The 57,382-nt window shown below is 71.2% G+C and carries 52 protein-coding genes and 1 pseudogene (1 of these 53 running past the window's edge); 24 read left to right on the forward strand and 29 right to left on the reverse strand.

Annotated elements, in window-relative coordinates; translation table 11 throughout:
• The 9 genes from pafA to ACZ5L9_RS16820 form a co-directional block, all read right to left on the reverse strand.
• Window positions 1-115, reverse strand: partial view of a Pup--protein ligase gene (gene pafA, locus ACZ5L9_RS16780; RefSeq protein WP_464529715.1) — the beginning only. 1,247 nt of this gene lie to the left of the window's left edge; only the first 115 of its 1,362 coding nucleotides appear in the window; the start codon lies at window positions 113-115; the stop codon falls past the left edge of the window.
• 400 nt (window positions 116-515) lie between these two features.
• Window positions 516-1,343 carry a proteasome subunit alpha gene (prcA, locus tag ACZ5L9_RS16785; protein WP_464529718.1) on the reverse strand — a complete coding sequence of 276 codons (828 nt, stop codon included), beginning with the start codon at window positions 1,341-1,343 and terminating at the stop codon, window positions 516-518.
• Window positions 1,340-2,152, reverse strand: coding sequence for a proteasome subunit beta (prcB, locus tag ACZ5L9_RS16790; RefSeq protein ID WP_464536904.1), 813 nt, complete (start codon window positions 2,150-2,152; stop codon window positions 1,340-1,342). The genes prcA and prcB overlap by 4 nt, the downstream gene beginning before the upstream one ends.
• Before the next feature lie 26 nt (window positions 2,153-2,178).
• Entirely contained in the window at window positions 2,179-2,376 is a 198-nt protein-coding gene (locus ACZ5L9_RS16795) for a ubiquitin-like protein Pup (RefSeq protein WP_464529721.1), read from the reverse strand.
• Window positions 2,377-2,385: 9 nt separating this feature from the next.
• Window positions 2,386-3,894 (reverse strand): depupylase/deamidase Dop, encoded by a 1,509-nt coding sequence (gene dop, locus ACZ5L9_RS16800; protein ID WP_464529723.1) that lies wholly within the window; start codon window positions 3,892-3,894, stop codon window positions 2,386-2,388.
• Window positions 3,895-3,963: 69 nt separating this feature from the next.
• A complete protein-coding gene (locus ACZ5L9_RS16805) occupies window positions 3,964-4,158 on the reverse strand; it encodes a hypothetical protein (RefSeq protein WP_464529726.1) in 195 nt (64 codons plus the stop codon).
• Between the two features lie 24 nt (window positions 4,159-4,182).
• Window positions 4,183-5,847 (reverse strand): proteasome ATPase, encoded by a 1,665-nt coding sequence (gene arc / locus ACZ5L9_RS16810; RefSeq protein WP_464529730.1) that lies wholly within the window; start codon window positions 5,845-5,847, stop codon window positions 4,183-4,185.
• A gap of 69 nt (window positions 5,848-5,916) precedes the next feature.
• On the reverse strand, window positions 5,917-6,900 hold the full coding sequence (locus tag ACZ5L9_RS16815) for a tRNA (adenine-N1)-methyltransferase (RefSeq protein ID WP_464529733.1): 984 nt from the start codon (window positions 6,898-6,900) through the stop codon (window positions 5,917-5,919).
• A 10-nt stretch (window positions 6,901-6,910) separates the two neighbouring features.
• Window positions 6,911-8,062, reverse strand: coding sequence for a site-2 protease family protein (locus ACZ5L9_RS16820; RefSeq protein ID WP_464529737.1), 1,152 nt, complete (start codon window positions 8,060-8,062; stop codon window positions 6,911-6,913).
• 113 nt (window positions 8,063-8,175) lie between these two features.
• Here ACZ5L9_RS16820 and ACZ5L9_RS16825 point away from each other — a divergent pair, with 113 nt between their 5' ends.
• Entirely contained in the window at window positions 8,176-8,364 is a 189-nt protein-coding gene (locus tag ACZ5L9_RS16825) for a hypothetical protein (protein WP_464529739.1), read from the forward strand.
• A 58-nt stretch (window positions 8,365-8,422) separates the two neighbouring features.
• Window positions 8,423-9,268 carry a RecB family exonuclease gene (locus tag ACZ5L9_RS16830; RefSeq protein WP_464529741.1) on the forward strand — a complete coding sequence of 282 codons (846 nt, stop codon included), beginning with the start codon at window positions 8,423-8,425 and terminating at the stop codon, window positions 9,266-9,268.
• A gap of 6 nt (window positions 9,269-9,274) precedes the next feature.
• On the opposite strand, the gene ACZ5L9_RS16835 is transcribed toward ACZ5L9_RS16830, so the two are convergent.
• Entirely contained in the window at window positions 9,275-11,446 is a 2,172-nt protein-coding gene (locus ACZ5L9_RS16835) for a DEAD/DEAH box helicase (protein WP_464529743.1), read from the reverse strand.
• A 142-nt stretch (window positions 11,447-11,588) separates the two neighbouring features.
• Window positions 11,589-12,221: an HAD family hydrolase gene (locus ACZ5L9_RS16840; protein WP_464529745.1), complete on the reverse strand. Its 633-nt coding sequence runs from the start codon at window positions 12,219-12,221 to the stop codon at window positions 11,589-11,591.
• Between the two features lie 300 nt (window positions 12,222-12,521).
• Between ACZ5L9_RS16840 and ACZ5L9_RS16845 the strand changes: the two genes are divergently transcribed.
• The 7 genes from ACZ5L9_RS16845 to ACZ5L9_RS16875 all read left to right on the forward strand — a co-directional run bounded on the left by ACZ5L9_RS16845 (window position 12,522) and on the right by ACZ5L9_RS16875 (window position 22,318).
• Window positions 12,522-14,105, forward strand: coding sequence for an amino acid permease (locus ACZ5L9_RS16845; RefSeq protein ID WP_464529747.1), 1,584 nt, complete (start codon window positions 12,522-12,524; stop codon window positions 14,103-14,105).
• 3 nt (window positions 14,106-14,108) lie between these two features.
• Window positions 14,109-14,954 carry an urea amidolyase associated protein UAAP1 gene (locus tag ACZ5L9_RS16850; protein ID WP_464529749.1) on the forward strand — a complete coding sequence of 282 codons (846 nt, stop codon included), beginning with the start codon at window positions 14,109-14,111 and terminating at the stop codon, window positions 14,952-14,954.
• Window positions 14,951-15,652 carry an urea amidolyase associated protein UAAP2 gene (locus tag ACZ5L9_RS16855; protein WP_464529752.1) on the forward strand — a complete coding sequence of 234 codons (702 nt, stop codon included), beginning with the start codon at window positions 14,951-14,953 and terminating at the stop codon, window positions 15,650-15,652. The genes ACZ5L9_RS16850 and ACZ5L9_RS16855 overlap by 4 nt, the downstream gene beginning before the upstream one ends.
• On the forward strand, window positions 15,649-19,278 hold the full coding sequence (gene uca / locus ACZ5L9_RS16860; RefSeq protein ID WP_464529755.1) for an urea carboxylase: 3,630 nt from the start codon (window positions 15,649-15,651) through the stop codon (window positions 19,276-19,278). The genes ACZ5L9_RS16855 and uca overlap by 4 nt, the downstream gene beginning before the upstream one ends.
• Window positions 19,275-20,984 carry an allophanate hydrolase gene (locus tag ACZ5L9_RS16865; protein WP_464529759.1) on the forward strand — a complete coding sequence of 570 codons (1,710 nt, stop codon included), beginning with the start codon at window positions 19,275-19,277 and terminating at the stop codon, window positions 20,982-20,984. The genes uca and ACZ5L9_RS16865 overlap by 4 nt, the downstream gene beginning before the upstream one ends.
• Window positions 20,981-21,664, forward strand: coding sequence for a TetR/AcrR family transcriptional regulator (locus ACZ5L9_RS16870; protein ID WP_464529762.1), 684 nt, complete (start codon window positions 20,981-20,983; stop codon window positions 21,662-21,664). The genes ACZ5L9_RS16865 and ACZ5L9_RS16870 overlap by 4 nt, the downstream gene beginning before the upstream one ends.
• A gap of 138 nt (window positions 21,665-21,802) precedes the next feature.
• Window positions 21,803-22,318, forward strand: a complete 516-nt coding sequence (locus tag ACZ5L9_RS16875) for a DUF1269 domain-containing protein (RefSeq protein WP_464529766.1) — start codon at window positions 21,803-21,805, stop codon at window positions 22,316-22,318.
• Between the two features lie 33 nt (window positions 22,319-22,351).
• Here ACZ5L9_RS16875 and ACZ5L9_RS16880 read toward each other — a convergent pair whose 3' ends face one another.
• The 11 genes from ACZ5L9_RS16880 to ACZ5L9_RS16930 form a co-directional block, all read right to left on the reverse strand.
• The gene (locus ACZ5L9_RS16880; protein ID WP_464529770.1) at window positions 22,352-23,239 is read right to left on the reverse strand and encodes a mechanosensitive ion channel family protein; all 888 of its coding nucleotides are present in this window, start codon (window positions 23,237-23,239) and stop codon (window positions 22,352-22,354) included.
• Window positions 23,240-23,927: 688 nt separating this feature from the next.
• Entirely contained in the window at window positions 23,928-24,407 is a 480-nt protein-coding gene (locus tag ACZ5L9_RS16885) for a DUF7144 family membrane protein (RefSeq protein ID WP_464529772.1), read from the reverse strand.
• Window positions 24,397-24,966, reverse strand: coding sequence for a potassium channel family protein (locus ACZ5L9_RS16890; RefSeq protein WP_464529775.1), 570 nt, complete (start codon window positions 24,964-24,966; stop codon window positions 24,397-24,399). The genes ACZ5L9_RS16885 and ACZ5L9_RS16890 overlap by 11 nt, the downstream gene beginning before the upstream one ends.
• A gap of 43 nt (window positions 24,967-25,009) precedes the next feature.
• A complete protein-coding gene (locus tag ACZ5L9_RS16895; RefSeq protein ID WP_464529778.1) occupies window positions 25,010-25,411 on the reverse strand; it encodes a hypothetical protein in 402 nt (133 codons plus the stop codon).
• An 82-nt stretch (window positions 25,412-25,493) separates the two neighbouring features.
• Window positions 25,494-26,015: a DUF1269 domain-containing protein gene (locus ACZ5L9_RS16900; protein WP_464529781.1), complete on the reverse strand. Its 522-nt coding sequence runs from the start codon at window positions 26,013-26,015 to the stop codon at window positions 25,494-25,496.
• Between the two features lie 99 nt (window positions 26,016-26,114).
• The gene (locus ACZ5L9_RS16905) at window positions 26,115-26,687 is read right to left on the reverse strand and encodes a TM7S3/TM198-like domain-containing protein (protein ID WP_464529783.1); all 573 of its coding nucleotides are present in this window, start codon (window positions 26,685-26,687) and stop codon (window positions 26,115-26,117) included.
• Window positions 26,688-26,773: 86 nt separating this feature from the next.
• Window positions 26,774-28,537 carry a SulP family inorganic anion transporter gene (locus tag ACZ5L9_RS16910; RefSeq protein WP_464529787.1) on the reverse strand — a complete coding sequence of 588 codons (1,764 nt, stop codon included), beginning with the start codon at window positions 28,535-28,537 and terminating at the stop codon, window positions 26,774-26,776.
• Window positions 28,534-29,661 carry an AI-2E family transporter gene (locus ACZ5L9_RS16915; protein WP_464529791.1) on the reverse strand — a complete coding sequence of 376 codons (1,128 nt, stop codon included), beginning with the start codon at window positions 29,659-29,661 and terminating at the stop codon, window positions 28,534-28,536. Before ACZ5L9_RS16915 ends, ACZ5L9_RS16910 begins: the two co-directional genes overlap by 4 nt.
• A 13-nt stretch (window positions 29,662-29,674) precedes the next feature.
• Complete coding sequence (locus tag ACZ5L9_RS16920; protein ID WP_464529795.1) at window positions 29,675-29,878, reverse strand: hypothetical protein; 204 nt, start codon at window positions 29,876-29,878, stop codon at window positions 29,675-29,677.
• 16 nt (window positions 29,879-29,894) lie between these two features.
• Entirely contained in the window at window positions 29,895-30,563 is a 669-nt protein-coding gene (locus tag ACZ5L9_RS16925; protein ID WP_464529797.1) for a GAP family protein, read from the reverse strand.
• 114 nt (window positions 30,564-30,677) lie between these two features.
• Window positions 30,678-31,349, reverse strand: coding sequence for a GAP family protein (locus tag ACZ5L9_RS16930; RefSeq protein ID WP_464529800.1), 672 nt, complete (start codon window positions 31,347-31,349; stop codon window positions 30,678-30,680).
• Window positions 31,350-31,496: 147 nt separating this feature from the next.
• On the opposite strand from ACZ5L9_RS16930, the gene ACZ5L9_RS16935 reads away from it, so the two are divergent.
• From ACZ5L9_RS16935 to ACZ5L9_RS16960, 6 genes are all read left to right on the forward strand, one after another.
• Window positions 31,497-33,233 (forward strand): SulP family inorganic anion transporter, encoded by a 1,737-nt coding sequence (locus ACZ5L9_RS16935; RefSeq protein ID WP_464529803.1) that lies wholly within the window; start codon window positions 31,497-31,499, stop codon window positions 33,231-33,233.
• A gap of 94 nt (window positions 33,234-33,327) precedes the next feature.
• A complete protein-coding gene (locus tag ACZ5L9_RS16940; protein WP_464529806.1) occupies window positions 33,328-33,837 on the forward strand; it encodes a DUF1269 domain-containing protein in 510 nt (169 codons plus the stop codon).
• A gap of 145 nt (window positions 33,838-33,982) precedes the next feature.
• On the forward strand, window positions 33,983-34,408 hold the full coding sequence (locus ACZ5L9_RS16945) for a DUF7144 family membrane protein (protein WP_464529809.1): 426 nt from the start codon (window positions 33,983-33,985) through the stop codon (window positions 34,406-34,408).
• A 42-nt stretch (window positions 34,409-34,450) separates the two neighbouring features.
• Window positions 34,451-34,627: a hypothetical protein gene (locus ACZ5L9_RS16950; RefSeq protein ID WP_464529812.1), complete on the forward strand. Its 177-nt coding sequence runs from the start codon at window positions 34,451-34,453 to the stop codon at window positions 34,625-34,627.
• A gap of 63 nt (window positions 34,628-34,690) precedes the next feature.
• Entirely contained in the window at window positions 34,691-35,359 is a 669-nt protein-coding gene (locus ACZ5L9_RS16955) for an HdeD family acid-resistance protein (RefSeq protein WP_464529816.1), read from the forward strand.
• A gap of 166 nt (window positions 35,360-35,525) precedes the next feature.
• A complete protein-coding gene (locus ACZ5L9_RS16960; RefSeq protein ID WP_464529818.1) occupies window positions 35,526-36,767 on the forward strand; it encodes a hypothetical protein in 1,242 nt (413 codons plus the stop codon).
• Here the strand turns inward: ACZ5L9_RS16960 and ACZ5L9_RS16965 are convergent.
• From ACZ5L9_RS16965 to ACZ5L9_RS16980, 4 genes and pseudogenes are all read right to left on the reverse strand, one after another.
• Window positions 36,732-37,694: a formylglycine-generating enzyme family protein gene (locus ACZ5L9_RS16965; protein ID WP_464529820.1), complete on the reverse strand. Its 963-nt coding sequence runs from the start codon at window positions 37,692-37,694 to the stop codon at window positions 36,732-36,734. The genes ACZ5L9_RS16960 and ACZ5L9_RS16965 overlap by 36 nt on opposite strands.
• A gap of 137 nt (window positions 37,695-37,831) precedes the next feature.
• Window positions 37,832-38,836, reverse strand: a complete 1,005-nt coding sequence (locus tag ACZ5L9_RS16970) for an FUSC family protein (RefSeq protein WP_464529821.1) — start codon at window positions 38,834-38,836, stop codon at window positions 37,832-37,834.
• Between the two features lie 30 nt (window positions 38,837-38,866).
• A complete protein-coding gene (locus ACZ5L9_RS16975) occupies window positions 38,867-40,783 on the reverse strand; it encodes a sulfatase-like hydrolase/transferase (RefSeq protein ID WP_464529823.1) in 1,917 nt (638 codons plus the stop codon).
• 29 nt (window positions 40,784-40,812) lie between these two features.
• Window positions 40,813-41,217, reverse strand: a pseudogene (locus ACZ5L9_RS16980) (sulfatase-like hydrolase/transferase); the annotation flags it as partial.
• A gap of 159 nt (window positions 41,218-41,376) precedes the next feature.
• On the opposite strand from ACZ5L9_RS16980, the gene ACZ5L9_RS16985 reads away from it, so the two are divergent.
• Window positions 41,377-43,068, forward strand: a complete 1,692-nt coding sequence (locus ACZ5L9_RS16985; RefSeq protein ID WP_464529825.1) for a SulP family inorganic anion transporter — start codon at window positions 41,377-41,379, stop codon at window positions 43,066-43,068.
• Between the two features lie 23 nt (window positions 43,069-43,091).
• On the opposite strand, the gene ACZ5L9_RS16990 is transcribed toward ACZ5L9_RS16985, so the two are convergent.
• Window positions 43,092-45,776, reverse strand: a complete 2,685-nt coding sequence (locus ACZ5L9_RS16990; protein ID WP_464529827.1) for a helix-turn-helix transcriptional regulator — start codon at window positions 45,774-45,776, stop codon at window positions 43,092-43,094.
• Between the two features lie 475 nt (window positions 45,777-46,251).
• On the opposite strand from ACZ5L9_RS16990, the gene ACZ5L9_RS16995 reads away from it, so the two are divergent.
• From ACZ5L9_RS16995 to ACZ5L9_RS17030, 8 genes are all read left to right on the forward strand, one after another.
• Window positions 46,252-46,683, forward strand: coding sequence for a hypothetical protein (locus ACZ5L9_RS16995; protein WP_464529829.1), 432 nt, complete (start codon window positions 46,252-46,254; stop codon window positions 46,681-46,683).
• Window positions 46,684-46,702: 19 nt separating this feature from the next.
• Window positions 46,703-47,023 carry an SHOCT domain-containing protein gene (locus tag ACZ5L9_RS17000; protein WP_464529831.1) on the forward strand — a complete coding sequence of 107 codons (321 nt, stop codon included), beginning with the start codon at window positions 46,703-46,705 and terminating at the stop codon, window positions 47,021-47,023.
• A 61-nt stretch (window positions 47,024-47,084) separates the two neighbouring features.
• Complete coding sequence (locus tag ACZ5L9_RS17005; RefSeq protein ID WP_464529834.1) at window positions 47,085-47,981, forward strand: hypothetical protein; 897 nt, start codon at window positions 47,085-47,087, stop codon at window positions 47,979-47,981.
• 72 nt (window positions 47,982-48,053) lie between these two features.
• Window positions 48,054-49,523: a cardiolipin synthase gene (gene cls / locus ACZ5L9_RS17010; RefSeq protein ID WP_464529836.1), complete on the forward strand. Its 1,470-nt coding sequence runs from the start codon at window positions 48,054-48,056 to the stop codon at window positions 49,521-49,523.
• 122 nt (window positions 49,524-49,645) lie between these two features.
• Complete coding sequence (locus ACZ5L9_RS17015; protein ID WP_464529838.1) at window positions 49,646-51,781, forward strand: catalase; 2,136 nt, start codon at window positions 49,646-49,648, stop codon at window positions 51,779-51,781.
• Window positions 51,782-51,945: 164 nt separating this feature from the next.
• Window positions 51,946-52,299: a UBP-type zinc finger domain-containing protein gene (locus ACZ5L9_RS17020; RefSeq protein WP_464529840.1), complete on the forward strand. Its 354-nt coding sequence runs from the start codon at window positions 51,946-51,948 to the stop codon at window positions 52,297-52,299.
• Between the two features lie 5 nt (window positions 52,300-52,304).
• A complete protein-coding gene (locus ACZ5L9_RS17025; protein WP_464529842.1) occupies window positions 52,305-53,939 on the forward strand; it encodes an FAD-dependent oxidoreductase in 1,635 nt (544 codons plus the stop codon).
• A gap of 144 nt (window positions 53,940-54,083) precedes the next feature.
• Window positions 54,084-55,670: a GMC family oxidoreductase gene (locus tag ACZ5L9_RS17030; RefSeq protein WP_464529846.1), complete on the forward strand. Its 1,587-nt coding sequence runs from the start codon at window positions 54,084-54,086 to the stop codon at window positions 55,668-55,670.
• Between the two features lie 7 nt (window positions 55,671-55,677).
• Here the strand turns inward: ACZ5L9_RS17030 and ACZ5L9_RS17035 are convergent, their stop codons facing one another.
• Together ACZ5L9_RS17035 and ACZ5L9_RS17040 are read right to left on the reverse strand one after the other, a co-directional pair.
• Complete coding sequence (locus ACZ5L9_RS17035; RefSeq protein WP_464529849.1) at window positions 55,678-56,676, reverse strand: nitronate monooxygenase; 999 nt, start codon at window positions 56,674-56,676, stop codon at window positions 55,678-55,680.
• Window positions 56,673-57,284, reverse strand: a complete 612-nt coding sequence (locus ACZ5L9_RS17040; protein ID WP_464529851.1) for a TetR/AcrR family transcriptional regulator — start codon at window positions 57,282-57,284, stop codon at window positions 56,673-56,675. The genes ACZ5L9_RS17035 and ACZ5L9_RS17040 overlap by 4 nt, the downstream gene beginning before the upstream one ends.
• Window positions 57,285-57,382: the final 98 nt, after the last annotated feature.

Below are 57,382 nucleotides of genomic sequence, written 5' to 3' on the forward strand. Positions count from 1 at the left end.
TCACCACCTTGCGGAACAGGTAGCGCGCGACCTCATCGGGGCTCAGCCTCCGCTGGCCTCGAAACGTGCACGTGACGCCGTACTCGTTCTCGATTCCGAAGATCCGCCGGTCCATGTTGAAACACTAGACCCGCCGTCCATAGCCCACGCGGAAGAACCGGCTCCGCGAGCCGCAATCCACGATGCGCCGGTGCTGGAGTCGGCACCGGGGTGCGAGGTCTTCATGCTGTGCCACGGCGCTGGTGGCCCGGCGGTGCCCTGCTCACCGTCGCCTCCGGTACGCACCCCGCCCACCGGCGGCTGCCGGTGGGCGGGTCCGGGGCGTAGGGCCCCTCTGGCGATCACGACGACCAGCAAGAGAAGCCCGACGACCAGCGGGTGCCACCTACCTGTCTTGGCACGGACCGCGCGGCAACCACAGCACCGTCGGGCCACCATGCGTGTGGTCCCGTCCAGTGCGCGAGGGCCACGTCGGTCGTGTCGGAGGGCCGAGTCGGTTGTGCGGGAGGGCCGAGTCAGCGCAGCGGGGGCGCGATGGGCGGCTCTCCCCCATCGGTGCTGCTGACCTCGCTGGGTGCGATGGCCGGATCCGTCGCGGTGGCGCCCGAGGCCACGCCGCCCAAACGGTCGCCGAGGAGCTCGGTGAGACGCATCGGGCTGAAGCGGGAGAACTTCCGCGGCTGGGTGCGGTTGCGGTCGAGCACCGCGACCTCGAGGTCCTCGACCGGGATGATCCGATCGGCGGCGGGGGTGCCGGCGGAGGCGGGCGTGTGGCCCAGGGCCGCGACGGCCAGGTTGAGCGCATCCTCGAGGGAGGCACCCTCCTGGTAGTGCTCCTTGAGGTAGGCCGCGACCGCATCGGCGGCGCCACCCATCACGGCGTAGCCGTGCTCGTCGGCGACCTGACCGTCGTAGGTGAGCCGGTAGAGCTGGTCCTCAGCGGCCGTGTCGCCGATCTCGCCGACGAAGAGCTCCACCTCGTACGGCTTCTCGCCGCCCGAGGAGAAGATCGCGCCGAGGGTCTGGGCGTACGCGTTGGCCAGCCCGCGCCCGGTCACATCACGCCGGTCGTAGGAGTATCCGCGCATGTCCGCCAGGCGCACGCCGGCGATCCGCAGGTTCTCGAACTCGTTGTAGCGCCCGACCGCCGCGAACGCGATCCGGTCGTAGATCTCGCTGACCTTGTGCAACGCAGCCGAGGCGTTCTCGGAGACGAACAGCAGCCCGTCGGCGTACTGGAGACCGACGACCGAGCGGCCCCGCGAGATGCCCTTGCGGGCGAAGTCCGCGCGGTCCTTCATCAGCTGCTCGGGGCTGACGTAGCCCCCGAATCCCATGCTCATGCGCGGCCCCCTTCGAGCGCGGCGAACGGCCCGTCGGGACGTTGCATCCGTCCACCGACCACCCGGTCGGCGATCGCGGCGACCTCGTCGTCGGGCAGCCGATGCCCGCCAGCCGCCGTGATCACGTGGATCACGGGGAAGATCCGGCGGGTCAGATCGGGGCCACCGGTCGCCGAGTCGTCGTCGGCGGCGTCGTACAGAGCCTGCACGACCGCCGTGACGGCGCCGTCGGCGTCGAGCTCATGGCTGTAGAGCTTCTTGAGGGCACCGCGGGCGAACATCGAACCGGAGCCGACCGAGTGGAACGCGGTCTCCTCGTAGCGTCCGCCGGTGACGTCGTAGGAGAAGATCCGGCCGATCCCGGCGTCGAGGTCGAAGCCGGCGAAGAGCGGGACGACGGCCAGGCCCTGCATCGCCATGCCGAGGTTCTGCCGGATCAACGCGGCCAGGCGGTTCGCCTTGCCGTCCATCGACAGCGTGGTGCCCTCGATCTTCTCGTAGTGCTCGAGCTCGGTCTGGAAGAGCCGGACCATCTCGACGGCGAGGCCTGCGGTGCCGGCGATGCCGACGCAGGAGAACTCATCCGCGGGGAAGACCTTCTGGATGTCGCGCTGGGCGATGACATTGCCCATCGTGGCGCGCCGGTCACCGGCCATCACCACACCGCCCGGGAACGTCGCGGCGACGATGGTGGTGCCGTGCGGCGCGAGGTCGGCGGCGGAGCCGGGCGGCATCGCGCGGCGCGACGGCAACAGGTCGGGGGCACTCGTGGCGAGGAAGTCGGCGAACGAGGACGTGCCCGGCGCCATGAAGGACGCCGGGATGCGGGAGTCGGTCACTGGCCGCCCTTCTGGATGAACGACTTGACGAAGTCCTCGGCGTTGGTCTCGAGGACGTCGTCGATCTCGTCCAGGATGTCGTCGATGTCCTGGTCGAGTGCTTCCTTGCGCTCGGCGACGTCCGAGGACTCGGTGGCCTCGACGGCCTCCTCGGGGGCCTCGGACTTCCGCGGCTGCTTCTGCTCCTGTGCCATGCAGAAAACCTAGCGCGTCAGGGCACGGAACAGGTCGGAAGCCGTGGGACATGAGTCGATCAGCGCGCCGACGCTCGCCTTGCTACCGCGCAACGGGTCCATCGTCGGGATCCGCTGCAGCGAGTCGTGGCCGGGCAGGTCGAAGATGACCGAGTCCCAGGAGGCCGCGGCGACGCTGTCGGCGTACTTCTCCAGGCAGCGCCCACGGAAGTAGGCCCGGGTGTCGCCCGGCGGCTCGTGCATCGCCGCCTCGACGGCCGGCGTGTCGAGGAGCCGCTCGATCCGGCCCGCGCCGACCAGCCGGTGGTAGAGCCCCTTCTCGGGACGGATGTCGGCGTACTGCAGGTCGATCAGGTGGAGCTTGGCGGCGTCCCAGTCGAGTCCGTCGCGGTCGCGGTAGGACTGGAGGAGCTTGAGCTTGGCGACCCAGTCGAGCTCGCTCGCGCAGAGCATCGGGTCGCGCTCGAGCCGGTCCAGAACCGACTCCCATCGCGCCAGGACGTCGACGGTCTGCGGATCGGCGTCGGCTCCGAAGCGGTCCTCGACGTACTTCTTCGCGAGGTCGAGGTACTCCAGCTGGAGCTGTACGGCGGTCAGCCGGCGCCCGTCCTTGAGGGTGACGAGCTGCTTGAGCGACGGGTCGTGCGAGACGGCGCGCAGCGCGGCGACGGGCCTGTCGACGACCAGGTCGCGCGTGATGAACCGCTCCTCGATCATCGCCAGCACCAGCGCCGCCGTGCCGACCTTGAGGTAGGTCGAGATCTCGGCGAGGTTGGCGTCCCCGATGATCACGTGCAGGCGCCGGTACTTGTCCGGATCGGCGTGCGGCTCGTCACGGGTGTTGATGATCGGCCGCTTGAGCGTCGTCTCGAGGCCCACCTCGGTCTCGAAGAAGTCGGCGCGCTGGCTGATCTGGAAGCCGTGCTTGTGGCCGTCCTGCCCGACCCCGACCCGGCCGGCGCCCGCGAAGACCTGCCGACTGACGAAGAACGGCGTCAGGTGCTTCACGATGTCGGCGAACGGCGTCGAGCGCCGCATCAGGTAGTTCTCGTGGGCGCCGTACGAGGCACCCTTGTTGTCGGTGTTGTTCTTGTAGAGCGTGATCTGCGGATTGCCCGGAAGACGCGCCGCCGCGCGGCTGGCGTCGAGCATGATCTGCTCCCCCGCCTTGTCCCAGCGCACCACGTCGAGCGGGGTGGTCACCTCGGGGGCGGAGTACTCGGGGTGGGCGTGGTCGACGTAGAGCCGGGCGCCGTTGGTCAGGATGATGTTGGCCAGCCCGAGGTCCTCGTCGGTCAGCTGGGTCGGGTCCGCCGCGGCCCGCGACAGGTCGAAGCCGCGGGCGTCGCGCAGCGGCGACTCCTCCTCGAAGTCCCACCGCGCCCGGCGCGCCTTCAGCGTGGCCGACGCGTAGGCGTTGACGATCTGCGAGGACGCGACCATCGGGTTGGCCAGCGGCTGACCGGCCACCGAGATGCCGTACTCGACCTCTGTGCCCATCACCCGGCGAACGCTCATGCTTCGAGCCTACGTGGTGCGCCCCGCGCGGGGCGCAGACCGCACAGCGCGTCCACCGCCGAAGCCCGTCTAGGGCTCTTCGTCCGCCGCGATCCGCTCAACGGGGTGGCCGCTCTGCTCGGAGGTGCCCAGCCCCCGGTACCGGGATGCGCTGTAGCGCGGCCCGCGGCCCTTGATCCGCACTCCCGGATAGCGCCTGTCGTACACGACGCCCGCGACGAGCGCAGCCACCACTGCCGCACCCACGATCAGCCAGAAGATCATCTCGACTCCTTCGCCCGCGACGGGTCACAGGTACTGACCCGTGGCGGCAACCTGCTCGATGCTGCGTCCCGGCTCGGAGCCCTGCTTCCCGGAGATGAGCGTGCGGATGAAGACGATCCGCTCGCCCTTCTTGCCGGAGATCCGGGCCCAGTCGTCGGGGTTGGTGGTGTTGGGCAGGTCCTCGTTCTCCTTGAACTCATCGACGCAGGCCTGGAGCAGGTGGCTGACCCGCAGCCCCTTCTGCGCCGGGTCGAGCTCGGCGTCGATGAGCTGCTTGATCGCCATCTTCTTCGCCCGATCCACGATGTTCTGGATCATCGCGCCGGAGTTGAAGTCCTTGAAGTAGAGGACCTCCTTGTCCCCGTTGGCGTAGGTGACCTCGAGGAAGCGGTTCTCGTCGGACTCCGTGTACATCCGCGTGACAGTGGTGTCGATCATCGCGTTGGTCGTGGCGATCCGGTCGCCGCCGAACTCGGCGAGGTCGTCGGCGTGAAGCGGCAGCGTGGCGGTGAGGTACTTGCTGAAGATGTCGCGGGCCGCCTGGGCGTCCGGGCGCTCGATCTTGATCTTCACGTCGAGCCGGCCCGGGCGCAGGATCGCCGGGTCGATCATGTCCTCCCGGTTGGAGGCGCCGATGACCAGCACGTTCTCGAGCGCCTCGACGCCGTCGATCTCGCTGAGCAGCTGCGGGACGATGGTGTTCTCGACGTCGGAGCTGACGCCGGTGCCGCGGGTGCGGAACAGCGAGTCCATCTCGTCGAAGAAGACGATCACCGGGGTGCCGGCCGACGCCTTCTCCCGCGCCCGCTGGAAGACCAGCCGGATGTGCCGCTCGGTCTCCCCCACGTACTTGTTCAGCAGCTCGGGGCCCTTGATGTTGAGGAAGAAGCTCTTCCCCTCCGACCCGGTCTTGGCCGCGACCTTCTTGGCCAGCGAGTTGGCGACCGCCTTGGCGATCAGGGTCTTGCCGCATCCCGGCGGGCCGTACAGCAGGATTCCCTTGGGCGGGCGCAGCTCGTGCTCGTTGAACAGCTCGGGATAGAGGTAGGGCAGCTCGACGGCGTCGGTGATCATCTCGATCTGCTCGCCCAGGCCGCCGATCGAGGCGTAGGAGATGTCGGGGACCTCCTCGAGGACGAGCTCCTCGACCTCGGACTTCGGGACCTTCTCGTAGACGTAGCCCGAGCGCGGCTCCAGCAGTAGGGCGTCACCGGCGCGGATCCGCTCCGAGAGCAGGGGCTCCGCGATCCGGACGACGCGCTCCTCGTCGGCGTTGGCGATCACCAGGGCGCGCTCGCCGTCGGCGAGCAGCTCCTTGAACATGACCACCTCGCCGACCTTCTCGAAGGCGAGTGCCTCGACCACGTTGAGGGCCTCGTTGAGCATGACCTCCTGGCCACGCTGGAGATCCGCCACGACGACCGCCGGCGACACCGACACCCGAAGCTTGCGGCCCCCGGTGAAGACGTCGATGGTGCCGTCCTCGTTGGCGCTCAGGAACGTGCCGAAGCCGGCCGGCGGTTGCGCGAGACGGTCGACCTCCTCCCGCAGCCGAAGGATCTGGTCGCGTGCGTCACGCAGGGTCGAGGCCAGGCGCTCGTTCTGGGCGTTGGCGGCCGCGAGGGACCGCTCCGTCTCGGTGAGCCGGGCCTCGGCGCCGAACCCGCTGAAACCGTCGGATGTCGACATCTGCCACCTCCAAGGTCGTGGTCTGCTTTGGACCTTACCCGGGAGGTGTGACAAACGAACGACCCTTTCTCAGTCCTCCGTGACGGCCGGCGTGTCGTCGACCTCAGGTGCCGCCATGTCGGCCGGGCGCGGGCCGCGGTAGTCGACGCCGTACGCGCCCGGAGCCGGGCGACGGGTCTTGCGCGGCGGCTTGGCGCCGGGAGCCAGGCGACGCGCGGTCACCAGGAACGCGGTGTGACCGATCATCTTGTGACCCGGGCGCACCGCGAGCCCCTCGACGTGCCAGTCGCGGACGAGCGACTCCCATGCCTGCGGCTCGGTGAAGCCGCCGTGGGCGCGGAGGGTCTCCACGAACAGCGACATCTGGGTCGTGGTCGCGACGTAGCCGCAGATGATGCCACCGGGGCGCAGCGCGTCGCCGACGGCGTCCACGCACTCCCACGGCGCGAGCATGTCGAGGATGACCCGGTCCGCCTGCGCGTCCCGCTTCGGGAGCTCGTCCTGGAGGTCGCCGAGGTGCAGCGACCAGGTCGGCGGCTCGGCACCGAAGAACTGGCCGACGTTCTTGCGCGCCACGTCGGCGAACTCCTCACGGCGCTCGAAGGAGGTGACGGTGCCGTAGGGGCCGACCGCGCGCAGCAGCGAGCAGGTCAGCGCGCCGGAGCCGACGCCGGCCTCGACCACGTGGGCGCCCGGGAAGATGTCGGCCATCGCGACGATCTGGGCCGCGTCCTTCGGGTAGACGACGGCGGCGCCGCGCGGCATCGAGACCACGAACTCGCTCAGCAGCGGGCGGAAGACGAGGTACTCGCCGCCCGAGGAGGAGGCGATGGTGAAGCCCTCCTCGCGACCGATCAGGTCGTCGTGCTCGAGGTGTCCCTTGTTGGAGAAGAAGCGCTTGCCGGCGACGAGCTCGAAGTTGTGGCGGCGCCCCTTGGCGTCGGTCAGCCGGACCCACTCGCCCTCACGCAGCACGCCGCGGTGGACGCCTGACCAGGCCTCCTGCGGAACGTCGGTGCTCATCGTGGCGGGAGAGTCGGGCGCGTCGGACATACGGGTGAATCTATCGGCCGCCGCTCTGGAAGGCCGCATCCACATCGGCCGTCGCGAGCACGCCGTAGACGCTCCCGTCCTCCTCGACGAGGAGGTACTCGGCCGCCGGCGTCTGGCCGATCGCCTTGATCAGCTCCTCGCCGTGGATCGTCGCCGGCAGGCTGAGCCCGGCGGTCAGGTCGCGGGCCACCGCCGAGGTCGGCAGCCACGGCCGGCGCTCCGCCGGCGTCGCGAGGAGCGCCGCCTCGTTGACCAGCCCGATGGGCTGTCCCGCCGCCGTGGTCGTGACGATGCCACCGGCCTGGGCCTCCTGCGCACGGCGTACGGCCTCCGCGAGCGGGAGGTCTCCGGGCACGGCGAGCGTACGGCGGGCGAGGTTGCGCGCCACCAGCATCGGCAGCCGCTGCCGCATCCGCGCCGAGATGATGGCCGCGGAGGCGCCCTGCCACAGGAACATGGCGATGAGGAAGCCGAAGAGCACGTCGAACACCGAGGGCGTCGTGTCGGTGATGAGATCGGCGACGAAGACCCACGCGAGCGCGCAGACGGCGGCGACCCGGCCGATCCAGCCGGCGACCAGCGTGCCGCGATGCATGTTCTTGGTGGCGGCCCACACCGCGGACTTCATCACCCGGCCGCCGTCGAGCGGGAGCCCGGGGACCATGTTGAGCACTCCGACCACGCCGTTGGCCCACAGCAGGCCCTCGACCGCGAGGAGCACGAGGCCGTCCGGCCCCGCCCACCAGGCCAGGGCCGCCCCGCCGGCCACGACGAGCGAGGTCAGCGGGCCCACCACCGCGATCAGGAACTCGTCGCGCGGGCGTACGGCCTCGGCCTCGACCTGGGTCGCGCCGCCGAGGAAGTGGAAGGTGATGTCCCCGACCGGGTAGCCGAGCCGCTTGGCCATCAGCGCGTGCGCCGCCTCATGCAGCAGCACCGAGCCGTAGATGAGGACGGCGAAGAGGAACGCGGCCACGAAGCGCAGCCCGCCGAGGCCCGGCTCGAAGGAGTCGACCACGGGCGCCATCGAGATGGTGATGACGGCCGCCACCAGGAACCAGGACGGCGTGACGAGCACGTCGCTGCCCGCGACGCTCCCGATCCGGATGACTCCCGGCTGTCGGGGCGCGCGGTGCGGAGGCTCGGAATGCGGGTCGGACACGTTGCGAGCCTAGGCGACCGTGCGAACGGATGTGCGATCGAGGTGCCTGCGCGTGCCGTCGGCCTACGGTGGGGCCATGGAGCTGATCGAGGCGGCATCCGCGGAGTTCGAGGGTGTCGTACGCCGGGCTGCCGGCGGACTCCTGGTCGCGGCCGACGCCGGCGGAGGTCTCGGTCCGCGAGCTCCTCATCTCACGGAGAATGCTCGCCTTCGGCGCGTTCGGTGAGGGTCCCAGCGGCACCGTGTCGGCCGATGACGAGCCGCAGGCCAGACTGCTGGACGCCTTCGGACGGCGGCCGTGACCCAGGCCGCCGGCGACCGTGTCGGGGGCTGTCGGTGCCCTGATCTATGGTCCTGGTCATGAGCGTCTCCCCCGCCGATCACCTGTCGACCCCGGTCGACGGCGTCACGGTGTTGGGTGCGCTCTCCCCGAGTCGCGCCTCGGACTTCATGACCTGCCCGCTGCTCTACCGCTTCCGCCAGGTCGACAAGCTGCCGGAGCCGCCGTCGCCCGACGCGGTCCGCGGGACCGTGGTGCACAAGGTACTCGAGGAGCTCTTCGACCTTCCCGCCGTGGACCGTGTTCCTGACGTGGCGCTCGAGATGCTCGCGCCGGCCTGGGCGGCGCTCCAGGAGGCGGCGCCCGAGCTGACCGAGATGCTTCCGGAGGACGAGCGGGGCTCCTGGATGGCGTCGTGCCGCAAGGTCCTCGAGCGCTACTTCACCATCGAGGACCCGTCGCGGTTGGCGCCGGCCGAGCGGGAGCTGTACGTCGAGGCGGTCCTCGACTCCAAGCTGCTGCTGCGCGGCTTCGTCGACCGGCTCGACGTCGCACCGAGCGGCGAGGTCCGCGTCGTGGACTACAAGACCGGTCGGGCTCCCCGGCCGGGCTTCGAGGCCAAGGCGCTGTTCCAGATGAAGTTCTACGCGCTCGTCTGGTGGAAGCTGCGCGGCGAGATCCCGGCGATGCTGCAGCTGCTCTACCTGGGCAGCGGCGAGGTGCTGCGCTACCAGCCCGACGAGGCCGACCTGCGCGCCACCGAGCGGAAGGTCGAGGCGATCTGGCGTGCGATCCAGAACGCCGAGCGCACCGGCGACTGGCGACCCAGCCCGAGCCGGCTGTGCTCGTGGTGCGCCCACCAGGCGCTCTGCCCGGAGTTCGGCGGGACTCCCCCGCCGCTCCCCGAGCGCCCGGCCGTCGACTGACCTCCCTCAGAACGTGAGGGCGGCCGTCTCCCGCTTCTCCAGCGCGTCGGTCAGCAGCGTCACCAGGGCCTCGAGGCGCACGTCCACCGTGGAGGTGATCTCGTCGGCCGAGGCACCGTCGAGCGCCACCGCCGCCAGGCCGGCCTTGCTGTCGATGAGCTCGGCGATCCGGGAGTCGAGCGTCTGGGCCGCGATGACACGCCACGCCGTGACCGGCTCGGTCTGGCCGATGCGGTGCACCCGGTCGATGGCCTGGGTCTGCTCGGCGTCTGTCCACGACAGCTCGGCCAGGACGACGTCGGAGGCGACCTGGAGGTTGACGCCGACGCCGGCCGCGGTAAGCGAGCAGACGATGACCTGGACCTCGGGCTCGTTGACGAAGTCGTCGATCGCCCGGGTGCGGGCCGTGGCGGACTGGTCGCCGCGGATCTCGGTGTAGCGGATCCCCCGCTTGTCGAACACCTCGCCTGCCGCGTCCATGACGTCGAGATGCTTGGCGAAGAAGACGACCTTGCCGGCGCTGCGCGCCAGCTGGGCGGCGTAGTCGGCGGCCAGGCCGGCCTTCGCCCGGCCGATCCGGCGGACCATCGCGAAGACGTTGTCGCCATTGGTCGTGTCGTCGCCGTCGGCGACCTCCCAGCCGGCGACACGACGCACGAGCTCCCGATCGATGCCGCCGATGCCGTCGGTCCCGTCTGCGCCGCCGATCTTCGCGCGGTGCTCCTTGCGGGCCTCGATCGCGGAGTCGTACCGCTTGACCAGGCGCAGCGCGAGCTCGCGCTCCGCGGCGCGGATCGAGCGGCCCTCGGCGTCGTCGAGCTCGACGGGCAGGTCGGCGATGCGGCGCGCCGGGATGTCGGCGGCGACGTCGACCTTGCGGCGACGGACGATGCCCTGGTCGACCACGGCCTGGCGGGCCGCCGGGTAGAAGCCGAAGTCGGCCGGCGTCATGCCGGTCTCCTCCAGGGCGGCCATCAGCCGCGGTCGCGGCGAGCGCTCGGTGATCCAGCCGAGGAACTGCCAGATCGTGAGGAAGTCCTCGACGTCGTTGATCAGCGGCGTGCCGGTCAGCGCCATCATCAGCGGGTTCGCGACGCGCTGGCGGACGCGGTCGGCGATCTCGAGGACGTGCTGGGAGCGCTGCGACTTCTTGTTCTTGATGAAGTGCGCCTCGTCCACGATCATCCCGCGGAAGCCGTGGTCGCCGATCCAGCCGACGTGGCGGTCGAGGATCTCGTAGTTGAGCACGATGATGTCGGCGAAGCCGTCGACGTCCTGGCCGTCGCCGTGGACCACGCTGACGCTGCGACCCGGGGTCCAGCGCGCGGCCTCGCGCGCCCAGTTCGTCTTGACGACGTTGGGCACCACGACGAGCAACGGGTACGCCTCCGCGGCCTGGGCGGCCAGCAGCGACTGCGCGGTCTTGCCGAGCCCGGGCTCGTCGGCGAGCAGGAACGTGCGATGCCCGTCGACCACGCTGGCGACCAGACGGGACTGGTGGTCCATCAGGCTGAGGCCGGCCGGCAGCACGCCGACAGGACGCGCGTCGGGAAGCTCCATGCAGGAGGTGACGCCGGGAGCGGGGTGCTCGAAGGAGTTGAGCAGTGGGCTGATCAGGTCCCAGCCGAGCAGGCGGCGGGTCTCGGCCCGCGGCGGGGCGGCGGAGAAGTCGGGGACCATGAACGGCGTCATCAGCTGCGCGCGGGCGACCGACACGGGCACCACCTGACGCTCGCTGCGGGCGACGGCGGCCTCGCTCGGCTCGGCCTTCTCGACCTCGGGCTCGGGCTCGTGGCCCGCAGCGGCGAGGAGCTGGCGGCGCAGGTGGCGGGTCGCGTCGGTCTCGACGGCCTCCTCGCCGAGCAGCCCGAACAGGGCGGGCTCGCGGGCGGCGGTCTGGGCGAGGATCGTGGCGATCCCGTCGAGGCGCTTGAGCTCGGCGGCACGCTGCGGCTCGGTCAGCTCGGGGTCGGCCTTGAGGCGCTGCCGCTCCTCGCGGACCAGCAGGGCGACCACCTGGAAGCGGGTCGACTCGGGCCGACCTCGCTGCACGCTGATCTCGACATCACGTACGGCCTTCGCGAGGACCGGGATCAGCCCGGTCTCGTCCCGCTGCCGCGCGCGGGACCGCTGCTGGCCCCGACCGCGCCCCGATGCACGCCGACCCTCTGCCGCCACACCACGTCCTGTCCTGCCGCGCGGCTGCGCGGCCCATCCGATCCATCGGCCCCAGAGAGGAGCGCGTCAGGACGACGCGGCTCCGGGCCGGACGCCGCCATGATAGCCCTCCCGCGGGCAGCTGCGCGCGCGGGGCGGGTGGTCAGTCCAGGAGGGCGGGCAGCGTGCCGGTCGTGACGCCGTCCAGGGTGGGCAGGAAGATCCGTCGCGGACCCGCCGGGACCTTGACGTGGTTCTCCACCACGACGACCGTGCAGCCGGCGGCCTCGGCCGAGGTGGCGCCGGTCCCGGAGTCCTCGATCGCGATGCAGTCGGAGGCCGCGACGCCGAGCGCGGCCGCCGCCGTCTCGTACGGCTCCGGGTGGGGCTTTCCCCGATTGACCTGGTCGCCGGTGACGATCACCTGGAACGACCCGGCGGGCAGGTGGGCCAGGATCGGGGCGACGAAGCGCTGGTACGACATCGTCACGAGCGCGCACGGCACGCCGTTCGCGGCGAGGTCGGCGAGCAGCTCGCGGGCACCCGGCCGCCACGGCACGTCGGCGTCGATCCGGGAGCAGACACCGTCGAGCAGGAGCTCGACGACCTCCTGGGGCGTGTGAGGCAGGCCCAGCTTCTTCTTGATGTAGGTGCCCGAGACGAGCAGGTCGCTGCCGACCAGCGTCATCGCGTCCTCCGCTGTCCACTCGCCGCCGTGTTCCGCGGCGAGCGCGTGCTCGGTCTCGATCCAGTACGGCTCGGTGTCGACGAGTGTGCCGTCCATGTCCCACAGCACGGCGACGGGCCTTCGGATGGATCCAGAGGCGTTCAGGTTCTTCTCCCTACGTTGAGACAGGCGCAGCAGCAGCCTAGGGGCACGGAGCGGGCCCGAAGCGGGCCCGAAGCGGACACGGACGCGAAGGGTCGTCGCGTGTGCTCCGGCTCGGTCGCGGACCGTGTGAAACGAGAGCGTAACGAAGCCCGGCGAAGTCGTCATGCATCGGAAATAGAAGCCGGCGGCACCGGAAACAGACTCCGGTGAACGTAATACCTGTCAACCGACAGTTAATACGTTCCAGCCCCACTGGAGTCAGCCATGAGCGCACCCGTCACCGACGCCGATGCCCGTAACGCGGCGTCCGGCTATCACCAAGAGCTACAGCGAGGCGTCGGATCATTCGCCTCCTTCGCCGCCGGATTCTCCTTCGTCTCGATCCTCACCACCGTCTTCCAGCTCTTCGGACTCGGCTTCTTCCTCGGTGGCGCGTCGTTCTTCTGGACCTGGCCGATGGTGTTCGCCGGTCAGCTTCTCGTCGCGCTCTGCTTCTCCGAGCTCGCCGCCCGGTGGCCGATCTCGGGCTCCATCTACCAGTGGTCCTCGCGTCTCGCCGGCACGACCGTCGGGTGGTTCGTCGGGTGGACCATGATCGTCGGTCAGATCCTCACCGTCGCCGCCGCAGCCATCGCGCTCCAGGCGGTGCTGCCGAGCATCTGGTCGGGCTTCCAGATCGTCGGGGGCCATGGCGCAGATCCGACACTGACGTCGGCGACCGGCGCGCAGAACGCCATCTTGCTCGGCTGCATCCTGCTGGTGATCACCACCCTGGTGAACGTCAGCGGCATCCGTCAGATCGCGCTGTCCTCGAGCGTCGGCGTCACGATCGAGATCGTCGGCGTCTGCGCCCTGATCGTGGCCCTGTTCGTCCTGTCCGAGCGCGGCCCCGCGGTCGTGCTTCACCACACCGGCTGGGAGGGCGGCTCCGGCTACTTCGGCGCCTTCCTCGCCAGCTCGCTGATGGCGGCCTACGTGATGGTCGGCTTCGACTCGGCCGGCGAGCTGGCCGAGGAGACGCACGCGCCGCGCCGTACGACGCCCCGCACGATCCTGCGCGCGCTCGTGACCTCCGGCATCGGCGGCGCTCTGCTCATCCTCGCCGCCCTCATGTCCGCCCGGAGCCTCACCGACGGCAACCTCGCGACGGGCGGCCTCGCCTGGGTCGTCACGGACCGTCTCGGCGACGTGCTCGGCCGCCTGCTGCTCTGCTGCGTCGCCGTGGCCGTCTTCGCGTGCACGCTCGCCGTCCAGACGTCCGGTGCACGGATGATGTACTCGATGGCCCGCGAGACGGCCTTCCCGTTCCACCGGGTCCTGGGCAGGGTCTCCCCGCGTACCGGCACCCCGGTCGCCGCCTCGATCGTCGTCGGCGTCCTCGCCGCGGCGGCGCTGCTGGTCAACATCCACCAGTACGCGATCTTCCTGGCGCTCTCCTCGCTGTGCATCGCGATGATCTACCTCGCCTACCTCGGCGTCACCGTGCCGTTGCTGCTCAAGCGGATCAAGGGCGAGCCGCCCGCTGGTGGCGTCGACGAGGACGGGCGTCCCCTGTTCTCCCTCGGGCGCTGGGGTACGCCGATCACCGCACTGGCCGTGCTCTACCAGATCGGCATGACCATCAACCTCCTGTGGCCCCGCTCGGTCGTGTACGACCTCACCGGTCACACCTGGTGGCTGCAGTGGAGCGCCCTGCTCTTCATCGGCGTGACGCTCGCGATCGGCACCGCCTACTTCTTCGGGCAGCGGCTCCACCTGCGGATCGCGCTGCGACACGTGCCGCACTCCCACGGCGACGACCTCGTCGTTCCGCCGCCGACCGCCCCCGCGACTCCGATGGAGGCCTGAGCAGTGTCGATCGCCGATCACCACCTGACCGACTCGGTGCTCAACGCCCGCAGCGATGCTCGGGCACAAGCCGGCCGGACCAGCCCCTGGATGCCGTACCTGCCCGCCTCGTCGAGCCCGCACGTCCCCACCGGCGTCGACCCGTCGGCCCTCACCTGGGCCGAGACGGTGGCCCCCGGTGGCTACACCCACAAGGTCATCGCCCGTGGCACCCGGCTGCGGTTCGACGACCCGACGGGCGACGCCTGCGCGCACGTCGTGCTCTACAACGCCCTCGAGCCGGTCGAACGGCTCAACGTCGCCGACACCCAGAAGATCCCGTGGCAGGCCTACCTCGGGGAGGCGCACCCGCTGCTCTCCGGCGACGGCCGGGTGCTGGCCACCATCGTCGCGGACAGCTCCGGGCATCACGACGCGTTCTGCGGCACCAGCACCGAGTCGTGGAACCGCGCGAAGTACGGGGACGCCCGCCCGGAGGGCCCGGCACCGGCCGGTCGCTCCCTGTTCGGCAAGGCCGCGGCCAAGCACGGCCTGAGCGCACGAGACCTGCCGCCCAGCATCTCCTTCTTCCAGGGCGTGCGGGTCGATGCGTACGGCGACTTCACCTGGACCGGCTCCGCGAGCGCCGGCACCCACGTGGAGCTGCTCGCCGAGCTGCCGCTGATCGTCCTGGTGGCGAACGTCCCCCACCCGCTCGATCCGCGTCCGGACTACGTCTCGGGTCCGTTGCGCATCCACGGCTGGCGCGACGCTCCGACGTCGGCCGCCGACGCCCGGTTCACCGCCACCCCGGAGCTGCACCGGGCCTACCTCAACACCCTCGACTACGCGGAGGCACGCGGACTATGACCATCACCAGCAGCGTCCCGATCGGGGCGGTGGCGGCGCCGGAGTCCGTCTTGGACCGGTCGCGCTCGCTCGTCGAGGGCGCGGTCGTGCTCGACGAGGACGTGCCGTCCAACGCGTCGTGGTCGGCTGTCGTGCGCGCGGGCCAGGTCCTGACGATCGTCGACGTCGGCGGCAACCAGTCCGGCGACTGCCTCATCTACAACGCGCACGACACCGACGAGCGCTACAGCGTGCCGGACACCGTGACCTGGCAGGGCAATGCGTACGTGCGCGAGGGCACCGTCCTGCGATCGGGCGAGGGCAATCCCCTGATGACTGTCGTGGCCAACGAGATCGACCGCCAGGACACGATCGGCGGCGCGTGCTCGAAGGAGTCGAACACGCTGCGCTACGGGCACCACGTGATGTTCCACCACGCGTGTCGCGAGAACTTCCTCTCCGAGGCTGCCAAGCACGGCCTCGGGCTGCGCGACCTGGTCTCGAACCTGAACTGGTTCATGAACGTCCCGGTCGAGGAGGACGGCGCCCTCGGCATCGTCGACGGTCTGTCCGCCCCCGGGAAGCGGGTCGCGGTCCGAGCCGAGATGGATGTCCTGGTCGTGATCTCGAACTGCCCGCAGATGAACAACCCCTGCAACGACTTCAACCCGACCCCGCTCCGCATGATCGTGGTCGACCCCGAAGGGACCCTCTCGTGACCTCGTTCGACGCCGTCCTCGTAGCGAACCGCGGTGAGATCGCCCGGCGCGTCATCCGCAGCGCGCAGGCGCTCGGGATGAAGACCGTCGCCGTCTACTCCGACGCGGACCGCGCCGCGCCCCACGTCCGTGAGGCGGACGTCGCCGTACGCCTCGGCCCGGCTCCGGCCCGCGAGTCGTACCTGCGCGGCGAGGCGATCATCGAGGCCGCCCTCTCCTCGGGTGTCGGCCTGATCCACCCCGGCTACGGCTTCCTCTCGGAGAACACCGACTTCGCGCGGGCGATCGAGCAGGCGGGGCTCCGCTTCGTGGGCCCCACCGTCGAGCAGATCTTGGCGTTCGGGGAGAAGCACACCGCCCGCGAGCTCGCCCAGCGCGCCGGTGTCCCGATGCTCGCCGGCACCGGGCTCCTGGCGTCCGTCGACGAGGCCGTCGCCGAGGCCGGGCGCATCGGCCTCCCGGTCATGCTGAAGGCGACCGGCGGTGGCGGCGGCATCGGCATGCAGGCCTGTACGACCCTCGACGAGGTCCGGGACGCCTACCAGCGCGTCGTGCTGCTCGCGCAGGCCAACTTCGGCTCCACCGGCGTCTTCCTCGAGCGCCTCGTGCGGCCGGCGCGCCATGTCGAGGTCCAGCTCTTCGGCGACGGCGCCGGACGTGTCGCCGTGATCGGCGACCGGGACTGCTCGCTGCAGCGCCGCAACCAGAAGGTCATCGAGGAGGCGCCGGCCCCGGCGCTCCCCGATCGGGTACGGGCGCAGCTGCACGACTCCGCGCTCGCGCTCGCCGCGTCGGTCGACTACCGCAGCGCGGGCACGGTGGAGTTCATCTACGACCCGGTGCGCGAGGAGGCCTCGTTCCTGGAGGTCAACACCCGCCTTCAGGTCGAGCACCCGGTCACCGAGGCGGTCTTCGGGGTCGACCTCGTCGACCTCATGCTCCGGTTGGCCCGCGACGGTGCGGACGGCGTCCCGAGCCGGGTCTTCGATCGCCCCTGGGTGGCCCGCGGGCATGCCGTCGAGGCCCGGGTCTATGCCGAGGACCCCGCCAAGGACTCGCTGCCCTCCTCCGGCCTCGTGACCCGGGCGGTCTTCCCCGGGCAGGACGGCACGGCGATGGACGGTGTCCGCATCGACGGATGGATCGAGACCGGGCTCGAGGTCTCGCCCTTCTACGACCCGATGCTCGCGAAGGTCATCGCCGCCGGAGTCCAGCGCTCCGACGCGCTCGACCTGCTCGGCGAGGCGCTCGGCGCCTCGCGCATCGACGGCATCGTCACCAATCTCGGACTGCTCCGTTCCCTGACCGACCACGACGACCTGCGCGCCGCGGTCCACTCCACCTCGACCCTGGACGTCACCACCGATCCCGAGCCTCGCATCGACGTGGTCACCGCAGGTGCGATGACCACCGTCCAGGACCTGCCGGGGCGCCTCGGCTACTGGCAGATCGGGGTGCCGCCGAGCGGCCCGTTCGACCCGGTCTCGCTCGCCGAGGCGAATCTCGCCGTCGGCAACCCGACGTCCGCCCCGGGCCTCGAGATCACCGCCAGCGGCCCGATGCTGCGCTTCTCCGAGCCGTCGGTGATCTGCCTGGCCGGTGCTCCCGTCGAGGTCACGGTCGACGGTGCGCCCGTCCCGATGTGGGAGCCGGTCGACGTGCCCGCCGGGGGCACCCTCGCCATCGGGACCATCACGGGCCCCGGGCTGCGGGCGTTCCTCGCCGTGCGGGGCGGGATCATGGTGCCGGCCTACCTCGGGAGCGCCTCGACCTTCACCCTCGGGGGCTTCGGCGGGCATGCCGGCCGGGCGCTCATCGCCGGCGACGTGCTCCGGCCCGGCACCGCGGATGCCGCGGAGAACCCCGCGCTGACCACCATCGGCGGCCCCACCCCGGCCGTACGTCGCCCCGCGATCACCTCGGCGTGGCAGATCGGCGTCACCGAGGGACCGCACGGCGCCCCCGAGTTCTTCACCCGCGCCGACCTCGACACGTTCTACGCCACCGGCTACGAGGTGCATCACAACTCCGCCCGCACCGGCATCCGGCTGATCGGGCCCAAGCCCGACTGGGCCCGCACCGACGGTGGGGAGGCGGGCCTGCACCCGTCGAACATCCACGACACCCCGTACGCGGTCGGCGCCATCGACTTCACCGGCGACACCCCGATCATCCTCGGCCCCGACGGCCCCTCGCTCGGTGGCTTCGTCTGCCCCGCCGTGGTCGCCAGCGGCGAGCTGTGGAAGCTGGGTCAGCTCCGTCCCGGCGACCGGGTCCGCTTCGTACCGGTGCGGGAGGCTGACGCAGCGGCGCTCGTCGAGCTGCGTGCCACGCCCGCGCTGATCACGTCGGGAGGCGACGGGGACGACGGCGTCATCGCGCGGCGTGAGGCGACCGACAGCCGCCCCTCGGTCACCTACCGGCGCGACGGGGACGACAACGTCCTGGTCGAGTACGGCGACATGCACCTGGACCTCGCACTGCGGATGCGCGTCCACGCGCTCCAGCAGACCGTGGCCGAGCATGCCCCGAGCGGGATCGTCGACGTCACCCCCGGCATCCGGTCGCTGCAGGTGCACACCGACGCGAGCGTGCTGAAGGCGACGGACATGGCCCAGCTCCTGCTGGAGCTGGAGGACGAGGTCCCGCCGACGAGCGAGCTCGTGGTGCCCTCACGCACGGTGAGGCTCCCGCTGAGCTGGGACGATCCGGCGACGCGACTGGCGATCGAGCGCTACATGGCCGGCGTCCGCTCGGACGCGCCGTGGACCCCGTGGAACATCGAGTTCATCCGCCGCATCAACGGCCTCGACACGGTCGACGACGTCTTTCGCACGGTCTTCGACGCCTCCTACCTCGTGCTGGGGCTCGGCGACGTCTACCTCGGCGCACCCGTGGCGACGCCCCTGGACCCCCGCCATCGACTCGTCACCACGAAGTACAACCCCGCTCGGACCTGGACGGCCGAGAACTCCGTCGGGATCGGCGGTGCGTACCTGTGCATCTACGGCATGGAGGGACCGGGCGGCTACCAGTTCGTCGGGCGCACGGTGCAGATCTGGAACCGCTACCGCTGGGGCACCCGCGGCACCGGCCTCTTCGCCGAGAACCCGTGGGCGCTGCGCTTCTTCGACCGGATCGAGTGGTATCCGGTCTCGGCCGAGGAGCTCCTGGAGCTGCGGGCCGAGACCGACGCCGGCCGCGGGAACTTCGAGACCTTCGACGGCGAGTTCTCGCTGAAGGAGTACGACGCGTTCCTCGCCCAGAACGCCGACTCCATCGATGCCTTCCGCAGCCGCCAGTCGGCGGCCTTCGAGGCCGAGAAGGAGCGCTGGCGCGAGGCGGGCGAGTTCGACCGTCGCGACGAGCCGGCACCGCCCGCGAGGGATGAGGTCACCGTGCCCGACGGCGCGATCGCGGTGACCGCTCCCTTCACCGCGACGGTGTGGCAGCTGACGCTCGAGCCGGGCGCGCGTGTGCAGGAGGGTGAGGCGATCCTCTCCCTGGAGGCGATGAAGATGGAGTCCAAGGTGATCACCCCGATCAACGGCACGGTCGTCGAGGTCTACGTACGCCCCGGCGAGCAGGTTGCGCCCGGCCAGGTCCTCGCGGCGGTGCGGGCATGAGCGCGGGTCCGATCGGTACCGGGACCACCGAGGCGATCCTCGCCAAGGTGTCGGCGGCCTACGACCGGATCGAGGCCGTCGATCGGCCCGAGATCTGGATCTCGCTCACCGACCGCTCCGTGGCCCTGGCCGAGGCGGCGACGATCGACCCCGGGCTTCCGCTCGCCGGGCTCCTGGTGGCGGTGAAGGACAACATCGACGTCGCCGGTCATGCCACGACCGCCGGGTCGGCGTCGTTCGCGTACCGCCCCGCGAGAGATGCCACCGCCGTCGCCCGCCTGCGGGCGAGCGGCGCGATCGTGATCGGCAAGACCAACCTCGACCAGTTCGCCACCGGCCTGGTCGGGACGCGCAGCCCGTACGGTGCCGTGCGCAACGCCTGGGATCCGACCCGCATCTCCGGTGGCTCGTCGTCGGGATCTGCGGTCGCTGTCGCGCTCGGCCTGGTCGACGCGGCGCTCGGCACCGACACGGCGGGATCCGGCCGGGTGCCGGCCGCTCTCAACGGCATCGTGGGCATCAAGCCCACCAAGGGCACCGTGCCGGTCACCGGTGTCGTCCCCGCCTGCTACTCGCAGGACTGCGTCACGGTGTTCGCACGCGACCTGGCCACCGCTCGCGTCATCGCCGGCACGATGGCCGGCCCGGACGCGTCGGACCCGCTGTCGCGGGCACCGCACGCTCCGTACCGGCTTCCCCGACGCCCGCGGATCGCGATCCCCACCCCGGAGCACCTCGAGGGGATGGCCGAGGGCTGGCGCGAGGCGTTCGGGCGGGCGGTGAGCGCGTATGAGCGGGCCGGGATCGAGGTCGCCGAGGTCGACGTGAGCCCGCTGCTGCAGGCCGCATCGATGCTGTACGGGGGCGCGTTCGTCGCCGAGCGCTACGCCGCCGTGGGCGCGCACATCGAGAAGCACCGGGATCTGATCGGCACCGATCTCGACCCGACGGTCGCGCAGATCGTGCTGGCGGGGGCTGAGCCCACGGCAGCGCAGTGGGCCGCGGACTGGGCGATGCTGCAGCGCCTCGGGGCCGAGGGCCGCACGGTGCTCAGCGGCTTCGACGCCTTGCTGACCCCGACGACCACGTGGCACCCCACCGTGGAGGAGGTCATGTCCGATCCCCTCGCCGCGAATGCGCGGATGGGACGCTTCACGAACTTCGCGAACCTGCTCGACATGGCCTCGCTGGCGCTCCCGGCCGGCTTCGTCGACGGTCTCCCGTTCGGGGTGATGCTGACCGGGCCGGCCTTCAGCGACGACGCGCTGGCCGAGCTGGCCGCCCCGCTGATGGCGCCCGCGATCGACGTCTTCGTGGTCGGGGCGCACCTCTCGGGTCAGCCGCTGAACCCGCAGCTCGTCCAGGCCGGCGGAAGCCTTCGCTCGACGATCCGGACGGCTGACCGCTATCGACTCCACGCCCTGCCCACCACACCGGCCAAGCCGGGGCTCGTCCGCGTGGTGGACGGCAGCGGCTCACAGATCGAGGGCGAGCTCTGGCGGCTCCCGGCGGCCGGCTTCGGGACCTTCGTCGCGGCCGTGCCCGCTCCGATGGTGATAGGCACGGTCGAGCTGGAGGACGGGACGTCCGTCTCGGGGTTCCTCGTCGAGCCGTACGCGGTGGCCGACACCCCGGACATCAGCTCGTACGGGGGCTGGCGGGCCTTCCGGGCGGCGGCGTCGTCGACGCGGACAATGGGCGCATGACCAATCGCGCGGGCCCCGGCCGTCCTCGCCACGCCACCGATGGTGCGGGGCGGTCGGGGCGCAGCGACATCCTCGATGCCGCTGCGGAGCTCTTCGTCGAGAACGGGTTCGCTGCCACGTCGACGCGTGCGATCGCGGAGCGGGCTGGCATCCGGCAGGCTTCGCTGTACTACCACTTCGCGGGCAAGGACGAGATCCTGGACGAGCTGCTCGGGGCGTCGGTCCGTCCGACCCTCGAGGTCGCGCAGCGGCTCGACGGTGAGGATCTCACCCCCGCGGAGCGGCTCCATGCGCTGGTCCGCGCGGACGTCGAGACGTTGGCGAGCACCCCGCACAACATCGGCACGCTCTACTTCCTGCCCGAGGTCCAGCTCGCGCGGCACGACGGGTTCCGTGCCGATCGCGAGGCTCTCCAGCGCGAGTACGCGCGCCTCGGAGCTGCGTTGACCGGCGACGCCCCTGGCTCGGCGCAGGCCCGACGGCTCGGCGAGATGCTGATCCAGCTGGTCGAGGTCGTCATCGCGCAGCGTCGTCAGCGGGTGCCGGATGAGCAGGATGCCGAGGCGATCGCCGAGGCGTGTCTGCGGGTGTGCGGTGTGGCACCGCGCAGCGACGACTCGGCCCTCGTTCCCCGACGGGCCGCCCGCGTGCGGGTCTCCGGCGATCCGGAGGACGACTGAGGACCGGAGTCCGAACGCGTCGGCGCGTCCGTGGACCCGGGACCCGGTGGACGGCCAGACTGCTTCCGTGAGCCGGCCAGCGTCAGCGCTGGCGACGTGCGCTGACGTTTCGCGGCCGACTCACGCTCGGGAGGGCTTGTGGCTGAGATCGTTCTGACTGCGCTGGTGTTCGACACGCCGGAGCATGCCGGCGAGACGGCGCTGGAGGTCGCCCGCCTGGTCGACCAGCGCGCCGTCGAGCTGCCCTCGTGGGCGAGCATCGCCTGGGCGCGCGAGACGACGGCGCCGCGCGTACAGCTGGACGCGGGGTCGGTGATGTCACGCGACCAGTTCCACGGCTTCTGGCATGTGCTGATCGGGATCACCCTGTTCGGCCCGCTGCTCGACGCGGCCGCAGCACGTCCGGCGCACCACGCGTCCGGGGCGCTCGGGGCGATCGGCATCGACGAGGTCTTCCTCAACCGGGTCCGCGACGCCGTCTCGCCGGGAACGTCCGCGCTCTTCATGCTCTCGTCCCCGGCTGCCGCCGACCTCGTCTACGACAGCGCGCTCGACGGAGAGCGACGCGCCGCCGCGGTGATCGCCAAGACCCTTCCGATGTCCACCTGGGAGCTGTTGGGCGCCGAGGAGCCCGACGGGCGGCCGATCGGCTGAGCGTCGTCGCGCTGCTGTCGCGCCGACGAACGATCACAGGTCCCCCGGCTGTGTGAGCGGGGCATCGGCCGGCGGCCAGCGCAGAGCGCACACCAGGCCGGCCGCGTCGACCGCCTCGGTGACGGCCAGCACGGTGCGGGAGCAGATCAGCGACTGGGCATCGGCGGCGTGCCAGATCCTCAGGTGCAGCACGACCCGGTCCGGGTCGACCTCGATCACCAGCGCGTCCACCGCCGGGTTGTCACGCACCCCTCGCACCGAGAGCGCAGCCTCGATCACCAGCTTGATCAGGGCCGTGATCCGCGGTCGGGCCGCCTGGGAGGGAGCAGCGTCGCGGACCGAGGAGTCGACGTCGAAGAGCCCGGGCATGGACGCCCTGACCTCCACCTCGGATCGCATCACCGCGCGCGTGGAGAAGTTGAGCAGCGCGCCGTCCAGCACCTGCTTGTTCGGGATGTGGATGGTGACGCCGTCGAGGGTGGTGATCTCCACCGAGCGGCTGTTCAGGTCACTGATGTGGCCGCGATGGCCCGCGCACTCGATGAGGTCGCCGAGCTTGACCGTCCGGCGGGTCTGGATGAGGAGACCTGCACCCAGGTTGTCCGCGATTCCACGACCGAGCAGCACGACCGCACCGGCGAGCACCAGCATCACCACGAGGAGCGGGCGTACGGCCGCACCGAGCACGCTCAGCACGAAGCCGAGCCCGATCATGTAGATGAGGTAGCGCACCACGCGTGCTGCGCCGAGCACGGTGTCGTCGGGAACCTCCGAGACCCGGTGCCCCAGCCGGAGGATGGTCGACGACACCCAGTGCGCTGCGACGATGGAGCCCACACCGATCAGCAGCGCCCACAGCACGCTCCAGCCGTCGACGTCGAGGTCGCCCAGCGGTGTCGGCAGGGCGAACAACGGGCTCACCGACATCGCGATCACCCGAGCAGGACGACCGCTACCGCGAGCACGGCCAGCACGGTCAGGAGCAGGACCACGCCGCCGACCTCCGGCACCTGGGGACGAGTGGGTCCGTCCGTCTGCTTCGGATCCATCCCTACCCCCTTCAGCCGCTGCCCTCGTCTCCATGGTGCTGCCGATCGCTGCGAGGCGTACCACCCGCTTCGGGCGAGGACGCCGACGTCGCGACGCGCTGACGTTGTCTCATGAGCATGTCCTCGACCCCGCAGCCGGTCGGCTACCCGGCGCCTCCGCAGCGTCCTCATCGGCAACGCCATGTCGTGCTGCTCGGCGTGCGCGCCCTGGTCTGGATGGTCTACGCCTATCTGGTCGTCACCGAGGTGATCCTGACCCTCGGCTTCGTTCTCCTGCTCTTCGGCGCCAACCCGGACGCGTCCTTCGTCGCCTGGGCGTACCGCTCGCTCGATCGGGCGATGGAGCCGTTCCGCGGCATGTTCACGCCGATCGACCTCGGCCTGAGCGGCAGTCAGAACGTCGGCGGCGTGCTCGACACGTCGGTGCTGTTCGCCATGCTGGTGTACGCCTTCGGCGCCTGGGCCGTACACATCGGTCTGGACTGGGTCGGACGGATGATCACCCGCGAGCAGCGGGAGGCAGAGCAGGAGCAGGCCGCCGAGACGCTGCGACAGCGCACCTACGCGCCGTCGCCGCCCTTGTACGGACCGCCGACCTCGACCCCACCGACCTCGACCCCACCGTCGTCACCGGCCTCCCCGAGCTCAGCGCACAGCGCCCACAGCACCAGCACGTCGAATCCCAGGATCACCAGCGCGCCCGAGGGGTAGTGCGGAAGGAACAGGAAGCTGCTCAGCGCGCTGACGATCGCGACGCCGATGCCCGCCAGGATCCCCCACCGCCGGCCGGTCACGAGCCCGAGCGAGACCACGACGGCGACGGCACCGATGATGATGTGGATCCACCCCCACGTCGTCACTCCGAACCGCACGACGTAGTCGATGCCGGTCGCGTAGATGGTGTCCTTGGCGACGGCGCCGATGCCGAGCAGCACCTGCATCACGCCGACCCCTCCCAGCAGCACGCCGGAGTAGAGCACCGCCGAGCCGCGGATGAGGTGGTGCGAAGGGTCGGCGTACCGGTGAGGATCACTGCTCATGGTCGCTCCCTGACGTTGGACGAGGATGGTCGCCGTCAGCCTCGTGCGGGCGAGCGGCCCCCACCTCACCCGAACCGTGCGAGGCCGCAGCGACGCGGCGGACCCTGCCCGAGAGCAGGCTCGCAGCCGCAGCGACGAAGACCACGTTGAAGGCCATCTCGACGAGGACGAGCACCCGTGCGAGCTGGCCGGCCGCGTGGATGTCGCCGTACCCGACCGTGAGCATCGTGGTGGCGGTGAAGTACAGCGAGTCGACCCGAGTCCGCAGCCCCTCGACCTGGTCGGGACGGTGCAGGGCCAGGATGTAGAAGGCGAGCGCGAAGACCGTCCAGACCGCGACGATGGCCGCCACCAGGCCGTCGATCCGGCGATCGGGCGAGGCGAGGGAGAGCCGCACCTGTCCGAGGACCATCAGCGCCAGCACCGTCAGGACCAGCGCCGCCGCGCCCACGCGCAGGACGATGCCGCCGCGAGCCTCGGTGTTGACTGGCACTGCGAAGTACAGCAGCAGCACCAACCCCACGATCCAGGCGACGCGGAGGCGATGGACGATCCTCATCGGGCGCTCCTCCGCTCACCGTTCCGCGACGTCTCGAGGCCGCTCAGTCGCAGCCGAGGTCGTCGGCGAGAGCGGCGAAGACGTCCGACGTGCTGCTGGCGAGAGCGCTGATGCTGGTGCTGAGCTCGGAGAGACTGGTCGCGTCCTTCAGGCCGGCCGCCTGCGCATCGACCTCGTCGATCTGAGGCTGGAGCCGGTCCCGCTCCTGGGCACCGAGATCCACCACGGCCGACTTGAGAGCCGCTGCCTGCGAGCGCACGTCGCCCATGCTGTCGCGGGCATGTCCGAGGTTCCCGGCCTTCACGTCGTCGACGACCACCTTGAGCGAGTCGGCGAGCTTGCTCCTGGCAGCGCATGCCTTGTCGTTAGCCGAGTCGCCGCCGCAGGCCGTCAGGCCGGCGGCGAGCGCCAGGAGCACGGTCAGGGACGCAGAGGCTGTGCGCATCCGCGTGGCGATCATGCGCACCACGCTCCACGGGGCCCGCGCAAGCGGACTCCCCCGAAAGGGACCACGCATCCCGGACGCGTCACTGCTGCTCCTGGGCCTCGGCGGCGAGGGCGCGCAGCGCCTCCGGGGCGTCGTCGGCCAGCCGCGCGTAGAGCAGCTCCACGTCGCCGCGCGCCAGGCCACGGGAGACGAACGACATCACCGTCTCGGTGTCGGCCTCGCTCGCGAGGACGACCAGGGCCGAGCGCCCGGGCGCCAGTCGCGCCTTCATGTCGTCGAGGAACGAGCGCTCGATGCCCACCCGGCGGGCCTTGCTGAGCAGTGCCGCCGCCCCGGCCCCCGCGACGGCGCCCGCGACAGGAGCGAAGACCACCGCCCCGAGGAGCACGCCGAGCAGCGATCCGTGACCGGCGGCGAGCATCGTGCGATGGCGCACGTGACCGACCCGCGGCTCGTGCGCCCCCGGGAACCACGTCACGGTGACCGCGTCGTGGACGACGAGCGCGTTGCGCTGCTCGAGGTCCTTGAGCCGCACCTCACCGGCCGAGGCTCCCAGCGCCGAGTCGTAGATCCACACCGTCAATGTCGTCGACCCCGCCATCTCGCCCTCCCCTTCCGAGCACGGTCAGCGCCGTCCTCGACGAGAGCCCAGCGTCGGGTCTGGGCGCCGCGTACGGCTCCCCTGATCCCGGTGAAAGTGCTAGTGCCGGCGCCCGGAGCGGGTGCGCGAGCGTTGGAAGCGGAAGCCCACGACGGTCAGCACCAGCCAACCGAGGGCGAGCACCGCCGCGCCCACCGTCGAGTCGGGATGCCACATCTGCTCGCTCTGCCCCGCGCCGATCCGGCCGACCCCCGACAGCAGCAGCGCCGCCCCTGCGGCCGCCGTGGCGAGCCGGAGGAAGGAGCGCTCCCAGCGGTCGGCCAGGAAGCCGCAGACGACGGCGACGGCCGGGACGACGATCAGGGCCAGCACGACATCCGGGTCACCCTGCCCGGCTCCGGCGTCCGAGACGATGAAGATCTTCGCGCCGAGGATGGCCCCCGCGCCCAGGCCGGCGGTGAAGAAGACCAGCTTCGACATCAACAAGGTGACGACCAGCGCGGCGGCCGCCGCGGCCACCGCGACCAGGACGCGGACGCCGAGCGAGGCGTCGAATGCCTCGGCCAGCAGCCATCCGCCGGCGAAGCCCGCCGCGAGCACTCCGATCCGGACCGAGACCGCGCCCAGGAAGCACAGCACCGCGCCGAACACCAGGAGCACCGTGGCTGACATCGCGTCTCCTTGCCGTCGACGGGGTCGGACCGCTCCGAGCGAACCGGCAGCGGAGCGTCGCGCGCATCCCCCATTTCCTGCGAGGTCTACTCGTCGTCGGCGTTCCTGGCGGCCAGGACGGCAGCGTGGGTGGACTCGCCGAGGACCGGCGTGGCCGCCTCGATGCGGACGCCGCTGAGTCGCTGGAACGTCCCGTCCTCGGACCAGCGCCCCACCAGGGCCGGGTCGACGCCGGAGAGGTAGAGCCGGGCGCCGTCGCCCTGCAGCTGGCGCGCGTAGTCGCCGACCACCTTGAGGAAGGTCGCGCCCAGCGTGGTGCGCCCGTGCAGCCGCAACACGACCGCCGCTCCGTCTGCCCGGGCGGCCGGTGTCGGAAGCTTGCGCTGCAGGGTGCGGGCGCCTGCGTAGAAGAGTGAGCCGTACGCGTCCAGGACGATGATCTGCCCCGCCGCCAAGGCCTCCGGGACCGCCGTCTCGATCAACCGACCCTCGTCGTCGCGCGCTATCTGGACCACCCGCAGGTCCAGCGAGTCCTGGCGCAGCTGGAGCAGCAGCGAGGCCAGGACACCGATGCCGACAGCCTCGGCGACCGGGAGGATCAGCACGGCGACGAAGGTCACGCCCATCGCGAGTGCGGAGATCGATCCTGCCCGGGCGGTGGCGAGCACGTCACGAGGGCGGATCGAGCCGGCGCCGGCGAAGATCAGCACGGCGGCGAGGGTGGGCATCGCGACCTGTCCGACCACGCCGGAGAAGGCCAGCAGGATGATCGCCATCCACACGCCGCTCCAGATGCCGGCCCATCGGGAGACCGCGCCGGCGCTGACGTTGAGCGCGGTCTGCCCGACCGAGCCGCCCACCGGCTGCCCTCGGAAGAGGCCGGCGGCGATGTTGCCGATCCCCTGCGCGATGAAGTCGCGGCGCACCGAGGAGGGCCGCCCCTCGACGTTGGGGACGGCCTCGGCGACGCCGGCGCCCTGCACCAGCACCAGGGCCGCCACGGAGGCGGCTCCGGCGAGGAGGCCCGGGCTCAGCAGTCCGAAGTCGGGCAGCCGCGGAATCGGCAGCCCGTGCGGGATCCTCCCGGAATCCTGCACCCGGGCCACGGTGTCGGCTCCGGCGATGAGCACCACCGCGGTCGGTATGACCAGCGCCGCCAGGGAGGAGATCACGGCGAGCCGGGTGGGCGCGAGGGCGAGCAGGATCGCCAGCGCCCCCAGCCCGGTGGCGAGCGTCGCACCGTCGACCTCGCCGAGCCGGGTGAGGAGGTTCCACGCCTTGGCGGCCGCGAACGGGCCGTGCGCGTCGACGCCGGCGAGGTCGGGCAGCTGCCCGAGCACCATGTTCACCGCCACGCCGGAGAGGAAGCCGAGCATCACCGAGTACGAGACGAAGCGGATGTAGCGCCCGAGCCCGAACAGCGCCGCTGCGATCATCATCGCCCCGGCCAGCAGCGTGAGGAGCAGCATCGCACCGGAGCGCTGATGTCCGTCGTACCCGGACAGCGCGGACCCCGCCGCGAGAGCGGCCGCGCTCGTGGTGGTGACCACCATCAGGCGCGTCGAGGAGGTGATTCCGCCGGCGATCGGGCCGGCGAAGGATGCATACAGGCCGTGTGCCGGGCCGACACCGGCCAGCACGCTCGAGGCCATCCCGTCGGGCACGCTGGAGATCGCCCCCGGCAGCCCGGCGATCAGGTCCCGGCGCCACTGGTGCCGCTTCGGGACGAGCTCCTGGGCCTCGTGCCCCAGCCACCGGCCGGCTCGCACCTGGGTCCGACGCAGCGAGATGTCGTACAGGTGCTTCCAGGAGGGGCCCGGGTCCGGCTCGCGGTCCTTGTCGGAGGTCACGGCGCGGACGGGGGCGCGGGATCGGGTGCTGGCTCGGGTGCTGGCTCGGGGGCGGGCGCGGCCGGCTCGTCGTCGCGATTGGCGACCAGCGGCCGCAGCCAGTGCCCGCCGCTGTCGGCGTCCACCAGAACCGCCTTGACGAAGAGCGAGAGCGGGATCGCCAGGATGGCGCCGAGCGGTCCGATCACCCACGACCAGAAGACCAGCGAGAGGAACGTCAGCGTCGTCGAGAGCCCGACCGCGTCCCCGACGACCTTGGGCTGGATCGCGGACTGGATGACCAGGTTGAGCAGGCAGTAGACCACCACGACGGCGATCAGCATGCCGAAGCCTGAGTCCAGCCCTGCCAGGATCGCAGGAGGCACCAGACCGATGATGAACCCGATGTTCGGAATGTAGTTGGTCAGGAACGCCAGGAGTCCCCAGACGAACGGCGCCGGCACGCCCATGATCGACAGCGCCACGGTGTCGCAGATCGCGACGATGAGGCCGAACACGGTGGAGACCACGAGGTAGCGCCGGGTGCCGCGAGCGAAGTCGGACAGCGCCGCGATCAGCTGCGGGCGGGCGCCCGCCGCGGCCGCGAGGCGCCGCGGGAAGCCGCTGCCGTCGATGGTCATGAACAGCACCAGGGCGAGGATGAAGAACAGGCCTGAGAGCACGCCGAAGACGTCGGACAGGATCGAGGTGAACAGGCTGGTCAGCCGGCCGAGGTCGAGGTGCTGGGTCACGTTGGCGGTCTGATCCGTGGAGACCGAGAAATGCTGGAGCTTCGCGGTGACCTGCGCGATCTGGTCGTTGAACTTCGCCTCGTACGCGGGGAGCAGGGAGGCGAAGCGCGCGGCAGCGACGAACACGGACACGCAGAGCCCCAGCAGCAACGCGTTGACCACGAGCAGGCACAGAACGGTCGCCGCCCACCCCGGCAGATGCCGTTCGAGGGGGATCCGAAGCGGGTGCGCAGCGATCGTCACGACCAGCGCCAGGAAGATCGGGCCGATCAGCGAAGCAGCGCTCCGCGCTCCGGCGATGACCACGACGGCAGCTGCCGCGCCCAGGAGGACGACGAGCGTCCGGGGCAGCACGGAACCGGGGACGGTTTCGGACCTTGCGATGCTTGACATCGAGTCTCCTGGCTCACGTATCCGGGATCGTGACGACCTCGACGACCTCGATGCCCAGGGTGCTCAGCAGGTTGAGCACCCCCTGCAGCTCCTGATGGTCGATGACGTCACCGACGAGCGTGGTTGAGGTGCGTTGCTCGCGTGCGATGAGGTGCGGAAAGGCGCTCACCACGTCGTCGGGGATCTCCCCGTCCACCCTGATCAGCGTGCGCGTCATGGCATCGTCACCTCCATCACAGTCCGGCGATGCCCTTGCCGACCAGGGCAACGCCGATGACCAGCAGCAGCACCGCCATCACGGCGGAGTTGTGCACCGTCAACCAATCCCGCATCTCGTCGAGCGGGGCACGCAACCGATCCGCGGCGACGAGATAGCCGAGCACCGGCACGGCGATCGTCACCGAGGCCAACGCGACGAACACCGCACCCGCCACCACGTTCTCGCCGAGCGACAGCCCAGCGCCGCCGATCGTGGCGCCGCCGGCGATGCAGAGCGTGAGGTTCTTCGGGTTGACCGCGGACAGCAGCAGGCCGAGCCCGCCGGCGCGGAGCGGTGTCATCGTGTCGACCGCCTTCATCCACCCCGGCAGAGCAGCGGGCGCTCCCGCCCTGGGGCGGGACTGCCACTGACGAAGCGCCAGGAGCACGGCCACGGCGCCGAGCACGAGCTTGAGCACCGATGCCAGGGTCGACGGGTCGTCGGGCGCGCCCCCGCTCGGCCCGACGACCGCGACGACGACTCCGAGCACGACCGCGACGCCGACGATCCATCCGAGTGCGAACGCCACCGACGCCATCCGGGCCCGCGGCGCGAGCAGCATCAGGATCACCGCGATGATCGGCACCGGCGAGATGGCCACCCCGAGCGCGGTCGGGAGAAGCTCACCGATCACCTTGCCCATCCGGCCCTCCATCGCCTCGTGTGTCGTGTCATCGATCGCTTCGACCGTACGGGTGATCGCGGCGCGATGAGGTCACCGGAAACAGGCGAGGGCGCGGGGGCCGACGAGGAGGCCTCATCCGAGCAGGGCGAGCAGACCGCGCCCGAGGAAGAGCACGCCGAAGGTGAGCAGGACGCCGATCCCGATCGGGCGGTTGTGGACGATGAGCCACCGGGTCGTCTCCCGGAGCCGCTGCCTGCCGTGGGGCCCGGCGAGCGCGAACAGCAGCGCCGGGAGGGCGAAGTCGATCATGCTCGAGGCGAGGAGCACGAGGACGGCGATGGTGCGCTCCCCGCCGCTGACGTCGGCGACGGCGATGGCGGTGCCGCCCGACGCCAGGATCGCGATGTTCGGGTTCGCCACCGCGAGGGCGAACGAGATGACGACGACGAAGCGGGCGCTCGGACGCGCCAGCCGACGCACCCAGGGCGGAGGCTCGCTCGGGGCGTCGCCGGTCCGAGGCCGTCGCCGCCAGGTCGCCGCTGCCGCCGCGAGGAAGACCAGACCCGCGATGATGCTCAGCCATGCTCGCAGGGTGACATGGCCCCCGGACCCGGCAGCGTTGTGCCCCGCGACGACGATCACGATCGTCAACAGCGCGTAGACCGAGAAGAAGACGGCAGCGATCGTGGCAACGTTGCGGATCGGATGGTCGGAGCCGAGGAGGACGAGGCAGGCCACGATGGCCGCCGGTGTCACTGCGAGGCCCAGCATCTCCGGCGTGAGCTGTGCGAGCAGAGAACCCACGCTGCGAGCCTGCGCGCGCCGGGTCCGGATGCTCCTCACCCGTTGCGGGTGACAACCGCTCCGCGCAGCGATGCCTAGTCTGCGGCAGACGTCGACGGCGTCGCCGGCGATGGATCTTCGTCTCGTCCCGCACGGAAAGGGACCACTGTGCCCCGACTGATCGCCCCGTCGTTCACGTCCTACTCCCGACCCTGGCTGCGGGCGGACCTGCTCGCCGGCCTGACGGTCTGGGCCGTGCTGGTCCCGGAGTCGCTCGCCTACGCCACCATCGCCGGGGTAACGCCGGTCGTCGGCCTGTACGCGGCGGTGCCGTCGCTGCTGCTCTACGCCCTGATCGGCTCCTCGCGCCACGTCATCGTGGCGCCCATGTCGGCGACGGCCGCGCTCTCGGCCGGCGTGATCGCGACGCTCGGCGGAGGCCACAGCCAGGCCGCAGTTCTGACCGCGGGTCTCGCCGTCGCCACCGGCATCGTCGCCCTGGCGGCGGGGCTCCTGCGTCTCGGCTTCCTCGCGGCGTTCATCAGCGAGCCGGTGCTGAAGGGGTTCATCATCGGGTTGGCCCTGACCATCATGATCGGCCAGATGCCGGCCCTGATCGGCGTGGACAAGGGGTCGGGCAACTTCTTCGAGAAGGCGTGGGACCTGCTGCGCCACCTGGGCGACGCGGACGGTCTCACCGTGCTCGTCGGCTTCGCCAGCCTCGCTGCGCTGCTGGCGCTACGGCGGTGGCTCCCCTTCCTGCCCGGGTCGCTGGTGGTCGCGCTGGTGTGCATCGCGCTGACCGCCGTGTTCGACCTGGACCAGCACGGCCTCGACATCGTCGGCCACATCGACGCCGGCCTCCCCCAGATCGCATTCCCGGACGTCTCGGTCGACCAGTTCCAGGATCTGCTCGGCGCGGCCGTCGGCGTCATGCTCGTCGGGTTCGCCGAGGGGCTGGGCGCCGCGAAGACGTACGCCGCTCGCAGCGGGTACGACATCGACGCCAACCGCGAGCTGATGGGACTGGGCGCGGCGAACCTCGGGGCCGGGCTCACCTCCGGCATGGTGGTCAACGGCTCGCTGTCCAAGACCGCGGTCAACGGCTCAGCCGGCGCGAAGTCCCAGATCTCGGGAGTGACCGCGGCGGTGCTGACCGTGCTGACCCTGCTGTTCCTGACCGGTCTGTTCCAGGACCTTCCGGAGGCCACCCTGGCCGCGATCGTCATCGCCGCGGTGATCGAGCTGGTCGACATCGCCTCGCTGCGCCGACTGTGGCGGGTGCGTACCGGGCAGCTGGCGAAGGTGTACCAGATCACCGCGCGCGCCGACTTCGTCGCCGCGGTCGCCGCGCTGCTCGGCGTACTGCTCTTCGACACGCTGCCCGGTCTCGTCATCGGCATCGGCGTCTCCCTGCTCCTGCTCATCGGGCGGACCTCGCGTCCGCATGTGGCACCCCTCGCCCCGGTCGGCGGCGCCGACCGAGCCGTCGCTGGACAGCCCGCGGGTCCCTGGGCGGACATCACCCGCAATCCGGAGTACGCCGCGATCCCGGGGGTGCTGGTGCTCCGGGTCGAGGCGCCGCTGGTCTTCGCCAACGCCGACTACGTCCGCGAGCAGGTGCGGGCACTCGCCCGGAGCACTCCTGCGCTGCGCCTGGTCGTGCTCGACGGGCATACCACCCCGGCCATCGACGTCACCGCGACCGAGATGCTCATCCAGCTCCGCGGCGATCTGCGACGGGAGGGCGCCGACCTCGCCCTCGCCGACGACATCGGCCAGGTCCGCGACGTGTTGGCGCGTGCGGCCGAGTCCGAGGAGCCGACCATCTTCCAGAGCGTCGAGGACGCGATCGCGGCGCACGTGTCGGCGCCCGTACCGGACGGCGGCCACCCTGCGTCGTAGGTCATCGGCGCTCACCGGGAAAGGGTGAGCAACGCGGCCCCCATCTCGCTCAGGCTGGCGTCGAAGGCAACTCATTCGAACGAAGGAGCAGACGATGGCGAACGGAACCCTGACCGTGTGGAAGTTCGATACGCCGCAGGGAGCCGATGAGGCGGCCAGCACGCTGGCGGCCCTCGCTCGGGAGCAGGTCATCACCGTCCACGACGCGGCCACCGTGACGTGGGAGGCCGGCAAGAAGAAGCCCAAGACGCATCAGCTCAACAGCACCACCGGTAGCGGCGCCCTCGGGGGCAGCTTCTGGGGACTCCTCTTCGGCCTGATCTTCTTCGTTCCGCTGCTCGGCGCCGCCATCGGCGCGGCGACGGGCGCCCTCGCCGGATCGCTCACCGACGTCGGCATCGACGACCGTTTCATCAACAAGGTCCGCGACGAGGTCACGCCCGGCACCTCGGCCCTGTTCGTGATGACGTCGGACGCGGTGATGGACAAGGTGCGCGAGGCGTTCGCCGACCACCGTCCCTCGGAGCTGGTCTTCACCAACCTCTCCGAGGAGCAGGAGAAGGCGCTGCGCGAGGTCTTCGAGAGCGACACCACGGCTGGTTGATCGCCCGTCGCTTGCCCGTCGCGTCCGACGGGCAAGCGACCACCCTCACGGTCTCGCCCGATGCGGGTGAGACCCCGAGGCCCGATCGGTCCCTACCTTCGCACCATGCCGGGCGCGACGCGCCCGCCCTTCCAGGAGGTCACAGATGAGCACCACCACTTCTCGACCCGACTACTACGACAGCCCGCAGCGCGGGATGCTCTCGTCCTCCGGTGCCGTGTTCGGGGCGTCCATGCTCGCGATCATCGGCATCTGCCAGGTCCTGCAGGGCATCACCGCGGTGGCCGACGACAAGATCTACGTCACTGGCATCGACTACGTCTACCAGTTCGACGTGACGGCCTGGGGCTGGATCCACATCGGCATCGGCGTGATCGCGTTCGCGATCGCCTGCGCGATCTTCGCCGACCAGACGTGGGGCCGCATCGCCGGCATCGGCATCGCCGCCGCGGGCGCGATCATGAACTTCCTGTTCCTGCCGTACTACCCGTTCTGGTCGATCGTGCTGATCGCCTTCAACGTGTTCGTGATCTGGTCGCTGAGCTACCAGCTGAGCGCGCATCGCGCCTGACTCAGGGCGGCAGCCACCGCGACCACTCGGGAGGAGACGGTCATGGCACACATCGTTCGCATGCACGTGCGCTATCCGCGGGAGCGATCCGGCGGGAGCGGCGTCGGCACCCTGCTCGCCGGCGTCGCCGCGATCCTCGTGCTGTCCGTGATGGTGGGCGGCATCCTGGCGGGCATCGCCTGGGGCGGCGTCCATCTGCTGATGGGGCTCGTTGACTGACGAGCGTCGCGACGGCACCGGGTCCTTCGCGCCCGCGCCGCCCGGCATACAAGGGAGGATCGAATGACGAACGTCGAGGAGACCGGACCATCCGGTCGTCACGCTCGAGGCGGGGACGAGGCCCAGTCCGGCGCCCTGATCCAGGTCGTGGCCAACCACTGGGGTCTGTTGGTCGTGTACGGCGCCGCGAGCGCAGTGCTGGGCATCGTGCTCGCCGTGTGGCCCGACGAGACCCTGGTGGTCTGCGCGGTGCTGGTGGCTATCCAGCTCATCCTGTCGGGCGTGATCCGCCTGACCGTCGCGGTCGCCGGGCGCGGTGTCGACGGGGGCATGCGTGCGGTCATCGGCATCTCCGGAGCGCTCGCCCTCATCATCGGCCTGCTGTGTCTGCGACACCCCGTGCAGACACTGCTCACGGTGAGTGTCCTGCTCGGCGTGTGGTGGGTGTTCGCGGGCATCGTCGACGTCCTCAGCGCCCTGCTCGCACCGGTGCCCGGCCGCCGCGGCTGGGACACCGCCACCGGGCTGATCAGCATCGTCGCCGGCGGGTTCCTTTTGATCGACCCGCGCCTCACGTTGGGCGTGTTCGTCGTGGTCCTGTGCGCCTGGTTGATCGCGACCGGCATCGTCGCGATCGTGGCGGGTCTTCGACTGCGCTCCCTCGCGCACAGCAGGACCACCACGCCGTCCTCGACGGCCGGGTACACACCCGGCGTTCGGCCGATCGGCTGAGTGGCCGGCGATGACGGAGCCAGGGCCGCAAGGATCGGGGCCGCAAGGATCGGAGTCGGACGCCGAGCGTCGCGCGCGTCTGGAGCGGCTGCGGGCCGAGGTGGCGGCACTCGAGTCCGGTACTGACGCCGCGGCGCGCCGTGGCAGGACCGGGTGGTGGCGGCCGGTGGTGGTCACCATCTGCCTGATCCTGCTCGCCCTGATCGCGCCGCTGTCGATCGTGGCCGTGTGGGCGCACGATGAGATCTCGGACTCCGACCGGTACGTCGCGACCGTGGCGCCGCTGGCCCGCGACCCTCAGCTCCAGGACGCCATCGCCACCCGGATCACCCAGGAGATCACCGACCGGGTCGACGTCGCCGGGCTCACCCAGCAGGCCGTGACGGCACTGGAGGAGAACGGTCGCAGCCTGCCGCCGCTGGCCGCGACCGGCCTGCAGGCCCTGGCGCGGCCGCTGACCGATGCCGTGGCGAGCTGGGTCGGGAAGCAGGTCCACAAGATCGTCGCCTCCGATTCCTTCGGCACGGCGTGGGACGAGGCCAACCGGCAGGCGCACGCCCAGATGGTTCAGGTCCTCACCGGAAAGGGCGACGTCGCCACGGTCAAGGACGGCGCGGTGCGGATCGACCTGTCCGCGTTCATCACTGCCGTCAAGTCCCAGCTCGTCGCGAACGGGTTCGCGCTCGCGGCCCGGATCCCCACCGTCAACGCCGAGTTCACCGTGTTCCAGTCCGCCGACCTGGCGAAGGCGCAGAAGGGATTCCGTGCGCTGTCGGCGATCGCGCACACGCTTCCGGTGGTCGGGCTGCTGCTCCTGATCGCGGCGATCGCAGTGGCCCGCGACCGGCGCCGCACGGTGATCGCTGCGGGCCTGGTGGTTGCCGCGTCCATGCTGCTGTTGGGACTGGCGCTCAACGCGGGGCGGGCGTTCTACCTCGACGCTGTCTCGGCCCAGCAGATCTCCCAGGACACCGCGCAGCTGTTCTACGACACGCTCGTCCGGTTCATCCGGTTCAACCTGCGGGCTCTGCTGGTGCTCTCGCTTGCGATCGCGCTGGTGGCCTGGCTGATCGGTCCGTCCGACGGCGCCGTGGCCGTACGCCGTGGTAGCGGCCGGGTGTTGGACACCGCGCGGACCGGCTCGGACCGACTCGGCTTCGACACGGGGGCCTTCGGCACGTTCCTCTCCCGCAGCCGGGTCGCGATCCGCTGCGGGATCGCCGGGCTGGTGATCATCATCTACGTGCTCGCGGACCACCCGACCGGCGCCTGGACCCTCCTGCTGCTCGTCGTGGCCGCCTTGGTGCTGCTGGTGATCGAGGTCCTTGCGCGGATGGCGCCACGCGAGGACCCGGTGGCCGTGACCGGCGGCTCAGGCGGGCACGACGCAGCGGAAACCGACGTGTGACGTGGTGTCTCGCACCCCATGGCCCTGTCGGGCGGCCGGCCGGTAGCGCTGGCAGTAGTGCGGCGAGCACAGATGTGAGCCGCCCTTGGTGACCATCCGATCGGTCTCCTGCAGTCGCAAGGGATGGGTCGCCTGGCCGCAGCAGCTGTGCTGCTCCTCTCCGGCCCCCGGCACGCCGGTCGGCATCGCGTCTCCAGGACGGGTGTGATCGGGGGTCCAGCGCGTCCGGGTCCACTCCCAGACGTTGCCGATCATGTCGACCAGGCCGTGGCCGTTGGGCGGGTAGGAGCCGACCGGAGAGGTCCGGTGGTGGCCGTCGGGATCGTCGCTGCGCCAGGGGAACGGCCCCTGCCAGGTGTTGGCCAGGATCGCGCCGGCCGGATGGAGCTCGTCGCCCCACGCGTACGCGGCGCCCCGCAGGCCGCCGCGGGCGGCGTGCTCCCACTGCTCCTCGGTGGCCAGCTGCTTGCCGGCCCAGGCGGCGTAGGCGATGGCGTCCTCCCATCCGATGTGCACGACGGGATGATCATGGCGGTCTCGCCAGTCGCTCCCCGGGCCCTCCGGGAGACGCCACTGAGCGCCCGGCTGCCAGCGCCACCACTGCGTCCAATCGTGGAGCCCGACGGGCCCGGCGGGCTGGGTGAAGACCTGGGAGCCCGGCACGAGCAGAGCGGGGTCGGCATCCGGGAAGTCGCCCGGGTCGAGGGCCTGCTCGGCGACGGTGACGTGGCCGGTGTCGGCGACGAATGCAGCGAACTGCTCGTTGGTGACCGGGTGCCGGTCGACCCAGAGGTCGCCCGTCGTGGTCTCCACGATCGGCGTCTCCTCGGGATAGAACCCGCTCGCCCCGATCAGATCGGCTCCGCCGGGGACCAGCACCATCGACGTGGTGCCCGATCGCGCGTCCCTCGCGCCCTGCGTCGTCACAGTGCCGACGCTAGTCGCAGCACCCCAGGTACGCACCCCCGGTTCGGGTGAGCGGGGTCCAGACCGACCGCCACGATCCCCGCCACGATCACCGCCGCGCCGTCCCAGATCCGTGTCCGATCGGCCCACGGGCGTGCTCACCGGGCTCCCCCGGCGGTCTCGAAGCGCGCCACCCGACGGGTGCGCAGCGCCAGGACCGTCTGGGCGAGAGCCGCCACACCGAGACCGAGTGCTGTCTCGAGCACCCGCTCCCAGAACCGATCGGGGGCGTCCGCGACATCGCGTGCCAGCAGCAGCACGAAGACCAGGAAGGTGGTGAAGGTGGGCAGGATATACCACTCGCTGGTGGCCGTGGCCGTCGCCACCACTCCCACCGCGCCGACGGCGACGGCGTAGACGGCGTCCGGCGGATCGGAGGCGACCAGCACGATGGCGGCTGCGGCACCGACGACCACGCTGGCGAATCGGCCGACCGTACGCATCACCTGCGTCGGAGGATCGGGCCGCATGACGAGCAGCGCTGCGGCCGTCGCCCAGCCGACGTGCTCGAGGTCGGCGGTGAAGCCGATCGTGGCGCAGAGGGCACCCGCAATCCCGGTCGCGAGGCCGTACGCCGTCATCGAGCCGGCCGCGGCACCGCCCGGGTGGGGCGCCGGCGGTACGGCCGCCGAGCCGGGCGCTGGTGCCGGCCATGCCACGGCGACCGCGACCGACCAGACGGTCCCGAGCAGGATGTCGAGCGCGAGAGCACCGACGGTACCGGTGCCGGGGTAGCTGAACCCGACCGCGAACAGCGGCAGGCACAGGAGCAGGCCGAGCATCGCGACCGGTCGATGCATCACCGCGACCAGGCGCCCCAGCCCGGCTCCCGCCGCGACCATGGAGAGCACGGCGACGACCGGCCACTGCGCCACGAAGCCGCCGAGGAGGAGGGCGACCGCGGCGAGGACGCCGTACAGGCCGAGTCTGAGCCGGGCCGCGCGGAGCGGCGGGAGGGGCAGCGGGCACACGGGCATGAGCCCGACCACCAGCGCAGCGCCCCCCTGCACATCGATGAGGGTGGCGACTGCGGCCGGCGCCACCGTGATCAGGCCGCGCGCCGCATACGCATTGCTCCATCGGATGCCCGCGCTCCTCGCCACCCCGCCTCCTTGCGCAGCCGGCCCGGTGCGTCAGTCCCGCGCCATCGCGGCGGCGAGGTGTGCCTCGACATCGACGTAGGCGTCGTCGGCAACGTCGAAGACCACCTTGTGCAGCGTCCCGCCGCCGAACTCGAAGCGGGACCCGGCGTACAGACCGGATACGGCGTCGCCGCTGTCGTACCCGATGCACAGTCCCTCGCCGCAGAGCGAGAAGTGGCCCAGCACGGTCCGGATCCGCTGCTCGGTGACCAGTTCGTCGTCGACGTACAGACGCAGCGGGCCGACCCCCTCGCGGTGGGCGCCCATCTCCTCCTTCACGAACTCGACACCGACGACGTGGCGTCCGCTGGTAGGGGCCGGCGCCGAGATCCGGTCCTCCGGCGGGATGCCGAGGAAGTTGTACGCGTACACCAGGCTGCCGTCCTTGACGAAGAGCGCGTGCCCACCGAACCGCGACCCGTGTGCGAACAGGATGCCCTCGGTCTCGGGGGTGAAGTCGACCTCGGCGAGGGCCTTGTAGGACACCCCGTGCACGTTCGCGGCCGATCGCTCCGGGATCTCCGAGGTCCCTGGGTAGTAGGTGTACCGCCCGCTGGGTGGCACCGGGACGTGGAACTCCATCGCTACGAAGGCCTCGAAGTCCTTCGGGTTGCCGAGGATCTGCAGATCGTTGAGCGGGAGCACGTTGTTGGCCTTCGCCTCGTCGAACCACAGCGCCCTGAGCTCCTCGACCTTCTCGGGGAACTCGTCGGCCACGTCGTACGCCTCGGCACGATCCACGTCGGTGTGGAAGAGCTGCCAGCGGTCCCGGTCGAAGCCGCCCGTGCCGTTGCCGGGGCCGTGGTCGGTGACGACCTTCCAGCCCTGGTGCCACAGCCCGCGGTGGCCGAACATCTCGTAGTACTGGGTCTGCTTGCGCGTCGGGGCGTCGACCGCGTCCGAGCCGTCGAACGAGTAGGCCATCGAGACGCCCGAGAGCGGAGTCTGCGCGATGCCCTCGAACACTGCGGGGAAGTCCACGCCGCACGCCTCGTAGATCGTCGGCACGATGTCGGTGCTGTGGTGGTACTGGTGTCGGATCTGCCCGCTCGCCCGGATGCCGGCCGGCCAGTGCACCACCAAGGGATCGCATACCCCACCCTGGTACGTGTACCGCTTGAACATCCGGTACGGCGCGGAGAACGCCGCCGCCCAGCCTGTCGGGTAGTGACCGTAGGTGTTCGGGGTGCCGAGCTCGTCGACCATCGACAGGTTCTGGTCGAGGTCGTCGGGATATCCGCCGAAGATCTTGCCCTCGTTGACCGAGCCGTTCGGGCTGCCCTCACCCGAGGCGCCGTTGTCGGCGCAGTAGAAGATCAGTGTGTTCTCCAGCTGACCGGACTCCTCGAGGTAGTCGACGATCCGACCGACCTGGGCGTCGGTGTACTCCGAGAAGCCGGCGTAGACCTCCGCCATCCGGCAGAACATCGCCCGCTCCTTGCCGTTGAGCTCGCCCCAGGGCCGTACGGCGTCGCCGGGCGTGAACGTGCCCTCGGCCATCGGGTTCAGCGGGGTGAGCTCCGTGCCCTCGGGCAGGATGCCGCGCTGGATCATCCGTGGCAGCACCCACTCGCGGTAGGCCTCGTAGCCGTCGTCGAAGACGCCCTTGTACCTGTCGATGTACTCCTGCGGCGCGTGGTGCGGAGCGTGGTTGGCACCCGGGCAGAACCACAGGTACCAGGGCTTGTCCGGCTCGGTCTGCTTGGTGTCGCGGATCATCCGCAACGCCTGGTCGGCCAGGTCCTTGGAGAGGTGGTAGCCGTCCTCGGGCAGGTAGGGCTGGTCGATGTAGCGGTTGCCCTCGGCGAGGCTCGGGTACCAGTTGTTCGTCTCGCCGCCGATGAAGCCGTAGAACTGGTCGTAGCCCATCCCGAGCGGCCAGCGCCTCTTTGAGGCCCCGTCGTCCACTCGTCGATCGGAACGTTGTGGTTCTTGCCGACCCAGAACGTCGACCAGCCGGCCTCGCGCAATACCGCGGCCATGGTCGCGTTCGACGGCGGGATGTGTGAGGAGTAGCCCGGGAAGCCGGTCGACGACTCCGAGATCGACGCGAAGCCGTTGAGGTGGTGGTTGCGCCCGGTCAGCAGCGTCGAGCGGGTCGGCGAGCAGAGCGCGGTGGTGTGCCACTGGGTGTAGGTCAGCCCGCCGGCCGCCAGGCGCTCCATCGTGGGCATCTGGATCCGCCCACCGTACGGGGACCAGGCGGCCTGGCCGGTGTCGTCGTACAGGACGACGAGCACGTTCGGGGCTCCGGCCGGCGCCTTGCTCGGGAGGAACGCCTCCCAGTCACCCTGCGAGTCACGGACGTCAAGCTCGATCCTGCCTTCGAACTCCCGCACCATGCTGTCGCCTCCTCGGTCACACACCCGCTCGCGTGCCGCCCCCCACGCTGACCACGGGACGAGAGCCGCTGCTCACCCGAGCCGGGTGAGGTTCGCCGCCGCCGTCAGGGCGACGGTGGGATCGTGTCGAAGCAGCAGCCCCCCTGGTGGTGTCCCTCGATGCGCGGCTACCAACGGATCTGGCTGCGCACCGACGTCGTTGCCGGCCTCACCGCGGGCACCGTGGTCATCCCGCAGGCGATGGCGTACGCCACCATCGCCGGACTTCCGGTCCAGGTGGGTCTGTACACGTGTCTGGTACCGATGGTCGTCTACGCGCTGTTCGGTGGGGCTCGGGCGTTGAGCGTCTCGACCACCTCCACGATCGCGGTGCTGGTGGCCTCCGGCATCGCGGCGCTGCCCGTCGACGACATCGCGACGGCGAGCGACCAGGTGCGCGCGGCCGCGACGCTGACCTTCATGGTCGGCGTCTGCCTGCTCGGGATGCGGCTACTGCGCCTGGGTGCGCTGGTGGAGATGATCTCCCCGGCCACGCTGAGCGGCATCAGGGTGGGCGTGGGACTGACCGTCGCCGCCACCCAGCTCCCCGCGTTGCTCGGCGTTTCCGCCGATCCGGACGACGACGGCTTCTTCGGGCGGATCGGCGACGTGTTCTCGAAGCTCGACACCGCCAGCGGGGCGACCGTCGCCGTCAGCGCGGCCAGCATCGCCGTGCTGCTGGTGCTGCGGCGCGTCGCACCCCAGCTGCCCGGGCCCCTGATCGTGGTCGCCGCCGGCATCCTGCTGGTGGCGCTGACCTCGGTGGAGGACCACGGGCTGCAGCTGATCGACAAGGTGCCCCGAGGGCTCCCCGAGGTGCGGCTCCCCGTGGTGGGCGACATGGTGGATCTGCTGCCGGCGGCGCTCGCGATCGCGGTGATGGCCTTCCTCGAGACGATCCTGGTGGCGCGCACGAACCGACGCCGGGACGAACCCGCGATCGACGTCGACCAGGAGCTCGTCGCGGTCGGGCTGGCGTCTCTCGGCGGCGGCCTGACCCAGACGCTCCCGCCGGCGGGCGGGCTGTCCCAGTCGGCGGTGAACCTGCGCGCCGGTGCCCGCACCCAGGCCGCCCAGCTGGCCACCGCCGTCCTCGCGCTCCTGGTCGCGCTGCTGCTCGCGCCGGTGCTCGACGATCTGCCCCGAGCGGTCCTGGCGGCGCTGGTGATGGTGGCCATCCTCGGCCTGCTCGACCCTCGCGACTTCGCCGACTACGCCCGGATCGATCGGGCCGAGCTGTGGATCGCCCTGATCGTCGCGGCCATCGGGCTGAGCGGGGGCATGCTCGTCGGCGTCGCCGTCGGGCTCGTCCTCACCTTGGCGCTGGTGGTCCGGTATGTGAACCGGCCGCGGGTCCGCCCGCTCTACCGGCGTGCGGAGGGCGGGTGGACCACGACGCCCCCCGACCCCGAGGTGACCGTTCCCACCGACGCGGGCGTGCTGCTCCTGCATCTCGACGGCGGGCTGTACGCGGGCAACGCCCAGCCGACCTCCGAGGCGGTCGTGGCCTTGGCGGCCGAGGCCGCGGCACCGCCGCGCGCGGTCATCCTCGAGGCCGCCGCGGCCCATGACGTCACCATGCCGTTCCTCGACGCGCTGCGCTCGACCGCCGCCGAGCTGGAGCAGTCCGGCTCGATGCTGCTGATCGCCGGCCTCCCGCCCGCCACCCGCGACGTGCTCGGCCGATCCCCCTGGTTCCAGGAGCAGGAGGCGGCGGGAAGGGTGCAGCGCACCGTCGAGGACGCCCTCGCCGCCGTGCGGACCGCGCCTACGGAGCGCACCGCGCCGGAGGGCGACCGACGGCCGACCTAGGCGGTGCCTAGATGAGGCGGTGCCTAGATGAGGCGGTGCCCGCGCGCCAGCGCCAGCGCCTCGCTGCGGCGGGCGGCGCCGAGCTTGGCGTACAGGTTGCTGATGTGCGTCTTGACGGTGTTCTCCGACACGAAGAGCGCCGCGCTGATGTCGGCGTAGGTGGCTCCCCGGGCCAGCTGGCGCAGCACCTCGCGCTCGCGCGCGCTGAGGACCGGGACGTGGACGCTGCCCTCGTCGACGGCTTCGCCCGGGGTGGCGGTGCCCGGGTCGAAGTAGGTCGGCAGACTCGCGGTCTCCTGCATGGTCGCGGCGAGCTCGGCGGCCCACACCCGGCCGGAGCGCTGGGCCAGGTGCGCGAGCATCGTCTGCACCGGCGTCCCCTGGCGGATCCAGCCGAGGAAGGGGGCCGCGTTGCGGCGGACCTCGGTCTCGATCACGGCCTGGTTGAGCAGCTCGTACGCCTCGTCGCTCTCCCCGAGCTCGTCGAGGAGCTGCGCGCGGGCCACCAGTGAGATCCCGCGCACCACCGGCTGGGCGAAGGTGGCGTCATCGATCGCCGTCTCGAAGTGAGCGGCTGCCTGACGTCGGTCGCCGCCCAGGTCGGCGTGCAGGCCCTCCGCCCACGCTGCCTCCCCACGGAAGGACGAGGCCGCGAGCTCGTTGGCGATCGTCCGCAAGGCGTCACGATCGCCCGCGAACGCAGCCATGGTCGCGTGCTCCACCAGCCACACCACCCGCAGGTGATCGGGGAGGTTGCACGCCTCGGGCAGGTCGAGGGGCTGCTCCAGGAGACGTCGACCCTCGGCCACCGACCCGCCGACCAGCGCGGCGTGCGCGTTCTGGATGCGGAGCCAGAACGCGCTGCACAGGTCGGCCGGATGCAGTGGAGCATCGGGGAACGACTGGACCGGCTCCCACGGGATGTCGAGTGCGCGCGCGAGGCTCGAGGCCAGGCGCAGGCGCGTCCCGGTGAACCGTGGCGCCCAGGCGCGCGCCTCCCCCAGCTCGACCAACGCCTGGTGAGCGACCTCGGTGCACGCCCGCTCGCGGCCCAGCATGAACTGGTTCATCGCGAGGTGGCTCAGAGCCGCGGCCCGCAGCGCCGGCAGGGCACGGGTCCGGGAGAGGGCGACGGCCGCGACCAGGTTGACCTCGGCCTCGTGCAGCTCGCCCAGCCAGTTCTGGGTGATGGCGAGCTCGGTCAGCAGCTGCGGCAGGATCTCCGCGCCGACCTCGCGCGCCTTCTCCGCCAGGACGACCTCGCGGGCGAAGCCGATCGCGGGCAGGAGCGGCTCGCGCCCGAGCCGAGCACGCATCAGCCGCAGGCAGGCCACCTCCTCCTCGCGCAGGTCGGCGCCGTGCGTCACACAGCGCTCCAGCCACCGCTCGGCCGCAGGCGCGTCGCCCGCCACCCAGCGCTCGATCGCGAGCGGGAACCAGATCGCGGAGTTCCGCTCGACGTGGGCGGGGTGATCACGGACGAAGGTCGCCAGACCGGCACCCTCACCACGCATGACCATCGAGAGGCCGTGCGCGGCCAGGAAGTCCGCAGCCTCCTCGAAGGCCAGCACGTTCACCAGCCGCTCGAGGCCCCGCGCGGTCACACCGTTCGCCGCGTCGAGCAGCACGGCGCGCACGACCGTGGCCCGCGCGCCCGCGACGTCGACTCCGTCGTTCACCAGACGGCGTCGTACGACCTCCTGCAACAGGGGGTGGAGCCGATACCGCGCCCTGCCCGCGTGGTCGTCGTCGTCATCGTCGCCGTCGACGGCCGGCGGCGTGTCGGTGAGGGTGCGGGAGACCAGCAGGCCCGTGCCGTCGAGCTCGGCGAGCATGTCGCCGGCCGTCGGGTCGTGGGACAGGTGTGCCGCCGTCCGGGCCGTCACGAAGCTCTCCGCCGAGAGGCTGAGCAGCAGGTGACGCACGCGCGGCGAGAGCGAGGCGAACACCTCGCCCGCGACGCGATCGCCAAGACGGCTCTCCCCCTCGGCGCAGCGACTCGCCGCCGCGACCGGGTCAGGACTCGAACCGACAGCACGCGAGGCGAGCACCACCGCGGCGCACCAGCCGCGGGCGTACCGCGTGACGGCGCTGACCACCTCCGGGGAATCGGTCTGAGCATGCGGGACGATCAGGGCCTGCGCCTCGTCATCGTCCAGGCTCAGCACGTCGCCACGGATGACGGCGAAGTGCCCCAGGAGCTCCGGGACCAGGTGCGCGACCGGAAGGTCCCATCGGCTGAGCAGCACCAGCCGCATCCCCTCGGGGTCGTCGTTGAGCCGGTCGCTCAGCACGCGATGGCAGGCGGCCGGCAGCAGGTGGGCGTCGTCGATCACGACGCGCTGCGGTCGCTGGTCGCCTTCGGCCGGGCCGGCCCGTCGCGCCGCGGCCGCGTCCAGGACCTCGACGAGCCGAGCGGCGTCCCAGGTCTCGTCGGCGTGCTCCCACCGAGGCCGCAGCGACTCGTCGGGCTCATCGGTCGTGCAGAGCCAGCCGGCCACGCCGAGGGTCTTTCCGGCGCCAGCAGGGGCGACGACGAGGGTCATGGCGCACTCGGACGCCCGATCCAGGCGCTCCCACACCCGGCGGCGCGGGACGTAGACCCGCGGCAGCCGCGGCCCGTTGACGCAGGCCCCGCTGGCCCGTGACGCCCAGGTACGGCCATCGACCGCGCCGTGGCCGCGCGGCGGCTCACCGACCCGCTCCACAGCTCGAATCGAGCGTGTACTGCCCTTGCCGCTGGTTGCATGATGCCGGTCCACAGTGCCGCCCTTCCCTGCCCGAGCGCGTGAGGACCTGCTCATGCCCTCCGCGGCCGGGGCGCAACTGCTCACGAACCGAGGACGGACTTGGACGGACGTCAAGTTCGGCGACGGCGCGTGTTCCTTAGGGACCAAACTAAGTGGCCGTCCACCACTCCCGTCACCCGTTCCGGGTGAAATTTTGCCGTCGGGCGGCGACGGCGAGCCGTGGCCGGGCACTTCCGCGCCCGGCGACCGGTGCGACCCGCGCATCCGTTGCGGTGAGGGTCGCGCCGGGACACGAACGTCGACACCTCCAGCAAAGGCCGCGCGCCGCGGCGCGGTCTCCCCTGATCTGGGTGAGGGCGCCGCGGCCCGCACCGACCTACCGTGACGAAGGCACCACACCACGGTGCACACCGAGCCAGCGAAGGAGTCAGACGTGTCGCACGGACCCATCGAGGTGTTCTTCCTCGTCGTACCACCTGAGACGGCGCTGACGGAGGTGGTCGCGACGCTGCGGGAGCCGGTGGACACCGGCGCGATCCGTCTCGTGGACTGCGTGTTCCTGACCCGCTCAGCAGACGGTGAGATCGCTGTGCTCGACCTCGAGGCACAGGAGTCGCTGCCGGCCGAGCTCGACAATCTGGCCATCGATCCGCACGATCTGCTCAACGACGGCGATCTCGCGCTGCTCGCCGAGACGCTGAGCCCCGACGAGATCGGAGTGGCGCTGGTCGTCGAGCTGTTGTGGGCGCCTCGGGCCGCCGAGCGACTCCAACATCTCGGCGTCGAGGTGGGCCTCCACGTACGCGTCACCCCCGACGAGGCGGAAGCCGCCTTCGCCGCCAACGACATCGCCGCAGCCGGCTGACCGAGGAAGGAATCCACCCATGTTGCTTGGACCCCGTCGCATTGGCCGCCCCGGCCTGCTGGGCACCGTCGCCCGGACCGCGGTGATCACCGGCACCGCCGCGGCGACCGCCAACGCGGTCAATCGCCGCCAGCAGAGCCGTCAGATGCAACAGGCCGAGGCTGCCGCCTATGAGGCCTCCCAGGTGCCGCCGCAGGCTGCCCCGGTCGCAGCGCCGCCGCCCGCTCCGGAAGCGACCGAGTCGCTGGGCGATCAGCTGCAGAAGATCGCCGCCCTGCACGAGCAAGGGATCCTGAGCGACAGCGAGTTCGCCGAAGCCAAGCGCCGGCTGCTCGGCTGAGCGGCGACCCGGCCTCTGCGCCCCTTCGCACCGAAGTACGGACCTCGCCGAGGAGCTGACCGTGGCCGGTGGCGCGGGAGGGATCATGTCACGCGCCCGTACGACCGCCGGGCGGCTGCTGGACGCCGTCCGGGCGATCGTGCGCGCGGACCCGGCGCAGGTCGAGACGACCGTGCGCAGGCTCGGCGCCTCGCGTCGCTACCTCGCGCCGATCGCGTGGGCCGCGGGCGCGCTGGTCCTCGTCCTGCGTGGCGTCGGGCTGCTGCTCACGAACTGGCGCCTCGCGCTGATCGAGCTCGTACCGTCGCTGTGGGTCTGGCTGGCGATGTGGGATCTGAAGGTCCACGGGCTGCGGACCCCGTCGGTGCACGACATCACCTTCGGGCAGGTGGTCGCCACGCTGGGTGCGACGATCGGGCTGAGCACGCTGGCCTTCTGCTGCAACGCCGTCTTCGGCTTCGCGATCAGCCAGGACCCGCCGCGGATCAGGCCGGCGCTTCGCGGCGCCCGGGCGCACCTGAGATGGCTGGCGACGGCCGGGGTCGTGGCGGGTTGCCTGCTGGGCGTGGCGCTGATGCTGATCCCCGAGCTGGGCACGGCCCAGATACGGCTGCTGGCGGCCCTCGGCCTGTACTCGGCGATGCTGACGTGCCTGGTGCTGATCCCCGCTCGCGTGCTCGGCGTCGCGCACGAGCACCTGGGCCCGCGCCAGCAGGTGGGTGCGTGGATCGCCGGCGGCGCGTTGAGTGCCGTGGCCATGACGCCGGGCTTCGTGCTCGACCGGATCGGGATCGTGCTGTTGGGCACCCCGCACCTGCACCTGGTCGGGCTCCTGGTGCTCTCGGCGGGCACGACTCTGTATGCCGCCGGTGTCGCTGCGGTCAAGGCCGTCAAGCTGAGCATGAAGCTCACCTCGCTCCCGGAAGACGCGGACCCGCTCGCCTCTCACCCTGTTTGAGTGACGCCCGCTCGCACGCTGATCCCTAGCGTCATCACGCGGTCCCTGAACCGGAAGGGCGTGAGGAGCAACATGCTGGAATGGGTGCTGGCGCTGATCGGCGCGCTGCTCGTCGTGGTGCAGCTCGGAGTGTTCGTCCTCGCCCTCGGGGTCATCCCGGGCGGACGCAAGCCCTCGACCGGCATGGCCTGGCTGATCCTCATCCTGGCCGTGCCCTACCTCGGGCTCGTCGCGTTCCTGCTCTTCGGCAGCACCAGTGTCGGAAGGCGACGGCGCCGCTGGCAGCGCCAGGTCAACGAGGAGGTCATGGCGGTCGCGCGTCAGCAGCCCGATGCGGGACTCGAGACGAATGTGGAGGTCGCCGGTGCCGCCCGGCTCAACGAGGCGCTCGGGGCGCTGCCGATGACCGACCGCAACCACGTCAGCGTGCTCCCGGAGTACGGCGAGACCGTGGCGGTGATGTGCGACGCGGTGAAGCGGGCCCGTGCGTTCGTGCACGTCGAGTTCTACATCACCGCCTGGGACGAGGTGACAGCTCCGTTCTTCGACGCCCTCGTCGCGGCCACCGAGCGCGGCGTGCAGGTGCGCCTGCTGTTCGACCAGCTCGGATCCCGGGGCATCCCTGGCTACAAGGAGATGCTCCGTCGCCTGGAGACGACCAGCATCGAGTGGGCGCCGATGCTGCCCGTCGGCCTGCGACCCTCCCAGCTGCGGCGCCCCGACCTGCGCAACCATCGCAAGATCCTGATCGTGGACGGCGTCGTCGGCTTCACCGGCTCCCAGAACCTGGTCGAGCCCGGCTACAACAAGCCGAAGAACCACGCGGTCGGGCGCACGTGGGTCGAGACGATGTTGCGCATCGAGGGACCGGCCGTGCGCGACCTGGCGGTCCTGTTCGCCACCGACTGGCACGCGGAGACCGGGGAGAGCGTGCGCGACAGCCTCAGCATCGTGGGCGCCGTCGCGGCGGCAGGTGACGAGGGCATCCACGGCGTGGCCTGCCAGGTCGTCGGGAGCGGGCCCGGCTTCGTCACCGAGAACAACCTGCGCCTGTTCAACACGCTCATCTACGGCGCGCGTCGCAGGCTCGCACTGGTCAGCCCCTACTTCGTCCCGGACGAGTCGTTGCTCTATGCGGTGACCACCGCCGCGCAGCGCGGGGTGGAGGTCGAGCTGTTCGTCAACGAGGGCGCCGACCAGTTCATGGTCTTCCACGCTCAGCGCTCGTACTACGAGGCGCTGCTCGCGGCAGGCGTACGGATCCACCTGTATCCCAAGCCGTACGTGCTGCACTCGAAGTTCTTCACCGTGGACGACGACATCGCCGTCGTCGGCTCGTCCAACATGGACTACCGGTCGTTCGCGCTGAACTTCGAGGTGATGATGCTGATGCGCAGCGAGCAGCTCGTCGATCGGCTCGACGACGTCCTCGACCGCTACCGCTCGCTCTCCACCGACCTCACCCCGGAGCGCTGGGCGCAGCGCAGCCGCGGGGCGGCGTACGTCGACAACGTGATGCGTCTGACCGCGGCGCTGCAGTGACCCCGCCCCCGTGTGGCGGATGTGTCGTTGGGTAACGCACAAGGGCCCGTCCACGACGCACGCCGGCGACACCCGCCGGCCACGCACTCGGCGACACACTCGGCCACACACGGAGGCTTCGCATGACTGACCAGACCATCCCGGGCGCGCCCGGAACCGAGACACCCTCGCTCGAGGAGCCCACCACCCCGCGCGGCCCGCTGCCGCCGAAGCCCGACCAGACCGGACCGGACGTCCGTACGGCCAGTGGAGCGGAGGCCAACCCGGACCAGGCCGTCAACGCCCAGCAGGGCGAGTTCCTGACCACCTCGGTGGGCGCACGAGTACGCGACACCGACCACTCCCTCAAGGCCGGGTCCCGCGGTCCGACGCTGCTGCAGGACCACCACCTGCGCGAGAAGATCACCCACTTCGACCACGAGCGGATCCCGGAGCGCGCGGTCCACGCCCGCGGAGTCGGCGCCCACGGCGTCTTCGTCGGCTACGGCACCGCCGCCGAGATCACCTGCGCGGCGTTCCTGGAGAAGGACGTCGAGACGCCGGTCTTCACCCGGTTCTCCACCGTGCTCGGATCCCGTGGGTCGGCCGACACCGTGCGTGACACCCGCGGCTTCGCGACGAAGTTCTACACCGACGAGGGGATCTTCGACCTGGTCGGCAACAACATCCCGGTCTTCTTCATCCAGGACGGGATCAAGTTCCCCGACGTCGTGCACGCCGCCAAGCCGCACCCGGATCGGGAGATCCCGCAGGCCCAGTCCGCCCACGACACCTTCTGGGACTTCGTCTCCCTGCACACCGAGGCGCAGGCACACACGCTGTGGAACATGTCCGATCGCGGCATCCCGCGCTCGCTGCGGATGATGGAGGGCTTCGGCGTCCACACCTTCCGGCTGCTCAACGCCGCCGGTGAGACGTCGTTGGTGAAGTTCCACTGGAAGCCGCGGCTCGGGGTCCACGCCCAGGTGTGGGAGGAGGCCCAGATGACCTGTGGCTTCGATCCCGACTTCCACCGGCGCGACCTGGCCGACGCCATCGAGTCCGGCGCCTACCCGGAGTGGGAGCTGGGCGTGCAGGTCTTCCCCGACACCGAGGACCAGATGTTCGAGGGGATCGACCTGCTCGACCCGACGAAGTTCGTGCCCGAGGAGCTGGCACCGGTGCAGCCGATCGGCAGGCTGGTGCTCAACCGGAACCCGTCGAACTACTTCGCCGAGACCGAGCAGGTCGCCTTCCACCCGGGCAACCTGGTCCGCGGCATCGACGTCACCAACGACGCGCTCCTGCAGGCGCGGCTGTTCTCCTACATCGACACCCAGCTGACCCGGCTCGGTGGGCCGAACTTCAACCAGATCCCGATCAACCGGCCCCATGCGCCGGTCAACGACATGCTCCGAGACGGGTTCCACCAGGACGCTGTCCATCGCGGCATCGCGCCGTACCGGCCGAACTCCGTCGACGGCGGCTGCCCGTTCCACGCCTCGGGCACCGACGACCACGCGTTCATCGAGGCGCCCGTGCAGGTCGCGGCCGGGCCGAAGAGCCGCGAGCAGGCGGCGTCCTTCGACGATCACTTCAGCCAGGCACGGCTGTTCTGGCTCTCCATGACGCCGCTCGAGCAGGATCACATCGTGAGCGCGTACGCCTTCGAGCTGGCCAAGTGCTACGAGACGGTGATCCGCGAGCGGCAGCTCCAGTGCCTCGCGAACATCGACCCGGAGCTCTGCTCGCGCGTCGCCGAGCGGCTCGGGCTGCCGGCGCCGGAGGCGAGCGAGCCGCTGTCGTCGCCCGAGCCGAGCGCGGCGCTCACGATGATCGGTGGGTCGTGGCCGGTCGACGGCCGGGTGGTGGGGGTCGTGACCTGCCCGGACTGTCCGGTCGACGAGATCGCCGCGATCCGTACGGCCATCTTCGACGCCGGCATGGTGCCGCTGCTGATCGGTCCTACCGGGGGGACGCTGCCGGACGGGACGCCACTGCAGCGCTCCTTCGACACCGCCCGCTCGATCGAGTACGACGCGGTCCTGCTCGCCTCCGGTATCGGCGCGCACGCATCCGACCCGAAGGTGGGGCTGCTGCTCACCGAGGCCTTCCGCCAGGCCAAGGCGATCGGCGCCTGGGGCGACGGCACCGAGGCACTCGAGGCGGCGGGAGTGGACGCCACCGCACCCGGGGTCGTCGTGGGTGAGGCCGGCGACGGCGTTCTCGCCGAGGTGGCCGGGCTGCTGGCCGGACACCGCGCCTGGGACCGCACCTGACCCGGCACCCAGTCCGGTACTCAGTCCGGTACTCAGTCCGGCGCCGAGTCCGGAACCCAGTCCTGCGCCCCACGGTCATGCGTCGACCGTGGGGCGCAGCAGGTCGGTTCGGCTACGCCATATCAGTGATGCGCGCACCGGCACCCGGGGGCGACGCTGACTGGGTGACGGACAACAGCTCGAGCATCGCACCACCGCCGAGCGGGATCGGCTGCGCCGACTGCCTGGAGAGCGGAACCTGGTGGTTCCACCTGCGCCGGTGCGTCGAGTGCGGTCAGGTCGGGTGCTGCGACACCTCCCCCATGCAGCACGCCACCGCGCACTACACCCGCACCGGTCACCCGGTCATGACGACGTTCGAGCCGGAGCCGGCATGGTTCTGGGACTACCGCACCGAGCAGTACGTCGACGGACCGCCACCGGACCTGGCCGCGCCGCTCCACCGTCCCGAGCACCAGCACGTGCCGGCACCACCCGACCGGGTGCCGGCGGACTGGCGCCAGCACCTGCATCTCTGAACCCCATGGCCGGCAGGGAGAACGGCGCCCATCCGGCGCTGAGCCCGGCGCAGCTCAGACGGCTCAGGACCTACGGCGACAAGCGGCGGGTCGTCGCCGGAGACCTCCTGGTGCGCGCCGGCAGCGACGTGGACGCGCTGTTCGTGATGGGCTCGGCCGCGGTGGAGGTGCTGTCGCCGGATCGGGTCGCCGGCACGGGTCTGCTGACCATGCACGGCCCGGGCGAGATCCTCGGCGAGATGAACCTGCTCACCGGACAGCGCGCGCCGCTCGACGTCCGGGTGGTGGCGAGCGGCGACCTCCGCGTGATCAGCGGCGAGGCGCTGATCACGCTCCTCGAGCGCGAGGCCGACCTCGCCGAGATCCTGTTGGCCGCGTTCCGCGCCCGCCGGGCGCTGCTGCTGCGAACGGCCGGCGACGCGCTGCTGCTGATCGGTCGCGACCATCCGGACGACACCGTGCTGCGTACCTTCGCCACCCAGATGAGCGTGCCGCACCGGTGGGTCCAGCACAGCTCGCCGCGCGGTCAGGCACTCGCTCGGCGCAACGGCTTCGGCGAGGCCGACCTGCCGGTGGCGCTGACGGCGTACGGCCAGGTGCCACGCGCGACACCCGAGCTGCTCGCGGACCACCTCGGCCTCCCGGTCCTGCCGGTACAGCCGGGCAGGGCCGGGCGGACGTCGTACGACCTCGCCGTCATCGGCGCGGGTCCGGCCGGCCTGGCGGCAGCGGTGCACGCCGCCTCCGAGGGGCTGCGGACCGTCGTCCTGGACGCGAGCGGGGCGGGCGGACAGGCCGGGCGCAGCAGCCGGATCGAGAACTTCCTCGGGTTTCCTGGCGGGATCACCGGCGCCGAGCTCGCCACCCGCGCCGCGGCCCAGGCGATGTCGTTCGGGGCGCAGATGCTGGCCCCGGCGCGAGTCACCGCCCTGCGCGCCGAGCCCGGTGGTCACCGCATCCAGCTGGCCAGTGGGAACGCGGTGCACGCCCGGGCCGCGGTGCTGGCGACCGGCGTCGTGTACCGCGGGCTCGGCCTCCCGCACGAGAGCGACTGGGAGGGCCGTGGCATCTATCGCACCGCCACCCGGATCGAGGCACAGCTGTCGCACGAGCAACCGTGCGTCGTCGTGGGCGGTGCCGGCTCGGCCGGGCACGCTGCGCTCTTCCTGGCCGACCGCGGAAACCGGGTCACCCTGGCCGTACGGGCCGCCTCGCTGACGGCGCGGATGTCGGACTTCCTCGTGGACAGGCTGCAGTCGCACCCACGGATCCGGGTGCTGACCGGCACCGTGGTCAGCGGCCTGCGCGGCGGCGAGCACCTGGAGTCGGTCCGGCTGCGTCGGGCAGGTCACGGCGCCGAGGAGGTGCCATGCGGGTCGCTCTTCGCGATGATCGGCGCCGATCCCGGACCTCGCCTGGGTGACGTCGCGGTCGACGAGCACGGCTTCGTCCTGACCGGTGCATCGCTGGAGCCGCGGAGCTGGCCGGAGCGCGGCCGCAGGCCGCTCCCGTACGAGACCAGCCGGCCGGGTGTCTTCGCCGTCGGCGACGTGCGGTCCGGAGCGCTGCGACGGGTCGCGGCCGCGACCGGCGAGGGTGCGAGTGTCGTCGGCTCGGTGCAGGCCCTGCTCCAGCCCTGAGGCACGGCAGACGCGCTTACCTGCACATCTGCACGCAACATGTCATGCTGTGAGTCGCACCACAGAAACCCTCGCGCGCCGACGTGACGCGGTGGGAGCCTCGGTGCACCCGATCCGTCCCGGTCCCGACCCGAAGGATTCGCCATGGCCCTGTTGAGGAAGCGCCTCACCACGACCGTCTACGACTACATCGTGGTGGGCGCCGGCTCCGGCGGGTCCGCCGTCGCGGCCCGGCTCGCCGAGAACCCGAACGTCACCGTGGCCCTCATCGAGGCCGGCGGCAGCGACTTCAAGCTCGAGACCCGTGCGCCGGCAGCCTTCGGCGAGCAGTTCCACAAGAAGGGCGACTGGGACTACTTCACCCGGCCCGAGCCGGCGGCGGCGAACCGCGAGATCCACCTGCCTCGCGCGAAGGTCGTCGGTGGCTGCTCGGCGATGAACGCGATGCTCTGGGTCCGGGGCAGCGACCGCGACTTCGACTCCTGGGGCCTGGACGGGTGGGGTTGGAAGGACGTCGAGCCGTTCTACGATCGGATGGAGGGGCACTTCCTGCCGGGGCACAACCAGGACGGACCGATGCGGATCAACCGCATCACCACTCCCGACGCCACGGCGGTCGCGTTCGTGGAGGCCGCCGTGAATGCGGGGATCGTACGCAACGACGACCTGTCCGGACCCGACCTCGACGGCGTCTCACTGGCCCCGACCACCACCGTCGGCGGGCGCCGCTGGAGCACTGCGCGCGGCTACCTGGACGAGGCCACCAGGAAGCCGAACTTCGACCTCATCACCAAGGCTCTGGTCCACCGGGTGCTCGTCGCCAACGGCCAGGCGGTCGGCGTCGAGGTCAGCGAGCGCGGCAGGACCCGGACCCTCGGCGTCCGGGGCGAGGTCGTGCTCAGCGCCGGTGCGTACAACACCCCGCAGCTCCTCCAGCTCTCCGGCATCGGCGACGCCGAGCACCTCAGGAGCCTGGGCATCGACGTCGTCGTCGACAACCCGGAGGTGGGGGGACACCTCAAGGAGCACCCGTTCAGCTTCACCAACTTCGAGCTCAACGACGGCTGGAAAGGGCTCTTCGGGGTCGAGAAGAACCCCCTGCACCTGGTCAGCTGGCTGCGCAACGGCAGCGGGCCGCTGGCGAGCAACGTCGCCGAGGCGATCGCCCACGTCCGCACCCGGGAGGGGCTCGAGGTGCCGGACATGCAGCTCGTCTTCGCCCCGGCGTTCTTCTGGGACAACGGCGAGGCGACCCACACGAGGCCCGCGATCTCGGTGATGCAGTCCTACTGGGAGCCCCGGAGCACCGGCCACGTCCGGATCGTCTCCGCCGACCCGGGGTCCGCGCCGGAGATCCTGATGAACATGCTCTCGGCGCCCGAGGACGTCGAGGCGCTGATGCGGGGCGTCGAGCTCACTCGTCGGATCATCGCCACGAAGCCGTATGACGAGATGATCAGCGCCGAGATCAACCCCGGCCCGCACGTGCGGACCTCCGAGCAGCTGGAGCGCTTCATCCGCGAGACGACGCTGCACACCTACCACCCGGCGTGCACCGCCGGCATGGGGCGGGTCCTCGACGAGCGTCTGCGGGTCAAGGGCGTCACCGGGCTCCGGGTGGCCGACACCAGCGCCCTGCCGGAGATCACCCACGGCAACACCAACGCCCCCGCGATCCTGATGGGCGAGCGCTGCGCGGCGTTCATCCAGGAGGACGCTCAGGCTCGCTGACGTCCGGTCACAGATCTGCCGACAGGGCGGTGATGACGTCGGCGGCCGGGCCGGTGCGGGCACTGCGGAAGCCGGTGCCGGCCCACAGGTGGACCCGGTCGGCGTCGCCGGCCTGCGCGGCGGCCCGCCGCGGGCCACGGGTCAGGTGGTGGATCGCGGGATAGCCGTACGGCGCCTCGGCCTCGTGCGCGTCGACGAACGCGTTGCGCAGCCCGCGCGCGGGGCGCCCCGTGAAGGCGCGGGTGATCACCGTCTCGGTGAAGCGAGGATCGGCGAGGGCGTCACGGTGGACCTGCGAGGCGCCACTCTCGTCGGTGCGCAGCAGCAGGGTCCCGACGGCGACCGCCTCGGCGCCTGCCGCCAGGACGGCGCGCACCGCCTCCGGGCCGTCGATGCCGCCTCCCGCGATCACCGGGAGCCCGGTGGCCGCCACGACGTCACGTACCAGGGCGTCGGTGGCGACCGGGACGATCGCGCGGCGAGGGTCATGGGTGCCGCTGTGCCCGCCCGCCGCACTCCCCTGCACGACGAGCCCGTCGGCCTCCAGAGCCGCCGCGGCGCGCGCCTCCCCCACGGTCGTGACCGTCAGCAGCACGCGGGCGTCCGCCTCCGCGGGAAGCCCGAAGGTGACCGAGACGAAGGGCACGGGGTCAGCGACGAGCGCGTCGATCTTCGCGGCCCACTGGTCGTCGTCCTCCCGCAGCCGTTCGCCGCTCAGGTCGAGGCCGAGGCGCGCGGCGTCGGGCTGGATCCAGGCGGCATAGGCGCGGAGGTCGGCCTCGGCGAGGCCCGAGGCGGCGGGTAGGAACAGGTTGACCCCGAAGCCCGCCACCCCGCGTGCGCGCGCGGCCGCGATGTCGCCGGCCATCGCCTCGGCGCTCCGGTAGCCCGCGGCCAGGAACCCGACGGCTCCGGCGGTGTCGCTCGCCGCGACGAGCTCGATCGTCGTCGCGCCGCCCGCCATCGGCGCGGCCACGATCGGGACGTCGGCGCCGAGCAGGCTCATCGGACGCCGGCGGCGTCGAGCACCGATTCGACGAGGGCTCGCGCATTGGCCGGGATCGCCGGGTCGGTCGGGTCGGCCTCCATCCGCGCGCTCATCTGGGCCCCGTCATAGATCAGGTGGAGCTGGGCCGCGACCGTGGCCGCGTTGGCGATGCCCGCGCGCTCCAGGATCGAGGCGAAGACCGTACGGACGTAGCCGCGGTAGGTCCGGCTTCGCTCCTCGTTGGGTCCTCCACTCGGCCCCTCGGCGGTCGCGGCGGCGAACGCGCAGCCCCGGAAGTCGGGCCGGGCGAAGAGCTGACGCTGGGAGTCGAAGATCGCCAGGATCTGCTCGCGCGGCGTGGTCGCACCGTCGACCGCGCGACCGACGCGCGCCACCTGCCGGTCGTGGCGCCGGTCGAGGTAGGCGGCGACCAGACCGTCCTTGTTGCCGAAGTTCTTGTAGAGCGACGCCTTGGCGACGCCCGACTCCTCCAGGACCCGATCGATGCCGACGGTGTGGACGCCCTCGGCATAGAAGAGCCGCTCAGCGGTGTCGAGGAGGCGCTCGCGCGCGCTCCTGCGCTCCGTCACGTCCGGCTCCTCGGCCGCCGTCATCTGCTGCTCCACGCTCACATCCTGCACAACACCGAAGAAGTTCGGAACCTTCCGGAATAGACAGAGTTGTCTACGGGTTGCGCCCGATGTCAGTAGACAGATCTGTCCAT

This window comes from Nocardioides sp. JCM 18998 (assembly GCF_055391535.1).

What these genes read in the sequence shown, in the direction of transcription:
- prcA (WP_464529718.1), bottom strand. Translation starts at nt 1,343, where the DNA reads ATGAGCATGGGATTCGGGGGCTACGTCAGCCCCGAGCAGCTGATGAAG.
- prcB (WP_464536904.1), bottom strand. Translation starts at nt 2,152, where the DNA reads ATGGCGCCGGGCACGTCCTCGTTCGCCGACTTCCTCGCCACGAGTGCC.
- ACZ5L9_RS16795 (WP_464529721.1), bottom strand. Translation starts at nt 2,376, where the DNA reads ATGGCACAGGAGCAGAAGCAGCCGCGGAAGTCCGAGGCCCCCGAGGAG.
- dop (WP_464529723.1), bottom strand. Translation starts at nt 3,894, where the DNA reads ATGAGCGTTCGCCGGGTGATGGGCACAGAGGTCGAGTACGGCATCTCG.
- ACZ5L9_RS16805 (WP_464529726.1), bottom strand. Translation starts at nt 4,158, where the DNA reads ATGATCTTCTGGCTGATCGTGGGTGCGGCAGTGGTGGCTGCGCTCGTC.
- arc (WP_464529730.1), bottom strand. Translation starts at nt 5,847, where the DNA reads ATGTCGACATCCGACGGTTTCAGCGGGTTCGGCGCCGAGGCCCGGCTC.
- ACZ5L9_RS16815 (WP_464529733.1), bottom strand. Translation starts at nt 6,900, where the DNA reads ATGTCCGACGCGCCCGACTCTCCCGCCACGATGAGCACCGACGTTCCG.
- ACZ5L9_RS16830 (WP_464529741.1), top strand. Translation starts at nt 8,423, where the DNA reads ATGAGCGTCTCCCCCGCCGATCACCTGTCGACCCCGGTCGACGGCGTC.
- ACZ5L9_RS16845 (WP_464529747.1), top strand. Translation starts at nt 12,522, where the DNA reads ATGAGCGCACCCGTCACCGACGCCGATGCCCGTAACGCGGCGTCCGGC.
- ACZ5L9_RS16855 (WP_464529752.1), top strand. Translation starts at nt 14,951, where the DNA reads ATGACCATCACCAGCAGCGTCCCGATCGGGGCGGTGGCGGCGCCGGAG.
- ACZ5L9_RS16865 (WP_464529759.1), top strand. Translation starts at nt 19,275, where the DNA reads ATGAGCGCGGGTCCGATCGGTACCGGGACCACCGAGGCGATCCTCGCC.
- ACZ5L9_RS16870 (WP_464529762.1), top strand. Translation starts at nt 20,981, where the DNA reads ATGACCAATCGCGCGGGCCCCGGCCGTCCTCGCCACGCCACCGATGGT.
- ACZ5L9_RS16885 (WP_464529772.1), bottom strand. Translation starts at nt 24,407, where the DNA reads ATGAGCAGTGATCCTCACCGGTACGCCGACCCTTCGCACCACCTCATC.
- ACZ5L9_RS16890 (WP_464529775.1), bottom strand. Translation starts at nt 24,966, where the DNA reads ATGAGGATCGTCCATCGCCTCCGCGTCGCCTGGATCGTGGGGTTGGTG.
- ACZ5L9_RS16895 (WP_464529778.1), bottom strand. Translation starts at nt 25,411, where the DNA reads ATGCGCACAGCCTCTGCGTCCCTGACCGTGCTCCTGGCGCTCGCCGCC.
- ACZ5L9_RS16900 (WP_464529781.1), bottom strand. Translation starts at nt 26,015, where the DNA reads ATGGCGGGGTCGACGACATTGACGGTGTGGATCTACGACTCGGCGCTG.
- ACZ5L9_RS16905 (WP_464529783.1), bottom strand. Translation starts at nt 26,687, where the DNA reads ATGTCAGCCACGGTGCTCCTGGTGTTCGGCGCGGTGCTGTGCTTCCTG.
- ACZ5L9_RS16915 (WP_464529791.1), bottom strand. Translation starts at nt 29,661, where the DNA reads ATGTCAAGCATCGCAAGGTCCGAAACCGTCCCCGGTTCCGTGCTGCCC.
- ACZ5L9_RS16920 (WP_464529795.1), bottom strand. Translation starts at nt 29,878, where the DNA reads ATGACGCGCACGCTGATCAGGGTGGACGGGGAGATCCCCGACGACGTG.
- ACZ5L9_RS16925 (WP_464529797.1), bottom strand. Translation starts at nt 30,563, where the DNA reads ATGGGCAAGGTGATCGGTGAGCTTCTCCCGACCGCGCTCGGGGTGGCC.
- ACZ5L9_RS16940 (WP_464529806.1), top strand. Translation starts at nt 33,328, where the DNA reads ATGGCGAACGGAACCCTGACCGTGTGGAAGTTCGATACGCCGCAGGGA.
- ACZ5L9_RS16945 (WP_464529809.1), top strand. Translation starts at nt 33,983, where the DNA reads ATGAGCACCACCACTTCTCGACCCGACTACTACGACAGCCCGCAGCGC.
- ACZ5L9_RS16950 (WP_464529812.1), top strand. Translation starts at nt 34,451, where the DNA reads ATGGCACACATCGTTCGCATGCACGTGCGCTATCCGCGGGAGCGATCC.
- ACZ5L9_RS16955 (WP_464529816.1), top strand. Translation starts at nt 34,691, where the DNA reads ATGACGAACGTCGAGGAGACCGGACCATCCGGTCGTCACGCTCGAGGC.
- ACZ5L9_RS16985 (WP_464529825.1), top strand. Translation starts at nt 41,377, where the DNA reads ATGCGCGGCTACCAACGGATCTGGCTGCGCACCGACGTCGTTGCCGGC.
- ACZ5L9_RS17000 (WP_464529831.1), top strand. Translation starts at nt 46,703, where the DNA reads ATGTTGCTTGGACCCCGTCGCATTGGCCGCCCCGGCCTGCTGGGCACC.
- cls (WP_464529836.1), top strand. Translation starts at nt 48,054, where the DNA reads ATGCTGGAATGGGTGCTGGCGCTGATCGGCGCGCTGCTCGTCGTGGTG.
- ACZ5L9_RS17015 (WP_464529838.1), top strand. Translation starts at nt 49,646, where the DNA reads ATGACTGACCAGACCATCCCGGGCGCGCCCGGAACCGAGACACCCTCG.
- ACZ5L9_RS17025 (WP_464529842.1), top strand. Translation starts at nt 52,305, where the DNA reads ATGGCCGGCAGGGAGAACGGCGCCCATCCGGCGCTGAGCCCGGCGCAG.
- ACZ5L9_RS17030 (WP_464529846.1), top strand. Translation starts at nt 54,084, where the DNA reads ATGGCCCTGTTGAGGAAGCGCCTCACCACGACCGTCTACGACTACATC.
- ACZ5L9_RS17035 (WP_464529849.1), bottom strand. Translation starts at nt 56,676, where the DNA reads ATGAGCCTGCTCGGCGCCGACGTCCCGATCGTGGCCGCGCCGATGGCG.